The organism is Chryseobacterium sp. HNCC26DJ238 (assembly GCF_057180465.1).
Genome location: NZ_JBXUGI010000015.1, coordinates 57,672 through 114,141, shown reverse-complemented (window position 1 = coordinate 114,141; position 56,470 = coordinate 57,672). Strand labels below are relative to the sequence as shown.

At 36.1% G+C, this 56,470-nt stretch carries 69 protein-coding genes (2 of these 69 only partly in view); 15 read left to right on the top strand and 54 right to left on the bottom strand.

Annotated elements, in window-relative coordinates:
• On the bottom strand, positions 1-101 hold the start of the coding sequence (locus tag AC2A07_RS14955; protein WP_314493469.1) for a response regulator. Its footprint begins 532 nt before the window's first position; 101 of the gene's 633 nt are visible here — the first part of the coding sequence; it begins with the start codon at positions 99-101; its stop codon lies off the left edge, out of view.
• A 177-nt stretch (positions 102-278) separates the two neighbouring features.
• On the opposite strand from AC2A07_RS14955, the gene AC2A07_RS14950 reads away from it, so the two are divergent.
• A complete protein-coding gene (locus AC2A07_RS14950; protein ID WP_484051057.1) occupies positions 279-701 on the top strand; it encodes a hypothetical protein in 423 nt (140 codons plus the stop codon).
• Between the two features lie 135 nt (positions 702-836).
• Here the strand turns inward: AC2A07_RS14950 and AC2A07_RS14945 are convergent, their stop codons facing one another.
• From AC2A07_RS14945 to AC2A07_RS14795, 31 genes are all read right to left on the bottom strand, one after another.
• On the bottom strand, positions 837-1,718 hold the full coding sequence (locus tag AC2A07_RS14945) for a GLPGLI family protein (protein ID WP_484051056.1): 882 nt from the start codon (positions 1,716-1,718) through the stop codon (positions 837-839).
• Positions 1,719-2,077: 359 nt separating this feature from the next.
• Entirely contained in the window at positions 2,078-2,635 is a 558-nt protein-coding gene (gene rplQ, locus AC2A07_RS14940) for a 50S ribosomal protein L17 (RefSeq protein WP_484051055.1), read from the bottom strand.
• Between the two features lie 6 nt (positions 2,636-2,641).
• The gene (locus AC2A07_RS14935; RefSeq protein ID WP_047442244.1) at positions 2,642-3,637 is read right to left on the bottom strand and encodes a DNA-directed RNA polymerase subunit alpha; all 996 of its coding nucleotides are present in this window, start codon (positions 3,635-3,637) and stop codon (positions 2,642-2,644) included.
• A gap of 33 nt (positions 3,638-3,670) precedes the next feature.
• Positions 3,671-4,279 (bottom strand): 30S ribosomal protein S4, encoded by a 609-nt coding sequence (rpsD, locus tag AC2A07_RS14930; RefSeq protein ID WP_484051054.1) that lies wholly within the window; start codon positions 4,277-4,279, stop codon positions 3,671-3,673.
• A 19-nt stretch (positions 4,280-4,298) separates the two neighbouring features.
• On the bottom strand, positions 4,299-4,688 hold the full coding sequence (gene rpsK / locus AC2A07_RS14925; protein WP_129535100.1) for a 30S ribosomal protein S11: 390 nt from the start codon (positions 4,686-4,688) through the stop codon (positions 4,299-4,301).
• A gap of 12 nt (positions 4,689-4,700) precedes the next feature.
• Positions 4,701-5,078, bottom strand: a complete 378-nt coding sequence (gene rpsM / locus AC2A07_RS14920) for a 30S ribosomal protein S13 (RefSeq protein ID WP_050378498.1) — start codon at positions 5,076-5,078, stop codon at positions 4,701-4,703.
• Between the two features lie 3 nt (positions 5,079-5,081).
• Positions 5,082-5,198 carry a 50S ribosomal protein L36 gene (rpmJ, locus tag AC2A07_RS14915; protein WP_007839480.1) on the bottom strand — a complete coding sequence of 39 codons (117 nt, stop codon included), beginning with the start codon at positions 5,196-5,198 and terminating at the stop codon, positions 5,082-5,084.
• A 166-nt stretch (positions 5,199-5,364) separates the two neighbouring features.
• On the bottom strand, positions 5,365-5,580 hold the full coding sequence (gene infA, locus AC2A07_RS14910) for a translation initiation factor IF-1 (protein WP_034684855.1): 216 nt from the start codon (positions 5,578-5,580) through the stop codon (positions 5,365-5,367).
• Positions 5,581-5,583: 3 nt separating this feature from the next.
• On the bottom strand, positions 5,584-6,963 hold the full coding sequence (gene secY, locus AC2A07_RS14905) for a preprotein translocase subunit SecY (protein WP_314493509.1): 1,380 nt from the start codon (positions 6,961-6,963) through the stop codon (positions 5,584-5,586).
• An 8-nt stretch (positions 6,964-6,971) separates the two neighbouring features.
• Positions 6,972-7,421, bottom strand: a complete 450-nt coding sequence (rplO, locus tag AC2A07_RS14900; protein ID WP_314493511.1) for a 50S ribosomal protein L15 — start codon at positions 7,419-7,421, stop codon at positions 6,972-6,974.
• A gap of 19 nt (positions 7,422-7,440) precedes the next feature.
• On the bottom strand, positions 7,441-7,617 hold the full coding sequence (gene rpmD / locus AC2A07_RS14895) for a 50S ribosomal protein L30 (protein ID WP_089028774.1): 177 nt from the start codon (positions 7,615-7,617) through the stop codon (positions 7,441-7,443).
• Positions 7,618-7,627: 10 nt separating this feature from the next.
• On the bottom strand, positions 7,628-8,149 hold the full coding sequence (gene rpsE, locus AC2A07_RS14890) for a 30S ribosomal protein S5 (protein ID WP_262990075.1): 522 nt from the start codon (positions 8,147-8,149) through the stop codon (positions 7,628-7,630).
• A gap of 19 nt (positions 8,150-8,168) precedes the next feature.
• Positions 8,169-8,522 carry a 50S ribosomal protein L18 gene (gene rplR / locus AC2A07_RS14885; protein WP_129535104.1) on the bottom strand — a complete coding sequence of 118 codons (354 nt, stop codon included), beginning with the start codon at positions 8,520-8,522 and terminating at the stop codon, positions 8,169-8,171.
• A 14-nt stretch (positions 8,523-8,536) separates the two neighbouring features.
• Positions 8,537-9,082 carry a 50S ribosomal protein L6 gene (rplF, locus tag AC2A07_RS14880; RefSeq protein ID WP_314493517.1) on the bottom strand — a complete coding sequence of 182 codons (546 nt, stop codon included), beginning with the start codon at positions 9,080-9,082 and terminating at the stop codon, positions 8,537-8,539.
• A gap of 17 nt (positions 9,083-9,099) precedes the next feature.
• Complete coding sequence (rpsH, locus tag AC2A07_RS14875; RefSeq protein WP_129535106.1) at positions 9,100-9,498, bottom strand: 30S ribosomal protein S8; 399 nt, start codon at positions 9,496-9,498, stop codon at positions 9,100-9,102.
• 142 nt (positions 9,499-9,640) lie between these two features.
• Positions 9,641-9,910 (bottom strand): 30S ribosomal protein S14, encoded by a 270-nt coding sequence (gene rpsN, locus AC2A07_RS14870; RefSeq protein WP_034712998.1) that lies wholly within the window; start codon positions 9,908-9,910, stop codon positions 9,641-9,643.
• 3 nt (positions 9,911-9,913) lie between these two features.
• Positions 9,914-10,465, bottom strand: a complete 552-nt coding sequence (gene rplE, locus AC2A07_RS14865) for a 50S ribosomal protein L5 (RefSeq protein ID WP_129535107.1) — start codon at positions 10,463-10,465, stop codon at positions 9,914-9,916.
• Positions 10,466-10,478: 13 nt separating this feature from the next.
• Positions 10,479-10,805 carry a 50S ribosomal protein L24 gene (gene rplX, locus AC2A07_RS14860; RefSeq protein WP_129535108.1) on the bottom strand — a complete coding sequence of 109 codons (327 nt, stop codon included), beginning with the start codon at positions 10,803-10,805 and terminating at the stop codon, positions 10,479-10,481.
• Positions 10,806-10,824: 19 nt separating this feature from the next.
• Positions 10,825-11,193, bottom strand: coding sequence for a 50S ribosomal protein L14 (gene rplN, locus AC2A07_RS14855; protein WP_034684837.1), 369 nt, complete (start codon positions 11,191-11,193; stop codon positions 10,825-10,827).
• Positions 11,193-11,447 (bottom strand): 30S ribosomal protein S17, encoded by a 255-nt coding sequence (gene rpsQ / locus AC2A07_RS14850; protein WP_027383312.1) that lies wholly within the window; start codon positions 11,445-11,447, stop codon positions 11,193-11,195. Before rpsQ ends, rplN begins: the two co-directional genes overlap by 1 nt.
• Before the next feature lie 11 nt (positions 11,448-11,458).
• The gene (gene rpmC / locus AC2A07_RS14845) at positions 11,459-11,644 is read right to left on the bottom strand and encodes a 50S ribosomal protein L29 (RefSeq protein WP_047442257.1); all 186 of its coding nucleotides are present in this window, start codon (positions 11,642-11,644) and stop codon (positions 11,459-11,461) included.
• Between the two features lie 11 nt (positions 11,645-11,655).
• Positions 11,656-12,081, bottom strand: coding sequence for a 50S ribosomal protein L16 (gene rplP / locus AC2A07_RS14840; protein WP_263003354.1), 426 nt, complete (start codon positions 12,079-12,081; stop codon positions 11,656-11,658).
• 78 nt (positions 12,082-12,159) lie between these two features.
• Positions 12,160-12,903, bottom strand: coding sequence for a 30S ribosomal protein S3 (gene rpsC, locus AC2A07_RS14835; RefSeq protein ID WP_314493529.1), 744 nt, complete (start codon positions 12,901-12,903; stop codon positions 12,160-12,162).
• Positions 12,904-12,911: 8 nt separating this feature from the next.
• Positions 12,912-13,310, bottom strand: a complete 399-nt coding sequence (gene rplV / locus AC2A07_RS14830; RefSeq protein WP_219971497.1) for a 50S ribosomal protein L22 — start codon at positions 13,308-13,310, stop codon at positions 12,912-12,914.
• Positions 13,311-13,312: 2 nt separating this feature from the next.
• The gene (rpsS, locus tag AC2A07_RS14825; RefSeq protein WP_050378485.1) at positions 13,313-13,591 is read right to left on the bottom strand and encodes a 30S ribosomal protein S19; all 279 of its coding nucleotides are present in this window, start codon (positions 13,589-13,591) and stop codon (positions 13,313-13,315) included.
• A 2-nt stretch (positions 13,592-13,593) separates the two neighbouring features.
• Positions 13,594-14,415, bottom strand: a complete 822-nt coding sequence (gene rplB, locus AC2A07_RS14820) for a 50S ribosomal protein L2 (RefSeq protein ID WP_050378484.1) — start codon at positions 14,413-14,415, stop codon at positions 13,594-13,596.
• Between the two features lie 22 nt (positions 14,416-14,437).
• A complete protein-coding gene (gene rplW, locus AC2A07_RS14815; RefSeq protein ID WP_047442263.1) occupies positions 14,438-14,728 on the bottom strand; it encodes a 50S ribosomal protein L23 in 291 nt (96 codons plus the stop codon).
• A gap of 3 nt (positions 14,729-14,731) precedes the next feature.
• The gene (gene rplD, locus AC2A07_RS14810; RefSeq protein WP_314493535.1) at positions 14,732-15,361 is read right to left on the bottom strand and encodes a 50S ribosomal protein L4; all 630 of its coding nucleotides are present in this window, start codon (positions 15,359-15,361) and stop codon (positions 14,732-14,734) included.
• On the bottom strand, positions 15,352-15,978 hold the full coding sequence (rplC, locus tag AC2A07_RS14805) for a 50S ribosomal protein L3 (protein ID WP_047442265.1): 627 nt from the start codon (positions 15,976-15,978) through the stop codon (positions 15,352-15,354). Before rplC ends, rplD begins: the two co-directional genes overlap by 10 nt.
• Positions 15,979-16,204: 226 nt before the next feature.
• The gene (locus AC2A07_RS14800) at positions 16,205-17,023 is read right to left on the bottom strand and encodes a GLPGLI family protein (RefSeq protein ID WP_484051077.1); all 819 of its coding nucleotides are present in this window, start codon (positions 17,021-17,023) and stop codon (positions 16,205-16,207) included.
• Between the two features lie 546 nt (positions 17,024-17,569).
• Positions 17,570-18,334 (bottom strand): DeoR/GlpR family DNA-binding transcription regulator, encoded by a 765-nt coding sequence (locus AC2A07_RS14795; protein WP_484051076.1) that lies wholly within the window; start codon positions 18,332-18,334, stop codon positions 17,570-17,572.
• 117 nt (positions 18,335-18,451) lie between these two features.
• Between AC2A07_RS14795 and AC2A07_RS14790 the strand changes: the two genes are divergently transcribed.
• The 4 genes from AC2A07_RS14790 to AC2A07_RS14775 are packed head-to-tail and all read left to right on the top strand — an operon-like array spanning position 18,452 to position 23,119.
• A complete protein-coding gene (locus AC2A07_RS14790; RefSeq protein WP_484051053.1) occupies positions 18,452-20,032 on the top strand; it encodes a glycerol-3-phosphate dehydrogenase/oxidase in 1,581 nt (526 codons plus the stop codon).
• 26 nt (positions 20,033-20,058) lie between these two features.
• Positions 20,059-21,555 carry a glycerol kinase GlpK gene (gene glpK / locus AC2A07_RS14785; RefSeq protein WP_484051052.1) on the top strand — a complete coding sequence of 499 codons (1,497 nt, stop codon included), beginning with the start codon at positions 20,059-20,061 and terminating at the stop codon, positions 21,553-21,555.
• 23 nt (positions 21,556-21,578) lie between these two features.
• Complete coding sequence (locus AC2A07_RS14780; protein ID WP_484051051.1) at positions 21,579-22,310, top strand: MIP/aquaporin family protein; 732 nt, start codon at positions 21,579-21,581, stop codon at positions 22,308-22,310.
• An 8-nt stretch (positions 22,311-22,318) separates the two neighbouring features.
• Entirely contained in the window at positions 22,319-23,119 is an 801-nt protein-coding gene (locus AC2A07_RS14775) for a hypothetical protein (RefSeq protein WP_484051050.1), read from the top strand.
• A 355-nt stretch (positions 23,120-23,474) separates the two neighbouring features.
• On the opposite strand, the gene AC2A07_RS14770 is transcribed toward AC2A07_RS14775, so the two are convergent.
• On the bottom strand, positions 23,475-24,299 hold the full coding sequence (locus AC2A07_RS14770; RefSeq protein ID WP_484051049.1) for a GLPGLI family protein: 825 nt from the start codon (positions 24,297-24,299) through the stop codon (positions 23,475-23,477).
• Positions 24,300-24,425: 126 nt separating this feature from the next.
• The gene (locus AC2A07_RS14765; protein WP_484051048.1) at positions 24,426-24,620 is read right to left on the bottom strand and encodes a hypothetical protein; all 195 of its coding nucleotides are present in this window, start codon (positions 24,618-24,620) and stop codon (positions 24,426-24,428) included.
• Positions 24,621-24,882: 262 nt separating this feature from the next.
• On the opposite strand from AC2A07_RS14765, the gene AC2A07_RS14760 reads away from it, so the two are divergent.
• A complete protein-coding gene (locus AC2A07_RS14760) occupies positions 24,883-25,854 on the top strand; it encodes a hypothetical protein (RefSeq protein ID WP_484051047.1) in 972 nt (323 codons plus the stop codon).
• Positions 25,855-26,005: 151 nt separating this feature from the next.
• Positions 26,006-28,705: a hypothetical protein gene (locus AC2A07_RS14755; protein WP_484051046.1), complete on the top strand. Its 2,700-nt coding sequence runs from the start codon at positions 26,006-26,008 to the stop codon at positions 28,703-28,705.
• Positions 28,706-28,737: 32 nt separating this feature from the next.
• Here the strand turns inward: AC2A07_RS14755 and AC2A07_RS14750 are convergent, their stop codons facing one another.
• The 15 genes from AC2A07_RS14750 to AC2A07_RS14680 all read right to left on the bottom strand — a co-directional run bounded on the left by AC2A07_RS14750 (position 28,738) and on the right by AC2A07_RS14680 (position 45,042).
• On the bottom strand, positions 28,738-29,559 hold the full coding sequence (locus AC2A07_RS14750; RefSeq protein WP_484051075.1) for a GLPGLI family protein: 822 nt from the start codon (positions 29,557-29,559) through the stop codon (positions 28,738-28,740).
• Between the two features lie 75 nt (positions 29,560-29,634).
• Positions 29,635-29,907 carry a hypothetical protein gene (locus tag AC2A07_RS14745; RefSeq protein WP_484051045.1) on the bottom strand — a complete coding sequence of 91 codons (273 nt, stop codon included), beginning with the start codon at positions 29,905-29,907 and terminating at the stop codon, positions 29,635-29,637.
• 294 nt (positions 29,908-30,201) lie between these two features.
• Entirely contained in the window at positions 30,202-30,690 is a 489-nt protein-coding gene (locus AC2A07_RS14740; protein ID WP_484051044.1) for a low affinity iron permease family protein, read from the bottom strand.
• Between the two features lie 161 nt (positions 30,691-30,851).
• Positions 30,852-32,195, bottom strand: a complete 1,344-nt coding sequence (locus AC2A07_RS14735; RefSeq protein ID WP_484051043.1) for a hypothetical protein — start codon at positions 32,193-32,195, stop codon at positions 30,852-30,854.
• Positions 32,196-32,203: 8 nt separating this feature from the next.
• Positions 32,204-34,111 (bottom strand): TonB-dependent receptor, encoded by a 1,908-nt coding sequence (locus AC2A07_RS14730; protein WP_484051042.1) that lies wholly within the window; start codon positions 34,109-34,111, stop codon positions 32,204-32,206.
• On the bottom strand, positions 34,084-34,629 hold the full coding sequence (locus AC2A07_RS14725; protein ID WP_484051041.1) for a carboxypeptidase-like regulatory domain-containing protein: 546 nt from the start codon (positions 34,627-34,629) through the stop codon (positions 34,084-34,086). The genes AC2A07_RS14730 and AC2A07_RS14725 overlap by 28 nt, the downstream gene beginning before the upstream one ends.
• Positions 34,630-34,901: 272 nt before the next feature.
• Positions 34,902-36,032: a PepSY-associated TM helix domain-containing protein gene (locus AC2A07_RS14720; protein WP_484051040.1), complete on the bottom strand. Its 1,131-nt coding sequence runs from the start codon at positions 36,030-36,032 to the stop codon at positions 34,902-34,904.
• 144 nt (positions 36,033-36,176) lie between these two features.
• The gene (locus tag AC2A07_RS14715) at positions 36,177-36,797 is read right to left on the bottom strand and encodes a hypothetical protein (RefSeq protein WP_484051039.1); all 621 of its coding nucleotides are present in this window, start codon (positions 36,795-36,797) and stop codon (positions 36,177-36,179) included.
• Between the two features lie 14 nt (positions 36,798-36,811).
• Entirely contained in the window at positions 36,812-39,073 is a 2,262-nt protein-coding gene (locus AC2A07_RS14710) for a TonB-dependent siderophore receptor (protein WP_484051038.1), read from the bottom strand.
• A gap of 139 nt (positions 39,074-39,212) precedes the next feature.
• Positions 39,213-40,040 (bottom strand): GLPGLI family protein, encoded by an 828-nt coding sequence (locus AC2A07_RS14705; RefSeq protein ID WP_484051037.1) that lies wholly within the window; start codon positions 40,038-40,040, stop codon positions 39,213-39,215.
• A gap of 111 nt (positions 40,041-40,151) precedes the next feature.
• On the bottom strand, positions 40,152-40,457 hold the full coding sequence (gene rpsJ, locus AC2A07_RS14700; protein WP_002661363.1) for a 30S ribosomal protein S10: 306 nt from the start codon (positions 40,455-40,457) through the stop codon (positions 40,152-40,154).
• 17 nt (positions 40,458-40,474) lie between these two features.
• Positions 40,475-42,592 carry an elongation factor G gene (gene fusA / locus AC2A07_RS14695; protein WP_314493573.1) on the bottom strand — a complete coding sequence of 706 codons (2,118 nt, stop codon included), beginning with the start codon at positions 42,590-42,592 and terminating at the stop codon, positions 40,475-40,477.
• 6 nt (positions 42,593-42,598) lie between these two features.
• On the bottom strand, positions 42,599-43,075 hold the full coding sequence (gene rpsG / locus AC2A07_RS14690) for a 30S ribosomal protein S7 (RefSeq protein WP_314493575.1): 477 nt from the start codon (positions 43,073-43,075) through the stop codon (positions 42,599-42,601).
• Between the two features lie 23 nt (positions 43,076-43,098).
• The gene (gene rpsL / locus AC2A07_RS14685; RefSeq protein WP_027383325.1) at positions 43,099-43,512 is read right to left on the bottom strand and encodes a 30S ribosomal protein S12; all 414 of its coding nucleotides are present in this window, start codon (positions 43,510-43,512) and stop codon (positions 43,099-43,101) included.
• 159 nt (positions 43,513-43,671) lie between these two features.
• Positions 43,672-45,042 carry a hypothetical protein gene (locus tag AC2A07_RS14680; protein WP_484051036.1) on the bottom strand — a complete coding sequence of 457 codons (1,371 nt, stop codon included), beginning with the start codon at positions 45,040-45,042 and terminating at the stop codon, positions 43,672-43,674.
• Positions 45,043-45,173: 131 nt separating this feature from the next.
• Between AC2A07_RS14680 and AC2A07_RS14675 the strand changes: the two genes are divergently transcribed.
• The 5 genes from AC2A07_RS14675 (at position 45,174) to AC2A07_RS14655 (ending at position 49,627) form a co-directional block, all read left to right on the top strand.
• Positions 45,174-45,650 carry a ferritin-like domain-containing protein gene (locus tag AC2A07_RS14675; protein ID WP_314493580.1) on the top strand — a complete coding sequence of 159 codons (477 nt, stop codon included), beginning with the start codon at positions 45,174-45,176 and terminating at the stop codon, positions 45,648-45,650.
• An 89-nt stretch (positions 45,651-45,739) separates the two neighbouring features.
• Positions 45,740-46,918 (top strand): nicotinate phosphoribosyltransferase, encoded by a 1,179-nt coding sequence (gene pncB, locus AC2A07_RS14670; protein WP_484051035.1) that lies wholly within the window; start codon positions 45,740-45,742, stop codon positions 46,916-46,918.
• 27 nt (positions 46,919-46,945) lie between these two features.
• Positions 46,946-47,098, top strand: a complete 153-nt coding sequence (locus AC2A07_RS14665; RefSeq protein WP_484051034.1) for a hypothetical protein — start codon at positions 46,946-46,948, stop codon at positions 47,096-47,098.
• Between the two features lie 365 nt (positions 47,099-47,463).
• Positions 47,464-48,804: a DNA recombination protein RmuC gene (locus AC2A07_RS14660; protein WP_484051033.1), complete on the top strand. Its 1,341-nt coding sequence runs from the start codon at positions 47,464-47,466 to the stop codon at positions 48,802-48,804.
• Between the two features lie 55 nt (positions 48,805-48,859).
• Positions 48,860-49,627: a TrmH family RNA methyltransferase gene (locus AC2A07_RS14655; protein ID WP_314493586.1), complete on the top strand. Its 768-nt coding sequence runs from the start codon at positions 48,860-48,862 to the stop codon at positions 49,625-49,627.
• An 86-nt stretch (positions 49,628-49,713) separates the two neighbouring features.
• On the opposite strand, the gene AC2A07_RS14650 is transcribed toward AC2A07_RS14655, so the two are convergent.
• Positions 49,714-49,947: a hypothetical protein gene (locus tag AC2A07_RS14650; protein ID WP_314493588.1), complete on the bottom strand. Its 234-nt coding sequence runs from the start codon at positions 49,945-49,947 to the stop codon at positions 49,714-49,716.
• 182 nt (positions 49,948-50,129) lie between these two features.
• On the opposite strand from AC2A07_RS14650, the gene AC2A07_RS14645 reads away from it, so the two are divergent.
• Positions 50,130-51,308, top strand: a complete 1,179-nt coding sequence (locus tag AC2A07_RS14645) for a hypothetical protein (protein ID WP_484051032.1) — start codon at positions 50,130-50,132, stop codon at positions 51,306-51,308.
• Positions 51,292-51,870, top strand: coding sequence for a hypothetical protein (locus tag AC2A07_RS14640; RefSeq protein WP_314493593.1), 579 nt, complete (start codon positions 51,292-51,294; stop codon positions 51,868-51,870). The genes AC2A07_RS14645 and AC2A07_RS14640 overlap by 17 nt, the downstream gene beginning before the upstream one ends.
• Here AC2A07_RS14640 and AC2A07_RS14635 read toward each other — a convergent pair.
• Together AC2A07_RS14635 and trhO are read right to left on the bottom strand one after the other, a co-directional pair.
• Positions 51,822-52,394: a 5-formyltetrahydrofolate cyclo-ligase gene (locus tag AC2A07_RS14635; protein WP_484051031.1), complete on the bottom strand. Its 573-nt coding sequence runs from the start codon at positions 52,392-52,394 to the stop codon at positions 51,822-51,824. The two genes, AC2A07_RS14640 and AC2A07_RS14635, sit on opposite strands and share 49 nt — an antisense overlap.
• Before the next feature lie 84 nt (positions 52,395-52,478).
• Positions 52,479-53,837, bottom strand: a complete 1,359-nt coding sequence (gene trhO, locus AC2A07_RS14630) for an oxygen-dependent tRNA uridine(34) hydroxylase TrhO (RefSeq protein WP_484051030.1) — start codon at positions 53,835-53,837, stop codon at positions 52,479-52,481.
• A 289-nt stretch (positions 53,838-54,126) separates the two neighbouring features.
• On the opposite strand from trhO, the gene AC2A07_RS14625 reads away from it, so the two are divergent.
• Positions 54,127-55,656, top strand: coding sequence for a trypsin-like peptidase domain-containing protein (locus AC2A07_RS14625; protein ID WP_484051029.1), 1,530 nt, complete (start codon positions 54,127-54,129; stop codon positions 55,654-55,656).
• Positions 55,657-55,715: 59 nt separating this feature from the next.
• Here the strand turns inward: AC2A07_RS14625 and AC2A07_RS14620 are convergent, their stop codons facing one another.
• The gene (locus AC2A07_RS14620; protein ID WP_314493600.1) at positions 55,716-56,168 is read right to left on the bottom strand and encodes a hypothetical protein; all 453 of its coding nucleotides are present in this window, start codon (positions 56,166-56,168) and stop codon (positions 55,716-55,718) included.
• Positions 56,168-56,470: the 3' portion of a RidA family protein gene (locus AC2A07_RS14615; protein ID WP_047442286.1), read on the bottom strand. The gene runs 78 nt beyond the window's last position; the window shows 303 of its 381 coding nt (coding positions 79-381); its start codon lies off the right edge, out of view; the stop codon is at positions 56,168-56,170. Before AC2A07_RS14615 ends, AC2A07_RS14620 begins: the two co-directional genes overlap by 1 nt.

Below are 56,470 nucleotides of genomic sequence, written 5' to 3'. Positions count from 1 at the left end.
AACTGTGCGGTTACCTTCATATCCGTTTGGTAATCGATCACTTTCTTCAACGCATTGTTGTAGTTTTTTTCGTCTTCTACGATGGCTATGGAAATGCTCATGCTGATGATTTTGTTAAAACAAATTTCGACAGAAAACAAAGCAGAAACAATTACACTTTTGTGTAATTATGAAAATTGAGTTCAGGGTTAGTGGTTTGTTTTTTGTTTTTATTAAATTTAAAGAAAATTTCACAAACAGAGAATTAATTTAAATTAATAATGACAAAAATAAACTTAATGAAAAATAGACTTTTTATCACGGCTTCTTTTATAGGACTATCATTAGTAAGCTGTAAAAAAGAAGGTAATAAAGGAATTATAAAAACTGATATTTCAGAACAGGAAGTTCTTGCCGACAACGGAAAGGCAGACTCTACCATTTCATATAATACGGATGTGAATGGTAAAAAAACCATTAAAACTGATTATGTATATAAGGCAACTGACGGAACCTTGGTAAAAGTCGTATTTAATTATGACCCTGAAAAAAGAAACGTAACGATAACCAATAACAATAAAACATTTGTTCTGGAAAAAGCTGAGGCTAAAACCAATGAAACAGTTTACGAAAAGGCTGATATGAAAGCTACCGTAAAAGGTGACAGCCTGATTATTCATCAAGGCGACAATATTATTGAATTGGTAAAAACTAAAATTTAAAACACAAAAAAACCGCTCACAAATCGAGCGGTTTTTTTTATATCTGAAGAATAGTATTTAATAAGATTTTGGATGTCCTGACAGCGATATTTAACTTTTATTACCTATATACAGAGAAATTGTGATTTAAAATTATTATCTATAGCTAACAGCTTTATCCAACTCTATAGGATTGTAGTTACTAATAATTTGAAGCTGATACTCTTTTTTAATGCTTTTCAATCCTTCTATAGTATTTATATGTTTATCAAATACTGTTAATCCCCAGGTTCCTTCCTTCATTGTATCATATTCACTGAATGGATTATTATAATTATTGATCAATAATGTTTGATACTGTTTAAATGTAATTGGTACAGGGCTCTTACCTAAATTAGATTCAACAATATTAGAAGTATCATTCCTGGACAATTTTTTGCTAATAGAAACTAATTTGTAGTTAAAATTATCTTTCGAATCTTTTACTTCAAATATTAATCCCGGCAATCCTCTTAATTTATAAGGGCCTTCTGAAACAGGAATTTCGGTAGAAAACCAAGCTATCCATTTACGTCCACCCCATAGAGCTTCTGCTTTTTGTAACCTATGAGTATCCGATAATTTTGTTTCTGATAATATTTTCCATTGTATATTATCATTCGAAGTATAATTATAATATTCATCTGCTACATTCACAAAATTTTCGTTTACAGACGAACCTGTTTTTCTTTTTATAACTTGCTGGAGCGGAAAGCCGTATGAAATAACAGCTCCGTTTCTTACCAAGGAATCCAGTTTGATTAACTTTTTATAGTAAAATTTTGAATAATCTTTTTCTATATCAAGTACCATTTCAATAGTATCACTATCTTTTTTTAATGAATCCAGTTTATAGCTAAAATCATAAATCACTTGATAATCTTGAGAATAAGAATATTGAATTAAGAAAAAAAAAGAGAAAAAAAGAATATATTTATTAATCAAAATACAATTAACATAATGCTCCTGCCATACTTGAAACTTTTGAACAATCTTCACTTGGATCTGGATAACACGATTGACTACGCTGTCTGTTTGAACAAGACACACTGCTTATGAAGTTCAGCATATTCAAATCCAAATGAAGGTTTTTCAGGAGCTCCTCCAGATGTTTTTTCTTACTTTTCTCTTTGAAAAACTTTTACGAATATAGAAAAAAGAAATAATATTTCAATTTTCGAAAAGAATGAATACAAAATTTAATTCTTGATAACCGAATAAGAAAATTAAATTTATCTCATTATAAACCGCATTTTATAGTAGCTGCACCATAAAAGACATTTGAATTGATGTTGAATTAAACAGCAAAAAAAACCGTTCAGGAAATCTGAACGGTTTTTTATATATCTGTAAGAATATTATTCTCCAGCTTTTTCTTCTGTAGAATCAGTAGCTTCTGCTTTTGGCTCTTCTACTTTTTGATTCTCTTCAGTCGTCGAAGCTTTGCTTTCTTCTACTACAGGAGCTTCTGCAACTACAGCCTCTTTCTTAGTAGCTGTTGCTGATCTTCTGCTTCTTCTTGTCGTCTTCTTCTCCTCAGCATTAGGATTATAAAGCTCATTGAAATCAACTAACTCAATAAGAGCAGTATCTGCAGCATCACCAGGTCTGAAACCAGTTTTGATGATTCTCGTATAACCACCGTTTCTTTCAGCGATTTTCGGAGCTACAGTTCTGAACAATTCAGTAACCGCTTCTTTACTTTGAAGATATGAAAAAACAATTCTTCTATTGTGTGTAGTATCTTCTTTTGCTTTAGTTAATAGAGGCTCAACGTATACTCTTAAAGCTTTCGCTTTAGCTACAGTAGTGTTGATTCTTTTATGCTCAATCAGAGAACAAGCCATATTAGAAAGTAACGCGCTTCTGTGCGAAGCTGTTCTTCCTAAGTGATTGAATTTTTTACCGTGTCTCATTATTATTTAATTATCAGCGTCTAATTTATATTTTGCAACGTCGAAACCGAAGTTAAGACCTTTTGAATGCACTAATTCTTCTAGTTCTGTCAAAGATTTTTTACCAAAATTTCTGAATTTCATCAAATCAGACTTACTGTAAGAAACCAATTCTCCCAATGTTTCAACTTCAGCTGCTTTAAGACAGTTAAGGGCTCTTACAGAAAGATCCATATCTGCTAATTTAGACTTAAGAAGTTGTCTTGTGTGAAGAGTTTCCTCATCGTATTGGATAGATGCCTTTACAGCTTCAGTTTCTAGAGTGATTCTCTCATCAGAGAATAACATGAAGTGATAAATCAATATCTTAGAAGCTTCAGTTAAAGCATTCTGAGGGCTTATAGAACCGTCAGTTTCAATATCTAATACTAATTTTTCGTAGTCTGTTTTTTGCTCTACACGATAATTTTCAATGCTATACTGCACTTTCTTAATTGGCGTAAAAATAGAGTCAATAGCAATGGTCCCTACAGGTGCATTGTTTGACTTGTTCTGGTCAGAAGGTACATACCCTCTTCCTTTTTCTACATTAAACGTAATTTCGAAAGTTACATCTGAGTTTAGGTTACAGATCATCAATTCCGGATTTAGAATCTCGAAACCGTTGATTGATTTACCTAAATCACCAGCAGTAATTACAGTCTGACCGGAAACTTTAGCAACAACCTGTTCGTTAGTCTGGTTTTCTGCTGTAGCTTTTAATCTTACCTGCTTAAGGTTAAGAATAATTTCGGTAACGTCTTCAATTACTCCTGGAATCGTTGAAAATTCGTGCTCTACACCTTCTATTTTGATAGATGAAATAGCGTATCCTTCCAGAGAAGAAAGCAACACTCTTCTCAAAGCATTACCGATTGTAAGCCCGAAACCTGGTTCTAAAGGTCTGAATTCGAATTGACCTTTAAATTCATCAGAGTTAAGTAGAATTACTTTATCGGGTTTTATGAATTGTAAAATTGCCATATTATTGGGTTGAGCAAAAATTTGATTAAAAAATTATTTAGAGTAAAGTTCGACGATAAGCTGTTCCTTGATGTCTTCCGGGATTTGGATTCTTTCAGGAGCAGATACGAAAGTACCTTCTTTCTTTTCGTCGTTGAATTGTAACCACTCATAGTTTGCTTTAGAAGCTAAAGCATCTGCAACCACTTCAAGAGATTTAGATTTTTCTCTTACAGCGATTACATCACCAGCTTTCACCAAATAAGAAGGAATATTAAGGATCTCACCATTCACAGTGATGTGTCTGTGAGAAGTCAGCTGTCTTGCACCGGCTCTGGTTTTAGAAAAACCTAATCTGTACACAACATTATCCAATCTTGATTCGCAAAGCTGTAATAAAACTTCACCTGTTACACCTTTACTTCTGTGTGCTTTTTCAAATAGGTTAGCAAACTGTCTTTCTAAAATACCGTAAGTATATTTAGCTTTTTGCTTTTCCATTAACTGGACAGCGTATTCAGATTTTTTCGCTCCTCTTCTTTTGTTAACACCGTGTTGTCCTGGCGGTTGGTTTTTTCTTTTCTCGAAGTTTTTATCATCTCCGTAGATTGCAGCACCAAACTTTCTAGCAATCTTTGTTTTAGGTCCAATATATCTTGCCATAATGGGTAAATTCTAAAAATTAAACTCTTCTTCTTTTTGGTGGTCTACATCCATTGTGCGGCATAGGAGTAACGTCAATAATTTCGCTAACCTCGATACCTGAATTGTGAATGGTTCTGATAGCAGACTCTCTACCTGCACCAGGACCCTTTACATACACCTTTACTCTTCTTAAACCAGCTTCGTGAGCTACATTAGAGCAATTTTCTGCTGCCATTTGAGCAGCAAAAGGAGTGTTCTTTTTAGAACCTCTGAACCCCATTTTACCGGCAGATGCCCAAGAGATAACTTCTCCGTTTTTATTTGTTAAAGAAATGATGATGTTATTGAAAGAAGCCTGAATATGCGCTTCACCAATAGCTTCAACTTTTACTTTTCTTTTTTTAACTACTTTACTTTGTTTTGCCATAATTCCTAACGATTATTTACTTGCTTTTTTCTTGTTAGCAACTGTTTTTCTCTTTCCTTTACGGGTTCTCGAGTTGTTTTTCGTTCTCTGGCCTCTTAAAGGTAGTCCTAGTCTGTGACGTATTCCTCGTTGGCATCCTATGTCCATTAATCTCTTAATGTTCAATTGCACTTCAGATCTAAGCTCACCTTCCACTTTAATGTTTTCAGTGATGTAATTTCTGATTGCAGCCAATTCATCGTCATTCCATTCGTTGACTTTCTTGTCTTCGCTGATACCGGCGTTCTTAAGGATTTCTGAAGATGTACTTCTTCCAATTCCGTAGATGTAAGTTAAACCGATAACACCTCTTTTGTTTTTTGGTAAATCAATACCTGAAATTCTCGCCATAATTTAGCCTTGTCTTTGTTTAAATTTTGGGTTCTTCTTGTTGATTACAAACAGAACGCCTTTTCTGCGAACAATCTTGCAATCAGCACTTCTTTTTTTAATTGATGCTCTAACTTTCATTTGATATATATAATCTTTTAATAAGGACAAATGGAATCTTGCGATTTCATTTGAAATATAATTATTTTTTTATACTTAATAAAGCGGTCCGAAAGACTTCAATAATTAGTATTTATTTTTTAACAATAGCCAAATGGAGATCAGATGATTCCATTTGGCATTTTGTTTAATATCTAAATGTAATTCTCCCTTTTGTCAAATCGTAAGGAGACATTTCAAGTTTTACCTTATCACCAGGTAAAAGTTTAATATAATGCATTCTCATTTTACCGGAAATATGAGCGATAAGTATATGCCCATTTTCCAGCTCTACACGGAACTGGGCGTTCGAAAGTGCTTCCGTAATAACGCCGTCCTGTTCAATATGTTTCTGTTTTGCCATAAATTAATATCCAGTCGATCTTGATAGTTTAGACTGCATTAAGCCATCATAATGATGATTCAGCAGATAAGTGTTAATCTGTTGAACAGTATCTAATACCACCCCAACCATAATTAGCAACGATGTTCCCCCAAAAAATAAGGCGAACGCATCTGTCTGAACAAGACTCCCATGCACTATTGCTGGAAGGACTGCAAAGATAGATAAAAATATTGCACCCGGCAAGGTAATTTTTGATAAAATATCATCTAAGTAATCAGCGGTCTCTTTACCCGGTCTAACCTTCGGTACCAAACCTCCGTTTCTCTTTAAATCATCAGCCATTTGATTTACCGGAATTGTAATTGCGGTATAGAAAAATGAAAAGATAATAATTAATAATGCAAACAATACGTTGTACTGCCAGCTAAAAACATTCTTGAAACCAGCAAGAAAAGTATTTGACTCATCAAATTTTGTCAATAAACCAGGTACAAACATTAATGCCTGAGCAAAAATGATTGGCATAACCCCAGCCGCATTTACTTTTAATGGAATCCACTGTCTTGCTCCCTGCATAAGATTTTTATTTACACCTCCTCTTGCCTGAGCTCTGCTTACATACTGAATAGGGATTTTTCTTACTGCAACAGATAATACCACTGCCAAAAGAACAACCAACATCCAGAATATTACTTCAATCAAAATCATGATTGATCCTAAACCTCCTTTTCCGTTCTGTACTGCAATTTCCTGTACAAAAGCCTCTGGTAATCTGGATAAAATACCTACCATAATAAGGATGGAAATACCATTTCCAATTCCTTTATCGGTAATTTTTTCACCCAACCACATGGCAAATACAGAACCTGCAACTAAGATTACAATACTTGGCAACCAGAACATAATAGAATTTGGATCTACAAGATATGCAGACTGAAACTGAGTATAAGGTAAAAATAATTGAGTAATAGAGGTTAAATAAGAAGGTGCCTGTACAAGACAAACCCCAATTGTTAACCATCTGGTTATCTGATTCAATGTATTTCTACCGGATTCTCCGTCTTTTTGAAGCTTCTGAAGATAAGGAATTGCCATCCCCATCAACTGAACAATAATAGAAGCAGAAATGTAAGGCATGATACCTAACGCCATTACAGAAGCATGACTAAACGCGCCTCCCGTAAACGACGAAAGCAAGCCAAGGAGACCTGCTCCCTGCTTGTTACCGCCCTGACTTTTATAATGCTCTAAGAGATCTCCTACTTCTGCAAGGTTAATTGCAGGTAAAGAGATAAAAGATGCGAATCTATACACAAGGATAATACCTAAAGTAAAGAGAATTTTGTCTCTCAGTTCTTTAAGGCTCCAAATATTCTTAAGGGTTTGTATAAATTCTTTCATTAGTAATATTATAAGGTAATTGCTTTTCCACCTGCTTTAGAAATAAGTTCTTCAGCAGATTTAGTGAACTTGTCAGCAGTAATTGAAACCGCAGATTTCAATTCTCCTCTACCCATAATTTTCACTATTTCTCTCTTAGTCGCCAAACCGTTTTCTACCAAAACTTCTTTAGTAATATCTCCTGTTAAGGATTTAGTATCAATTAAGTTTTGAATATCATCCAGGTTAATAGCTCTATATTCTTTTCTGTTTACGTTTTTGAAACCGAATTTAGGTAATCTTCTTTGCAAAGGCATTTGACCTCCTTCGAAACCGATCTTTTGAGAATAACCAGCTCTAGCTTGCTGACCATTGTGACCTTTCCCAGCTGTACCGCCTTTTCCACTACCTTGTCCTCTACCAATTCTTTTTGAACTAAAAGTAGAACCTGCTGCAGGTCTTATGTTGTTTAAATTCATTTTAAAATTATTTTAAAAATTATTTTTGAACTTCAAGTAAGTGACTAACTGCAGCTATCATCCCTAAAATTGAAGGAGTAGCTTCGTGCTCTACAACTTGGTGAAGTCTCTTAAATCCTAATGCTTCAAGCGTTCTCTTTTGGGTTTTTGTTCTACCAATAGCGCTTCTTACCTGTTTTACTTTAATTGTTGCCATTGTATATTTATTAACCGTTAAACACTTTACTTAGAGAAACTCCTCTCATTCTTGCAATTTCTTCAGGTCTTCTGATGTCTAACAATGCTTTGAAAGTTGCCTTTACAACATTGTGAGGGTTTGAAGATCCTTTAGATTTTGAAAGGATATCATGGATTCCAGCTGATTCCAATACCGCTCTTACCGCACCACCGGCGATAAGACCTGTACCGTGAGAAGCAGGTCTCAGGAAGATATCCGCACCACCGTATCTTGCAGCAGTCTGGTGAGGAATTGTATGGTTCATTACAGGAACTTTTACAAGGTTTTTCTTAGCATCTTCTACTGCTTTAGCAATAGCGGAAGCAACTTCCTTGGATTTTCCTAAACCAAAACCGATAGTACCGTTCTCGTCTCCTACAACAACAATTGCAGAAAATCCGAAAGCTCTACCCCCTTTAGTTACTTTTGTTACCCTGTTTACGGATACGAGACGATCTTTTAATTCTAATCCTCCCGGTTTTACTCTTTCTATATTATCTAGTCCTAACATATTTTCCGAAATTTAATGATTAGAATTTAAGTCCTCCTTCTCTCGCACCATCAGCTAAAGCCTTAACTCTACCATGATATACGAAACCGTTTCTATCAAATACAATAGCTTCAATTCCAGCAGCAATAGCTTTGGCAGCGATCGCTTTACCTACAGCAGCAGAAATTTCACTTTTAGTACCGTTAGCATCAACACCTTTTTCTCTCGAAGAAGCTGAAGCTAAAGTTTTACCATCTTTATCGTCTATTAACTGAGCGTAAATTTCCTTATTACTCTTGTATACAGATAATCTTGGCAATTCAGAAGATCCAGAGATTTTCCCTCTTACTCTTCTTTTTATTCTTATTCTTTTTTCTAATTTACTTAGTGCCATTTTCTTAAAATTTATTAAGCAGATTTACCAGCTTTACGTCTAACATTTTCTCCTACGAATCTTACACCTTTTCCTTTGTACGGCTCAGGCTTTCTGAATGAACGGATTTTCGCCGCTACCATTCCTAGAAGTTGCTTGTCAAAAGACGTTAAAGTAATAATTGGGTTTTTACCTTTTTCAGTCAATGTATCGATTACCACTTCTTTTGGAAGTTCCAATACGATACCGTGAGAGAATCCTAAAGCCAACTCAAGTTTCTGACCTGAGTGTGATGCTCTGTATCCTACTCCCACTAGTTCTAACTTCTTAGTGAAACCTTCAGTGGCTCCAATAATCATGTTATTTACTAACGCCCGGTATAAACCGTGTAGCGCTCTGTGTTGTTTAGAATCAGACGGTCTGCTGAATGTAAGCACCCCATCTTCCTGTTCTAAAGTAATTCCTTCTGTAAGTTCCTGAGTCAATTCTCCTTTAGGACCTTTTACAGTTACTACACCTTCTTTCTCGGTAACAGTAACACCAGCTGGAATTGTTATAATTGCTTTACCAATTCTTGACATTTTCCTTTAATTAAAAATTAATAAACATAGCAAATTACTTCACCACCTACTTTTTCTTCTCTAGCTTTCTTATCTGTCATTACTCCTCTTGAAGTTGAGATAATTGCTACACCCAAACCGTTCAATACTCTTGGAAGTTCCGTAGAACCTTTGTATTGTCTAAGACCTGGTCTTGAAGCTCTCTGGATAGATTTGATTGCAGGCTTGTTTGTTTGCTTGTCATACTTAAGAGCGATTTTGATTGTCCCCTGAACAGCGCTATCTTCAAACTTGTAGTTTAAGATATACCCTTGATCAAATAAGATTTTCGTAAGCTCCTTTTTGATTTTCGATGCAGGAATTTCCACCACTTTGTGGCCTGCGCTTTGTGCGTTCCTTACTCTTGTCAGGAAATCTGAAATTGGATCTGTTACCATTTTTCTATTTTAAATTATTGGTTAAAGACAACCAGTATTGAAAAGACTTGAAGATTAAAATATCAGACTTCAGAAAACCTCGGTCTGATATTTATTTCTTTAGTATCTCAACAACTTAATTGCCTCGATTAATTAGTAATTATTACCAACTGGCTTTTTTCACTCCAGGGATAAGACCGTTGTTGGCCATTTCTCTGAAAGTTACTCTTGAAAGACCGAAAGTTCTCATGTAACCTCTTGGTCTTCCTGTCAATTTACATCTGTTGTGTAATCTTACAGGAGAAGCATTTTTTGGCAACTTTTGAAGTCCTTCGTAATCACCAGCTTCTTTAAGAGCTTTTCTCTTCTCAGCGTATTTAGCTACAGTAGCTTCTCTTTTGCGCTCACGCGCTTTCATTGATTCTTTAGCCATTTCTTAGTTCTTTTTGAAAGGTAAACCGAAGTGAGTTAATAATGCTTTAGCTTCTTTATCTGTTTTCGCAGTTGTAACGAAAGTAATGTCCATCCCCTGGATTTTCTTTACTTTGTCAATTACGATTTCAGGGAAGATAATCTGCTCAGTAATACCTAAGTTATAGTTACCTCTACCATCGAAACCGTCAGCTTTGATACCAGAAAAATCTCTAATACGTGGCAAAGCAGAAGAAGTCAGTCTGTCTAAGAATTCGTACATCTTCTGAGCTCTAAGAGTTACCTTAGCTCCTACAGGCATACCTTTTCTTAATTTGAAAGCAGCTTCATCCTTTTTTGAAATAGTACCTACAGCTTTTTGCCCGGTAATATTTGTAAGTTCTTCAACAGCATAATCGATGATTTTTTTATCAGCAGTAGCGTCACCCAAACCTTGAGATAAAATAATTTTCTCAAGTCTTGGTACCTGCATTACTGATTTATATCCGAATTCTTCCATCATTGCAGGAACAATTGTTTCGTGATATGCTTTTTTGGGTCTTGCGATATATTCCATGTGTTATTTAAAATTATAAAGTTTCACCCGTTTTTTTGTCGATTCTTACTTTCTTATCTCCGTCGATTTTGTAACCAACTTTGATAGCTTTTCCGTCTTTATTAACTAAAGCTATGTTTGAGATATGAATAGAAGCTTCCTTTTCTGTAATTCCTCCTTGAGGATTTGAAGCTGAAGGCTTAACGTGTTTTTTAACGATGTTAAGTCCTGCAACGATTACTCTAGGGTCTTTTCCTTCTTTTTTGATCACTTCAATAACTTCACCAGTTTTACCTTTGATATCTTTTTTACCAGTGGTAATGATTACGTTATCTCCTCTTTTTATTTTTAACTTTGACATTTTTTTAAAATTTTAAATATTAAAGTACTTCAGGAGCTAATGAAATGATTTTCATATATTCTTTGTCTCTCAACTCACGAGCCACAGGTCCGAAAACACGTGTTCCTCTCATTTCTCCTCCAGCGTTCAGTAAAACACAAGCATTGTCTTCGAATTTGATGTAAGATCCATCTTTTCTTCTGACTGCTTTTTTTGTTCTTACTACTACCGCCTTTGATACTTGACCTTTCTTAGCGTTTCCTGATGGTGTAGAATCTTTAATAGTAACTACGATTTTATCACCAACTGAAGCATATCTTCTTCTGGTACCTCCCAGAACTCTGATCACTAGTACTTCTTTAGCACCTGTGTTATCAGCAACTTTTAATCTTGATTCTGTTTGTAACATTACTTAGCTTTTTCAATGATTCTTACTAATCTCCATCTCTTGCTCTTGCTCAAAGGTCTTGTTTCTGTAATTAATACAGTATCTCCTTCTGTGCATTCGTTGTTTTCGTCGTGTGCAGTATATTTTTTCGTTTTCAAAACGAATTTACCGTACATCGGGTGCTTTACTCTTGTAGTTTCACTAACAACAATAGTTTTTTCCATTTTATTGCTGGAAACCACTCCGATTCTTTCTTTTCTTAAATTTCTATCCATTGTAAAAAGGATTATTGTTTGTTAGTTAACTCAGTGTTTAGTCTTGCGATTGTCTTTCTCAAATCTCTGATTTGAATTGGATTTTCAAGCGGACTGATTTTGTGAGCCAATTTCATTTTTGAGAATTGAGCTTTAGCTTCAGCCAATTTTGCTTGAATATCTTCAGCGCTTAGATTTTTAATTTCAGCTTGTTTCATTGTTTCAGAGATTAAAGAGGTTTAACAAAATCGTTAGCAACTACAAATTTGGTAACTACCGGTAATTTCTGTGCAGCTAATCTTAAAGCTTCTTTAGCGATCTCGTAAGATACACCTCCGATTTCGAACATAATTTTACCCGGTTTTACTACAGCTACCCAATATTCTACAGCACCTTTACCTTTACCCATCCTTACTTCGGCAGGTTTTTTAGTAATAGGCTTATCTGGAAATATTTTGATCCATAGTTGACCTTCTCTTTTCATATATCTTGTCGCAGCGATACGAGCAGCTTCGATTTGCCTTGCAGTGATCCAAGCACCTTCTGTAGCTTTGATTCCGAAAGTCCCATAAGCAAGTTGATTACCTCTTTGAGCAATCCCCTTCATTTTCATCTTATGAACTCTACGGAATTTGGTTCTTTTTGGTTGTAACATAATTTCTTAAATTTTAGATTTTAGAATTTAGATTTTAAAAAAGTAACGGTCATTTAAAAACTATCCTCTAAAATTTTATTAATTATTTTTTTTATCTCTAGAAGGTCTTCTGTTGTCTCTGTCTCCACCTCCTCTGTTTCCGCCACCTGAAGGACCACCTTTCTTCTGCTGTCCTACTAATGGAGAAAGATCTCTTCTACCGTAAACTTCACCTTTCATGATCCAAACCTTAACTCCTAACTTACCGTATTGAGTTAATGCTTCACCGATATGGTAATCGATATCTGCTCTGAAAGTTGACAATGGAATTCTTCCGTCTTTGAAAGACTCAGATCTTGCCATTTCAGCACCGTTCAATCTACCTGAGATCTGAACTTTGATACCTTCAGCACCCATTCTCATTGTAGAAGCGATAGCCATCTTAACTGCTCTTCTGTAAGAGATTCTGTTTTCGATCTGTTTAGCGATACTGTCTGCAACTAATACTGCATCAAGTTCAGGTCTTTTGATTTCGAAAATATTGATTTGAATATCCTTTTTAGTAAGTTTCTTCAATTCTTCTTTTAACTTATCAACTTCCTGACCTCCTTTACCGATGATTAATCCCGGTCTGGCTGTAGTGATTGTTACTGTTACTAATTTAAGTGTTCTTTCAATATAAATTTTTGAAATTCCACCTTTAGATAATCTTGCTTCAAGGTATCTTCTGATTTTGTAGTCTTCAGCGATTCTGTCTCCATAATCGTTTCCGCCAAACCAGTTAGAATCCCATCCTCTGATGATACCTAATCTGTTACCAATTGGATTTGTCTTCTGTCCCATACCTTGAATTAATTTTCTTTTGTACCTAAGATTAGTGTAATGTGGTTTGATCTTTTTCTGATTCTGTACCCTCTACCTTGTGGAGCCGGTCTCAGCCTCTTCAATTGTCTTGCACTGTCTACAAAAATTTCTTTAACGATCAGGTTAGCTTCTTCAATATCAGCACCTTCGTTTTTTGTCTGCCAGTTGGCCATCGCAGAAAGTAATACTTTTTCCAATTTCTCAGAAGCTCCTTTCTTTGAATATTTTAGGATGCTCAAAGCTTTGTCAACTTCTACCCCTCTGATGATATCAGCAACTAATCTCATCTTTCTAGGAGATGTCGGGCAATCGTTGTGTAATGCTTTTACTACATCTTGATTTGTTAATTTACGTGCTAATGCACTTTCTCTTTTTCTTGATCCCATGATTATCTACTTCCTTTATTTTTATTACCACCATGACCTCTGAAAGATCTTGTTGGAGAAAATTCGCCTAACTTGTGACCTACCATGTTCTCAGTAACATAAACAGGGATAAAAGATTTCCCGTTGTGTACTGCAATAGTTTGTCCTACGAAGTCCGGAGAGATCATAGACGCTCTAGACCAAGTTTTGATAACTGTTTTCTTACCAGCCTCTATATTTGCCTGAACCTTCTTATCTAAAGTATATGCGATGAATGGTCCTTTTTTAAGTGATCTTGCCATAATTATTTACGTTTAGATATGATATGACGGTTAGACGCTTTATTTTTCTTTCTGGTTTTGTAACCTTTAGCAGGCATACCGTTTCTAGATCTTGGGTGACCTCCGGAAGAACGTCCTTCACCACCTCCCATTGGGTGATCTACTGGGTTCATTACTACCGGTCTTGTTCTAGGTCTTCTACCTAACCATCTGCTTCTACCAGCCTTACCTGAAACAGTTAACTGATGATCAGAGTTAGAAACAGATCCAATCATTGCATAACACTCAGTAAGGATCATTCTTGATTCTCCTGAAGGCAATTTGATGATTGCATATTTCCCGTCTCTTGAAGTCAATTGAGCTGACGAACCAGCACTTCTTGCTAAGATTGCACCTTGACCAGGCTTCATTTCGATACAAGAAATCACAGTTCCCAAAGGAATGTTTTTCAATTTCATTGCGTTACCTACATTAGGTTCTACGCTTTCACCAGAAATGATTTTTTGATCAACTTTGATCCCGTTTGGAGCGATGATGTATCTCTTCTCTCCGTCTGCATATTCAACTAAAGCGATGAAAGCAGTTCTGTTTGGATCATATTCTACAGTTTTTACCGTTGCTTCAACATCATGCTTGTTTCTTTTGAAGTCGATAATTCTGTATTTCTTTTTGTGTCCACCTCCGGTGTAACGCATGGTCATTTTACCAGTTTGGTTACGTCCACCTGACTTACTAATACCAACGGTCAGAGACTTCTCCGGTTTGTTGGTAGTAATTTCCTCAAAATTGTTAACAATTCTGAATCTCTGTCCTGGGGTGATAGGTTTTAATTTTCTAACAGACATTACTATTATTTATAATTAATAATTAATTTACAGCAAAAATGTCGATTACTTCTCCTTCAGCAAGAGTGATAACCGCCTTTTTTAATTTGTTTGTCTTTCCTACTTGAAGACCTTTTTTCGTGTATTTCGAAGAAACTTTAGGAGCATAAATCATGGTTCTAACGTCTGCTACTTTTACACCATAAGCCTGCTCTATTGCATTTTTAATCTGGATTTTATTCGCCTTAGGTTGTACTAAGAAAGAATAAGCACCTCTTAAATCTGTAAGATAGTTTGCTTTTTCTGAAATAACTGGTTTAATAATTAGTGACATGATTTATTTCTTTAAATTTTCCTGGAATTTTTCAACTGCACCTTCTAAGAAAACGATCTCACCTGCATTGATTAAGTCATAAGAACTGATCTCATTGAACTTCATCACTTTTGTCTTAGGTAAGTTTCTTGAAGATAAATACACATTCTTGTTTGTATCAGGAAGAATGAATAAAGATTTCTTATCGTTTAATGCCAATGCATTAAGGATAGTGATAAAATCTTTAGTTTTAGGAGCAGAAATGCTCAAACCTTCTACAATTTTAATACTGTTGTCTTTCAACTTCTGAGAAAGAACAGATTTTTTTGCTAATCTCTTAAGAGCTTTATTCAATTTGAATCTGTAATCTCTTGGCTTAGGTCCGAATACTCTACCACCCCCTCTGAAAGTCGGCGATTTAATATCACCATATCTCGCAGAACCAGATCCTTTTTGCTTCTTAAGTTTTTTAGTAGAAGCTGTAATTTCGCTTCTTTCTTTTGATTTATGAGTTCCTTGTCTCTGAGCGGCAAGGTACTGTTTCACTTCTAAGTAAACCGCGTGCTTATTTGGCTCAATACCGAATACAGATTCGTCCAGAGTTACTTTTTTTCCGGTTTCTTTTCCTGATGTATTTAATACTACTAGTTCCATTTTCTGATAATTACATAAGAATTTTTAGCTCCCGGAACAGCACCTTTTACTACTAAAAGATTTTGTTCTTGATCCACTTTTAATACCTGAAGGTTTTGTACAGTTACCTGCTTACCTCCCATTCTACCTGCCATTCTCATTCCTTTGAATACTCTCGAAGGATCCGATCCCGCACCGATAGAACCTGGGGCTCTTAATCTGTTGTGCTGACCGTGAGTAGCCTGCATTACACCTCCAAAGCCGTGTCTTTTAACAACACCCTGGAAACCTTTACCTTTTGAAGTTCCTGTTACGTCAACAAATTCACCTTCAGCGAATAGATCAACTTTTACCTCTTCTCCTACTTTTACTTCGTCAACGAATTCTCTGTAGAATTCTACCAACTTAGCTTTAGGAGCAGAACCAGCCTTTTTAAAATGGCCAGCCAACGCTTTACCAACGTTCTTTTCACTCTTGTCATCGAAACCTAACTGAACAGATTTATATCCGTCCTTTTCAATGGTTCTGACCTGTAAAACTGAGCAAGGACCTGCCTGAATAACGGTGCACGGCATATTTTTGCCGTTTTCGTCAAACAGAGAAGTCATCCCAATTTTTTTTCCAATAATACCTGACATTATTTATATAATATGTTATAAAATTTCCTTGTATTCACCTTCATTTTTCGAGTTCTCAAGTAATTACCAAGTTTGAATTGGGCATACTCCTCCCCTAAAATGAGTGTGCAAATGTATGAATAAAATTTAATTTGACAAATATATATTGCAAAATATTTTGATTTATAGAAAGTTAAAGCCTTTCAATAATTATTGAAAGGCTTTAACTACTTAATAATTTTGAATATTATTCCAATTCTATTGGATTGTAGGGAATAGGATTTGATTTTGTTATAATTTTACTCCCATCCTCATTATATGCATTTCCATGAAAGGCACCTGGGTTTTCATAATAAGTCTTTCTTACTTCTCTCAATTTCTGTCGGCTTACTTTTAAAACACTTTTTTCATATTCCAAATAAATATCTATTTGCTTTTTATCTATCCCCTGAGCTACAAAATGAAAGATTCCCTCAAGATCCCCAATCTCTAAAATTAATCCCGGAAGACCTTGAAAAACATATGGCCCATTGTTGATCGGAATTTCTGTAGAATACCAGGCGATATAATTTCTTCCCCTGTATTTTACAGATGCTTTTTTACAATTATGTCCAAGAATTTTTTTTTCTCCCTTTTCAAATTGCCACTTAAAATCAGGAATATCTTCTTCATACTCATACAACCTTTTAATCCTATTTTGATGAGTTACTGTTCCATCTTTAAGTTTTTTCAAACTAATGTTCCCCCAAAGTATTTTATATTCCATCATCTGATTCAAATCTTTAACATCTACAAAGTCTTGGTGGCTGAATATTTCTCTTAAAGAATCCAATTTTATTGATGCAAAATCGCTAAATTTTGTGAAACTATCATTGCTTTGCAAAATACAAATTGTCTCCCGGGGAATTCTTTGGGATTTTCCATCATCTGAAAAAGTGAATTGATAATAAATATTCAGTGTACTTTTTCCATAGTTTTTAACAGAAAACAAACTACTTTTCATTTTAAATTCACGTTGAAATGTAGTTTGCTTTGAATACGACAAATTGTGTAACAGCAAAGCCATGGCTATAATTAAAAATCTCATACTTTTATAAATTAAAAAAAGGAGGAAAAGATCATCCTAAAAAAACATTTATAAATCTATAAAATACAACATTATCATTTTGACCCATATTGCCATTACATTTTTGAGCATTGAAATATGCCACATCATTGGTATAGTCAATCAAACCATTATAGTCATCTGAATATTAATCTAAATCCAAGAAATATATGGAGAATGCATTCTCTCCCAAGTATAAAAAAACATCATTGACCTAATAAGCCCCTTTGAATTATCAGCAATAATGTATTCCTGTTTCATATTTCTGTTCTATTTTTGCTATCTTTTAAATTAATACTCTTTAAAGAAACCAATTCAATTCCGTAAGAAGGCTTGCTATCTGCATTCGTAAAACCAGCAACTTCTAAAAACTGCTGCAGAAAGCAATTTTTTCATAATTAATAACTTTTTAATTATTAATATAAACTAAAATAAAAATAAAAACGAAAATACACAAGAATTTTTCAAAGAATTAATTTGATTTTAAAACACAAAGTATGGAGACCGTTATTTTACAATAACAGAAACCCCTATTTCCTCTAATACCAATCTGTCCTCGTCACTTATACCTTTGTCAGTTATGAGGTAATCAATTTTATCAAGAGGAGCAATCTTCCCGAATCCTTTCTTATTAAGTTTTGAAGAGTCACCTAAAATGACCACTTTTTCGGAACATTCTATCATGAGTTGGTTCAGATGAGCTTCTGCGGCGTTGGAAGTACTGATTCCAAATTCCTTATCAATCCCATCAACTCCCAGAAAGAGTTTGGTACACGAAAACTGCTTAAGGATCGTTTCCGAAATAGATCCCACAATTGATGTGGAACTCTTCCTTACTTCTCCTCCAAGCTGAATGATATTGATATTGGGATTGTTACAAAGCTCGAGCGCAACCCTCAGGGACGAGGTAAGAACAGTCAGAGGGCCGAAATTCACCAGCATTCTTGCCAGATAGTGCATTGTTGTTCCGGATGCAAGGATTATACAGTCGTTTTCCTGAATAAGCTTCAGGGCTCCTTTTGCAATATTCTGTTTGGCTTCTACATTAATATTTTCTTTTTCATAAACGTTTCTTTCATAAGCATAGTGTACATACTTACTTGCTCCTCCGTGGTTTCGGAAAAGCAACCCTAAGCCTTCAAGATAGTTCAGATCTTTACGAACGGTAACTGACGAAACGTTCAGCCTTTCGCAAAGATCCTGAACAAGAACATGCCCTTTTTCATCCAACTCCTTTAATATGTCATCATGTCTCGGTATTAGCTTTTCCATTCTGATTCTTTCACCAAAAATAATAATTTCCGGCGAGATCACTGAAATTTCATACATTTTACTTTTTGTTTCGTTTTTATTTTTTATATTTGAAAAACGAAACATATCGAAACACTTATGAAACGAAACGAAGAACTCAGCAAGTTAACCAATGTTGAAGAATGGGATTTTATTGTAATCGGAGGAGGAGCAAGTGGTTTAGGCTCAGCATTAGATGCTGCCAGTCGAGGGTTTAAAACCCTTCTGCTTGAGTCTCATGATTTCGCAAAAGCCACATCCAGCCGCAGTACAAAACTGGTTCACGGAGGTGTACGATACCTTGCACAGGGAGATATCGGATTAGTAAAGGAAGCGCTTAAAGAAAGGGGACTTCTGTCTCAAAATGCTGCCCATGTAGTCAAAAACCAATCATTCATTATCCCAAATTATACTTGGTGGAGCGGAATTTATTATAAAATAGGTTTATCCATCTATGATTTTCTTTCCGGCAAACTCAGCTTAGGAAAAACAAAGTATATCAGCAGAACCGAAACCATTGAAAAACTGCCGACTATTGAACAAAATGATTTATCAAGCGGCGTGGTCTATCAGGATGGTCAGTTCGATGATGCACGATTAGCCATCAACCTGTCACAGACTGTCATAGAGAAAGGAGGAAGCGTCCTTAACTATATGAAAGTGACCGGGCTTTTAAAAAACAGTTCAGGAAAGATAAATGGAGTACTGGCAGAAGACCAGCTTTTACACGGACAATATGAGCTTCGGGCAAAAGCCGTTATTAACGCAACAGGAGTATTCACCAATGACATTCTGAATATGAATAATGCAAGACATGGTAAATTTGTTGTTCCCAGCCAGGGTATCCACTTGGTACTGGACAAATCATTTCTCAAAAGTGATGACGCCATCATGATCCCTAAGACATCAGATGGAAGAGTTCTGTTTGTGGTACCTTGGCATGACAGAGCCCTGGTGGGAACTACAGACACCGTTCTGGAAACCCCGAGCTTTGAACCGCAGGCTCTTGAATCTGAAATTAATTTCGTATTAAATACAGCCGGACAATATTTAGCCAAAAAACCAACAAGAGATGATGTAAAATCTATGTTTGCAGGATTACGACCGCTGGCAGCACCCAAAGAACGAGGTAAAAACACAAAAGAAGTTTCCCGTAGCCATAAAGTCATCACTTCCGATACAGGATTGGTTTCCATTATCGGAGGTAAATGGACCACGTACCGTAAGATGGCGGAAGACACCATTGATAAAGCTGTAGAAATCCTTCATTTACAGGGAGGACCTTCTCAGACAGAAAATCTATCGATCCACGGTAATATAAATGCCGGACTTGTCGACCGAAGCAGCCATCTGTATGTATATGGATCAGATATTCCGGCAATACAGTCACTGCAGAAAAGCAATCATCACTATGCTCAGAAAATTCATCCTGATCATCCTTTCACTATAGCAGAAGCCGTCTGGGCCCTGAGATATGAAATGGCGGAAACAATAGAAGATATTCTCGCCCGCAGAGTACGACTTCTGTTTTTAGATGCGAGAGCTGCAATTGAAAGTGCCCATAAAATTGCGCAGCTTATTGCCATAGAAAAAAAATATTCTCAGGAATGGGCAGATAAACAGGAAAAAGAGTTTATTGAACTGGCACAGGGATACCTGCTAACTCCCTACTACCCTTAAACAATCACTCATAAAAACTACACAATATGAAGAAAAAATTAATCCTCGCTCTAGATCAGGGTACTACTTCCTCCAGAGCCATCTTATTCAATCACAGCGGAGCAATCGAATACAGCTCTCAAAAAAACTTCGAACAGATCTATCCTACTCCCGGTTGGGTTGAGCATGATCCGAACGAAATATGGTCATCCCAAATATCTGTTGCTGCAGAAATTATTGCAAAAGCCGGAATTTCCGGATTGGAAGTCGTCGCTATCGGCATCACTAATCAACGTGAAACGACTGTTGTCTGGGATAGAGAAACAGGCGAACCTATTTATAATGCTATTGTATGGCAGGATAGAAGAACTTCAAAATACTGCGATGAATTAAAAGAAAAGGGGCATTCTGATATGATCAGGGAAAAAACCGGACTTGTTCTGGATGCTTATTTTTCTGCAACCAAATTAAAATGGATCCTGGATCATGTAGAAGGAGCAAAAGAAAAAGCTGAGGAAGGCAGATTATGTTTCGGAACTGTTGACACATGGCTTGTCTGGAAACTTACCCGGGGAAAGATGTTTATTACCGATGTTTCCAATGCCAGCAGAACCATGCTTCTCAACATTCATACTTTAGAATGGGATCAGGATCTTTTAGATCTGTTTGACATTCCGAAATCTATACTTCCTGCCGTAAAACAGAGCAGCGAAATTTATGGAGAGACTGCTACCACTTTGTTTTCAACCAAAATTCCGATTGCCGGAATTGCGGGAGATCAGCAGGCTGCCTTATTCGGACAGCTTTGCGTAAATCCCGGCATGGTAAAAAACACCTATGGAACAGGATGCTTCCTGTTGATGAATACAGGAAAAGAAGCCGTTTCTTCTAAAAATAATCTGCTCACAACTGTCGCCTGGAAGATCAATGGAGAAGTGAGCTATGCACTTGAAGGAAGCGTTTTTGTAGGGGGTGCTGCAATCCAGTGGCTGAGAGACGGACTGAAAATTATCCGTTCAGCAAAAGATGTGAATGACCTGGCAGCAAGTGTTGAAGACAACGGTGGCGTTTATTTTGTTCCGGCACTTACAGGATTGGGAGCGCCTTACTGGGACCAGTATTCCAGAGGAACGATTGTAGGGATAACACGTGGAACGACAGACGGCCATATTGCGAGAGCCACTTTGGAAGGAATAGCTTTTCAGGTTTATGATATTGTCAAATCTATGGAAGCCGATTCGGGAAGACCAAGCCTTGAGCTCAGAGTAGATGGAGGAGCTTCCGCAAGCAACCTTCTGATGCAGATACAGTCTGATCTTTTCGGATTCAGGATTACAAGACCAAAAACTCTGGAGACCACTGCGTTAGGCGCAGCTTATCTTGCAGGATTAGCTGTGGGATACTGGAAGGATCTTCATGAGATCCAGTCTCAATGGATCGTTGATAAGGATTTCCATCCCAAAGTAGATAAAGAAAAAGCAGATCACATGATCTATTTTTGGAACAAAGCCGTGAAGCGCTCTCAAAGCTGGACCGAAGATTAAATATTAATATAAAAAAACTACTTATGACCCCATTTATCTCAGAACTCATAGGCACAATGCTTATGATATTATTAGGCAACGGTGTTGTAGCAAATGTTGTCTTAAAAGGTACCAAAGGAAATAATTCGGGATGGATCGTCATCACAACGGCCTGGGCACTGGCTGTTTTTGTGGGGGTCACCGTGGCAGGGCCGGTGAGTGGTGCTCACCTGAATCCGGCCGTATCAATCGGGCTGGCTGTCGCAGGAAAATTTTCATGGAATCTGGTTCCCACCTATATAGCCGGACAGATGCTCGGCGCAATGCTTGGAGCTTTCCTCGTATGGCTTTTTCATAAAGATCATTTTGCTGTAACTCATGACAAAGGAGCTAAACTGGCATGTTTCAGCACCGGTCCCGCCATCAGGAATACCTTCTCCAATCTCATCAGTGAGGTCATCGGAACGTTTGTTCTGGTATTTGTCATCTTTCATTTTTCCGATCCCAGCATTGCCATGAATGCAGACCCAACAGCTAAAGTGGGACTTGGCTCCGTGGGAGCACTTCCTGTAACCTTATTGGTTTGGGCTATCGGTTTATGCCTGGGAGGAACAACCGGATATGCCATTAATCCTGCCAGAGATTTAGGCCCCAGAATCATGCATGCAATACTTCCCTTAAAGGGCAGCAGTGATTGGAGGTACGCCTGGATTCCTGTTGCAGGTCCTGTTCTGGGCTGTATCATTGCAGCAACATTATTCGGAATCTTAAAATAAATACCTCTATGAAAGTTTTAAAAATTGCAGGCCTGATTATTTTGGGTACAGGAAAACTGTGGTGTCAGGACAATACCGAACCCAAGAAAAACAACAGACTAGATTTCACTGCCAACATTCAGAATAATCATCTTTGGAGAGGCCTGATCATCACAGACAAACCTGTAGTAATGGGAAATCTATCGTATGCTTTCGATTCTGAAAAGAAGTGGAAAGCAGGAATCTGGGGAGCCTCTTCTCTGACAGATGATAATGACGGAACACATTACAAGGAGATCAATTATTATGTCCAATATTCAGACGGAAGACTTTACATCGGATTATGGAATCTTTTTAATTCAAGAAACATCAATACTGCAGTTGCTTCAGAAGATCCATTTCATTATTCACGGACAAGAACGGCTCATATTATTGACCTTCGAACCAATTATACATTTGGATCCTCTCTCCCATTGAATATTGAAGCTGACATCATGCTTTATGGAGGAGCTAATGCAGGAGAAGTAATTTTAGAGCCTGACGGAAGCTATAAAAAGAATAAGTATTCTACCTACATCCAGGCAAGCTATCCTTTTATTGCAGGACAGAAAGCCGACCTGAACGCTTTTATCGGTGCAGGATTTTCGCTCAATGACAGAAATTTTCTCTATGGAAACGGTACAAACAGTTTCGACATCGTTAACGTTGGCTTAAAAGCCGGCAAAACGCTCAAAATTACAGAACACTACCGTCTTCCTGTTACGATGATGACCATGTGGAATCCTTCGAAAAAGTATGCAAGAATTCAGCTGGCAGCCACTGCTTTTTAACGCAGAACAATGTATACTTATCAATAAAATCGAAACTAACCGTATTTTACCTTTTTATTCTAATTTTGATAAACAGGAATATACATATATTTTCAGCGCATTGCTTTTTACAATCTGAATTCTTCTATTTATTCCGGCGGAAGGAAAACGGTTTTAAGTACAACGGGAGAACTATTGACCGTCAACGCATTCCGGGCATTCAGATAGTAAAGACAGAAATTTATTTTACCTCCTAGATTAAACAGATTGGATCAAACAGAAATCCAATGCCGGAAACCTCAAGTCTTATGTGATTTCACATTAAAAAATCTCCAATGTCAGTGATTGGAGATTTTTTAATGTAGGTTACACCCTGCTATCTAAGCTCTATCAAATTAAATGGTAATTTATTAGAATTCCTGTACAACTCTTTACCATCCGCATCAAATGCTTTTCCGTGGAAAAAACCGGGATTTTCATAATAACTCATTTCTATAGTTCTGAATTTCTCTTTAGAGACCCTAAAGATTTTCTCATCGCTGCGTATATAAATGGGCAAAGACTTATTATTAATCCCAACTGCTTCAAAATGGAAATCTTCTTGAGAATCATACATTTCCAATATCAAACCGGGCAACCCTTCAAATTTATATGGTCCATTATAGATGGGAATTTCCTTTGCGTACCATGCAGTATACACCCTTCCGGCATACGCAAGCGTTGCCTTTTTACAATCGTAGTTTAAGACTTTTTTTGAACCTTCTTCCAGCTTCCAATCAAAATCGGGTTTTATCTCATTATATTCATAAAGGTTTTTAAATCTATCCTGTACCGTTAGTGAATCATATTTTTTTACAATTACATTTGACCATGCGACTTTTACTTTTAATAATTCTTCAACTTCCTGCGCACCTAAATACTTTTTATCATTGTATTTCTGAACTATAGAATCATATCTTAATTGATGATAATCAAAAAATTTTGACATATTATTACCAATTTGAAGTAAGCATACGGTTTCCTTTTTGCTGGTTGATTTACTATCAGCCCTGAATTTAACTTTATAATAAATACTGTTTGTGCCTTTACCTAATTCTTTAATACGAAGAGGTGTATTCTTAACAGAGAAGTTTGACTTAAATTTAATTTGACCTTTTAATGGTAAAAATGAAAAAATCAAAATGAGCAAAATATTTTTCATAGTAAATTTTTATATGCCAACTCTGATAGCAGCCGGCAATACTGTCTATATAAACACTGTTGCTTATATCTTTAAAATGATCTGCAAATAGCAGATTTAATTTTGGTTGACGATCTAATCATTATTTTAATCTGGATATGGTCCACACTGTTGATCTGTGAAATAGTTCGCATCTGCACCGATTTCTTCAAAATCTGAATAATGATTGTTATCCAAATAAAACACTTTTCCGCACCACGTTTCAATCTCCACCCAATCGTGTGCTTGGGATCCGGCATTTAACAGTGTAGATTCTATTTTGTCACCAGATGCTTTTTGCAAATCACAAACATCGTTCTGATTATCTTTTGCGCTCATCATTCATACAGCACAGAAAGCTGCCGGAAAAAGTAATTTTTTTCATAATATTAATTGTATTTTTAAGTTAACAACACTAAATTAAAATTAAAAGCGAAAATAAACAAGGTTTTTTTGAAAAAATAAGTTATTTTTTTTATTTGATAGCATAACTTTTTTTGAAGATATTTTTCAGTATATTCGTGTTTATTTTAGAATTATTTCATTTGTGCAACCATTATAAATAATGAAAATTCTTCAACTTCTTTTTGCAATCCTGTTTTTGGTTTCGTGCAGCGAAAAAAAAACACATTCTTATACATTTTATTATTGGAAAACGAATCTTGCATTAGATCACGCTGAAAAAAAAGCTTTAGCAGAATCTACAACGCATTTTCTCTGCACGAGATTTTTCGATGTTGACAAAACAGACGGAAAATTCGAACCTGTTGCAGTCATTACCAAAGACAGAAGTTTCAGTACAGAAAAAGAAATCATCCCTACCATATTTATCACCAACCGCACATTTTTTAAAATTACAGGTGATGAGATCGACTTTCTTTCTAAAAGCATTGATGACCTGATTAAGAAAAAAGTTAAAAACTATCAGCTCTCTGCCAGTAACGAAATTCAGATCGACTGCGACTGGACCGCAGGAACCAGAGATGATTATTTTAAATTTTTGAAGAAATTAAAGCAAATTTCCGGAAAAGAAATTACCTGCACACTTCGCCTTCATCAGGTGAAAGACAAAAATGTCATGGGAGTTCCGCCGGTAGAAAAAGTATATCTCATGTGCTACTCCACTTCTTCGCCTTTAGAAAACTCAGATAAAAATTCAATTTTAAATGTAGCTGTTCTGAAAAGCTATTTATCAAAACTTGAGGAATATCCGTTAAAAAAAATCGAAGTTGCCCTGCCGATCTATTCCTGGGGAATCGTGACCAATCATTTAGGAAAACATAAGCTTATTAATGCATTATCTGAAAAAGATCTTGAAAATCCGGATTTCAGAAAAATATCCGACCACGAAATTGAAATCACAAAAGACGGTTTCTACTTTAATCATTTCTTAAGTAAGGGCTTCAGAGTAAAGACCGAAGAAATACCGGGAGAGGAAATTGATCAGGTGATCCGTTTTTTAGATAAAAAAATCGGCAACTATACTATCATTTATTATCAATTAGATAGTAAATTTGTAAAGGACAGAGATTTTTGAAAGTCAGTATTTTAAAGTCTGAAAAATATCAATTAGTTATATCATAAATATATTAATGGTATTTAAGAGAATAATGGCTCTAAAAATGATAAATGATCTGCAAAAATGAACTTCTTGCCTCATTAAAAAAGACAAAACACCAAAAATAAATATGAAAAAGTACATTCTATCATTAGCAGTTGCATCCCTTTTCTATACTCAGGCCGGAGCCTGCGCCTGGGCAGATCCTGATTATGATTATTTTAATCTTTTTACCCAGAGCATCATTAAAGATAAGTCTTACCTGCCTTTTCTCCACAACTATTCGTCAAGATTCTATACTGATTTTAAAACTTCTCAGATTCCTAATGAGAATATAGAGTCATGGAGAAAATTCTTTAATAACAAGTTTACTTATACTGAAACCGACTACCTGGTGAATAAAATCCCCATGAATGACCTTAATGCTCTCAAGAAAGGGAATTCGGGTAATCCGCTGCTTAAAAAAGCAGGTACGGATTTCTATGCAAAGTACCGTGAAGGGATTGACTATCTGATTGAAGCAAAATATCTTGAGCCTTACATGGAAATCAATTATGTAGAAACACCTGACTCTTTTTATTACAGGGAAAATGAAAACGATAAAAACGCCACGCAGCTGGACTACACAAAAACGGTTTCAGCTTTGACGTCGCTGTATAATGCAGCCAGAAATCCCGAAATCAAACAGCGTTACGGATACCAATTGGTAAGATTCAATCATTATACAAGAAATTTTGATGCGGCGCTTGATGCTTTTAAAAAATATGTGCAGCCGATTTCTTTAAAGGGTGCAGCTTATTATATGGCACTGGATCAGTTAGCGGGTGCGCAGAGAGGATTACAAATGGGAAGTGAAGCCAACTGGAATTTCTTTCAGGTTTTCAAAAACAGTAAAAACCGGAAAGAGTCAGCATTCATTTCCATGAAACTTTCCGACACTGCCTCATTCAATAATATTCTGAAAAGAGCGGGAAATAATGAAGAAAAGAACATGGCGTATTTTCTGTTAGGATATGAAGATTTTACCAATCCGATCCCTATGATGGAAAAAATGTACGATATTGACCCCAGTTCGGAAATTCTGAAAGTGATGGCTGCAAGAAGCATCAATGAACTGGAACGAAGCTATCTCCCCACTTATTACTATGAATCCAAGGATCAGGGAAAATCTATTACTGAAAAAACAACATCCAATACAGAAGCAAAGAAGAGCGAAAAGAAAGAATTAAGCTTTTGGCAGAAAATTGTTCTGTTCTTTAAAAACCTGTTCAACTCTGATTCTGATAAAAATAAGGACGGAAATAAAAATGACCAGAGTGATGATGAGTTGCTTGAAAATCCTGACCGAATTCCTTTTTATACACAAAATCAAAGTTACTATTATGATAACAAACAGGTAGATTTCCTTAATGACTTAGAGAAGTTCACCGATAAAACAAAAGAGAAATCAACTGACGAATACTGGCAGATCGCCAATGCCTATCTGAAATTCCTGAAAAAAGATTATCAGGCAAGTACAGAAATTCTGGATGAGATCAAAACTAACAATCCTGAATATCTTGAAGAGATCAAACGGATGAAAGTTCTAAACGATATTGTTTCGCAGCCTAAGATCGATGCAGAATACGAAGATCATTTAATAAAAGACTACGCAGATTATTTTGTTGAAAAGAAAATTGAAAAAGACAGTTTAAATGACGAAGGTTACGATAACTATGGATCCCAGCCCTCAACCGCTTCATTCCTGAAAGATGTTTTGGCAAACCGTTATTTTCTGCAGGGTGAAGACGGAAAGTCATACCTGATGAATAATAAATTATCTGATCTTCAGTACAACCCAAATTCAACATTGGTCAAAAGCGTGGAAGATTTTTACAGAAAACCAAACAAGACACAGTTTGAGCAACAGATCATCGCTAAAAACATGGACAATGTAGGGAACATTGATGCATTTTTTACTGTTATATACGGTGACCGTTCGATGCGCCTGGCTGATTTTGACAAAGCAAAATCCTATTACCAAAAAGCTCAGAATTTTTCAGGAATCCCAAGAGACAACTATGAAACTTATAACCGGGAAACCGGCAATTATGAGAAATTGGTTTATGACGGTCAAAACTATGACGGCTTCAATAACATTCCTGATTTAGTTTTTGGTCACAATGTTTGGGAAAGCTTTCAAAGCACTGATTCTGAAAGTATGCAGGGAGAAGACTACACTGCATTTCCTTTTATCAAAACAAAAATGAATAAACTTCAGTTGGCAGAAGCTCTGATCCAGCTTAAAAAAGAAGGAAGCGGGAAAGATCAAAAGGCAGCGCATGCCAACCAAATGATTGGAAATCTTTTGTACAACACCTCTGTACTCGGATATTACAGAGAACTGTTTGTGATGGATATTGATAACAGCAATGGCGGTAAATATGATTTTTGGCAGACTGGTAAGAAAACCCCTTACCAATACTATTATAAAAATTTCACATCAACGACTTATATTGAACCTGATAATTTCGATTTAGCTTTGCAGTTTTACCAAAAAGCTATGAACATTTCGACCGACAAAGAGCAGAAAGCAAGAATCCTGTTTCAGATGGCGAGTGCAGAGCAGGGCAAATATTATCAGTATGAAGCAAAAAATCAGTCAAATACTGATTATTCAGATCCTCAATGGTCAGAAAAAAATGATGCTTATCAAAAGCAGATGAATGATGTTAAAAATCAGAAGTACAGAACTTATTTTGCTCAGCTGAAGGCTCAGTATTCAGATACAGAAGCCGCAAAAACCATTTTGGGAAGCTGTAGTTATTTTGATTATTTTATGAAGAGATAGTTTGAAATGAAAGCCTGCAACTTTGCAGGCTTTTATTTTAACTCAATCGGATTATAGGGTTTAGATCTAACTTTATCATTTATCGCATGACCCTCCGCATCATAAGAAGAACCTGAAAAAAAAGAAGGGTTATCATGATAAGATTTTTTGATTTTTCTAAATCTCTCTCTTGTTACTTTAAAGATGCCTTTTTCATTTCTTAAATAAATTTCCTTTGGGGTTTTATCAAGAGCCACAGCAGTAAAATGATAATGATCTTTATCATCCCGAAGTTCCATGATCAAACCAGGCAGACCGTTAAAGAGATAAGGTCCGTGATTTAGAGGAATATCTTTTGCAAACCAGGCTGTATATTTTCTTCCTCTGAAATTTGTTACTGCTTTGTGACAAATATGGTCAAGAATAACTTTAGTCTCATCTTGCAGTATCCAACTGATAGCGGGTTGTTCTTCGTCATATTGATAGCTGTCTTTTATCCTATCCTGCACTGTTAAAGAATTTTTCTTTAAATCTTTCAATACAACAGTCTTCCACTTCGGATAGACAGAAAACATCTGATTCATTTCTTTCACACCAATATTTTCTCGTTTACTGAATTTTTCAGCTAAAGAATCGTACCTGATTGTATTCAATTCACAAAATTTGGAAAATTCAGCACCTACCTGTAAAATACAGATCACTTCTTTCTTTTTCCCGGACTTTGGATTTAATACATAAGAAAGTTGGTAATATATATTTTGAATGCTTTTCCCATATTTTTCAGAGCTATATTTATCGGGCGGTAATGAAAAACTTCCTGATATTGATTGAGATTTAATACAAATAGATAGGAGAAAACAGGCTAATATGATCATATTACATTTCATAAATAATAAAATTAAGAAGGCTGTAGATATTTTTGAACAGCGTTAGTTTTATCTGAATAGTAATTAGTCACATTTTGCGTCATTGAAATCTTGTTGCGCATCCAAAAAATCTGCAACAGTTTTATAGTTTCCTGCCTGCATCCAATACACTTTACCACATGGTGCTTCAAATTCAATCCATTGTGGAGGTAAATTTTGAGTGCTTATCACCAAAATTCCAGTTTTTTTTAAGCGTATTAGCTCGACAGTTTTAAATTCGGAAATTTTTGCAGATGTAATTTTTGCATTCAATAATGCAGCAATTCCTAATGCTGATACTGATAATAATTTTTTCATCGTGTAAATTGTATTCTGTTAACATTTTAAAACTAAAACTAAAAAAAATGCTATCCAAAACTTTACATAGAAAAATAAAATTATGACATTATTTTAAATTACTATTTTTGAATTTTAATTAATAAACCATTTAACTTATATTTTATTAAACGATAAATTATTACTCAAAATAAATTTAAAACGACAGATGTTAACAACTGTTAACAAAAAGTTTAAAACATTATACAGAAGTCAAAATAATTCAGCTTTCAACAATAAGAGATCTCCATAAATCAGGCTTGGAGACATTGGTTTTTAAATTTGCTTACGCTTTTGAAGCCATTCCTCATGTTTCCTTTTAAAAAATTCATGTTTATAGTTTTGGTTTCTTTTCGCTGCATCAATTGAATGTGAAGCATGGATATCCTCGTCCTCTTCAGCAAAATCTGCCAATTTTTCGTAATAACAGTGAATCTGATCAAGCTCCTTTTCAGTCAGATCCTCAATATCGACCATGCGGTTGCTTGCTTTTTCGTTGGCTGCAATAAGCTCATTCAATTTAATCTGAATTGCTTTGGAATCTTTGTTCTGAGACTTTTGAATAAGAAAAACCATTAAGAAAGTAATAATTGTTGTGCCGGTATTAATGATAAGCTGCCAGGTTTCCGAATATTTGAAAACAGGTCCGCAAATAGCCCAGATAATAACGATTGCAACAGCTCCGATAAAAGCATATGAGCTGCCTGTAAATTTTGTTGACCAGTTTGAAAACTTTTCAAAAATGCTTCTGTCCGATTTTGACATTGTTTTTTAATTTTAATTAAAAATACACAAAACTTTCCTAGATCAAACCCATTTCTCTGGTATATCTTCTAACGGACTGAATTTGAAATTTCTTTCAATAAATAGAAATAGAAAAGCCGGTATTCTACAAGAATCCGGCTTCTCATTCTATTGTTTACAAATCAAAATGCTCCAATAAACTGAGCCCCTTCTTTATTAATAAGTTTTGCACCTTTTGTAACGGCACCTGTCTTTTTGTTAATAATATAGATGTTTCCGTTCTTCCCTACTGCTGAAACCGGAATGATTACATCATCACCATACACAAGAATTCCCTGATGCTGGAAGAAATACATATCGATCTCGTAAGGCAGATCCACTCTCTGAGCGGTACGGGCATTGAGGTCTACTCTTGCAAGAAAGCTTTGGGGCTGTGTTGTAAGTGGTGATGCAGGTGCATTGGCGTAAGAATACATAACGTAGGCAATTCCGTCCCCTGCATATTTCCAGTTTTCTACAGTTGACCCTATAATTCCTAAAGCTGTATCCAAGCTTAGAACATAAGAATTATCATACTCATTATTCTGATTAATTTTCAGAATATGAGCTCCGTCAGAATCCCTCTGAGTTGCCTGGTAGATGTTTCCGTCATCCCCTAAATAACTGTTCATACTTCTGTATCCGGAAGTATCGCCGTGACTTACTGTCGAAGTAATGACAGTAGGATTTTGCAGTGACGGATAGTCGAAAACAACTGTTTTCGAGCCCAGACGTGTGTAAGATCCTGTTTGATTCAAACCTGTCGCAGGATCTGTTTTACGCATCCATGTTCCTACTAAAAGTTTATTTCCTGCCCTGTTCAGAACAGGGGCATCCATTCTCCAGATATGATATCCCAATTGCTCTTCATCTGCCGAAAGGGGAATCTTTTGCGTTGTTGTTGCTTTGATCGAAGGATTTTTAAGATCAAAACTTACTAAAGTAGCATCTCCCCTGGTGTAGGCAAATGAGCCCGATGCATTGGTTCCGTTAGTAAATCCTGCAATATTGGCTGCTACACCTGTATTGTCTCCGTCGTAAAGTTTTCCCCACCGTGGTGACGCTGTGGCATACTGAGCAATACTGACGCTGGCCCCTTCCTGCTGAAAACTGTTTCCTCCTCCTACACGGAATTTGCTGAAAATACCACCATTATCACCTGTGTAAGGAATATTATATACAAAATTGCCATCCTGCGAAGCATTCAGACGTGCGGTACGGTTGGAAGGGACTACATATCCGTTACTGAAAATACTGAATTCCTTATCGGGGTTTTTGGCATCCGCTAAATTAACAGAATAAATGACCATTCCTCCATTGCCATCACCCGGAGAAGTCCCTTGCAATGATCCTGCAAGAGTAATCCATCTTTCATCTGCTGCTGCAGATTCCGTAACATCAAAATTGTCTGAAGTACAATTTACAGCGGTAAGGGTCATTCCTAAAAAAGCTGTTATTTGGACGATGTTTAATAATTTCTTTTTCATTTTTTAAATTATTTTGTTGTATTATTAATTGTGTAATTTAATTTCATATAAAATGCTCTGCCAGGCTTCTGTACTGCGAAATTGTCATAGACCAATCTGTCAAAAGCATTCTTTACATCCAGGCTTATGATAAAATCTTTTTTCGGGAACTGATAACTCACGCCGAAATCGTGAACCTGCTGTGTAGGTACAATGAAATAATCGTAACCGGCTAAGTTTCCACTGACTAAAGCACTGTTGAATGCTTTAACATACCGGTAATTATAAAATAAATTGAATCTGGAGTTTTGTCTGAACCAATCATAAAAGATATACTGCAGGCCGGCATTCATAATGAAAAACGGCTCATTGGGAAGCTGAAGCCCATAATTACCACTACCTTTTTTATTAAACTTTGTGTTGAATTTTGAAACGTTGTAGTTGATCAGTATACTTTTTAAAAATGAATACTGTACGTCAGCATCAAATCCCAGTGACTTCGTAGCCGGATCATTTCTGAAAGGTAAAGCCTGAGTCGCCGTATTGAAATTACCGGTCTCGGGATATCTTACAATTTTATCTCTTGTGTCTCTCAGAAAACCATTAAACCCTACTGAAAACTTATGCTGCCCTGCCCGGTATGGCCCAACTTTAAACCCTAAATTCAAGTTATTACTCGTCTCAGGATTTATACTGAAATTCTGCACGATATTTTCACCGGCTTCACCAAACAATTCGTTTTCTGAGGGAAGCCTTACGGCTTTTTCTGCGGAACCAAGTATGACTATTGATTTATTCAGTAAATACGAGGCTGCTATACCATATCCATTGGTATCGATAGTTCTCTCTTCAAAATTTTCAATACGAACGTTCTGACCACTGATTACTCTTGCTACAGGTTCCATTCTAGCCACCTTCTGATTGTAGTATTTTCCGAAAACTGAGGTTTTGAGTCTGTTATTAAACGCATTGAGCTCGTAGGTAAGTGTAAAATTATTCTTGGTAAGATCCCTGGTTCCCATATAGCTTCTCTGCACGACCGTCCGGATCAGGTCATCATCTACACGGTCAATATTCTGAAACATATGATTTACTATTAACCTGTTTTTTCTGTTCAGATGATAGGTAAATCCGGATCGCACTGAGCCTGTTGTTCTGTGGATCCTCCCTATGGTAGCTTCACCCTGCTGAGCACCGTAAGGGGATTTGACAGGATCACCATACAGGTTTCTCATCATTTGTCCGTCCCAGTTGTAGAGTCCGGAAACGGTATCATTCAATGTTCTGACCCGCTTGCTGTACAGAGCATTAACAGTGACATCCAGATTTTTAAAAATAAAACCCTTCTTATCATAATTGAATGACAGGACATCTGCTTTTGCTTCTGCAAACCGTCCTTTATAGGGTCTTGCCATAAAAAGACCATGTTGAATTTCATTATATGCATCAGAGTGTGTATATCCTATCATCAGTCTGTCTGCCCATTTCACATTGGTAAACCCGAGTTCAACGACGCTGCCTTTCGAATCATAAGCATCATTGAAACGTTTCTCTTTTGTCGGTACGATCATTCCGTTCGGCATTACATTGTTCACTCCTCTTCCCCAAACTTTATAATCATTATCAGAGTGATTATAAAATGCTGAAAGGTTCGCTGTGAAACCTGAATTTCCTCTGTAATTAAAATTAAAATTGCTCTGAATGGTATTAAAAGATCCGTAAGACAGTGATAGCGCGAGATTATTTCTCATTTCTTTTTTAAGGATGATATTAACCGCTCCGCCCAAAGCATCATCTGCGATATATCCGGGTACCACTCCTTTATAAACTTCTATTCTTTCAATCATCGCAGGCGGTATGCTGTTAAGATCAAATGAAGATCCGTACGATGACACAGGAATTCCGTCAATTAAAATCCGTATAGAATTGCCGGACATCCCGTTGATATTAAAACTAAGATCTGAACCCAGACACCATTCTGACGTATCCTTACACCGACCGTCCGGTCAAGTAATTCTACAGTCTGCAGATTCCGTAAGGCCGCATCTTTCGTTTCGATTACGTTAACGGCAAAACCTTTTTTTTCAATTTCCGCCTTTACCGACTTCAGCTTGACCATTTTAACTTCTTCTATATCGCTCAGGGTATTTCTTTGATTTTCTAACGAGATGTTTAACGCTATATCAGCATGAAAAACCTTTATCTCTTTAATTTTCCTAATCTTATTTCTGGTAACAATCAGTTTATAAGATCCGTTTGGAATTTTTTCAAATCTAAAAATTCCTGATCTGTCAGTTTCTAATGTTTTATGCACAGTATTCCCTGATAAAAGTACACGGGCATCCGAAACAGCATTGTTCTCAGAATCCTGAACCGTTCCGCGAACAGTAAACTGTGCGTTTACAAAATTTGTCAGAAGCAACAGAATAATCGTCAGGTAATTTTTTGATCTCACTATGTTTTTTTGTAAAAATAAATATTATTTAGACTAATTAAAAATAAAAAGCCTGAAAAATAAAGTTTATGATAAAAATCACATTCATTAAATAATAGATTTTAATGAATAAAATAAGTATAAATCTGTAAAATAATAACAATATTCTCAAATTGAATCATTTTAAATTTAAATCCTTATCCCTACCTAATAGATAATGTAACATAATTTCAATATGAATGGTTGATGATAATGCAGCTCCCAATAAATCACAGTAACAAGCTTATATACCTTTATTTTATTTTCCTGATTTTATTCAGCCAAAAAATAAAGCCTGTTATTGGAAGGGAAAAACCGATAAAACAGATAATAAAATATAGAATAATACTTTTCAGTCCTAAAATTTCGCCTGTATGCAACGGTTTTGCCAACGATGTAAACTGTTTATTCAGAGGTTTATCCCAGAACAATTCTTTTGACTTACATTCTCCTTTCTGATCAAATGTAATCTGATCCGGCAACATGGCTCCAAGCCAATTTTCAGTATTTATTTTTGTTACGACAAACCTCGGATTATCTTTATTCGGTAATTCAATAGTGGTTACCGCCTTATAGGGGAGAATTTTATCTGCAGAAACTGAAATTTCCTGTATTGAAACTACTTTTTCCCGTACAGCAGATTTTTCCTTCTGACGGTTCAGCATATCATCAAAGATACGGTCAAAAGCATCATCTTCTTTTTTTGCACTGACTGATGAAAGATCCGAAAGAGATTCTCCACCTAAAGAAACAATCAGTGTGTTTTTTACCCAGGGATAAGTAATATACAAACCTGTGACTGCCATAAAAAATAATATCAGAAATGCATAAAAACCCATCGTATTATGAAGATCATAATTGATCCTCTGAAATTTACCACTTAATTTTATTGTAAGAGACTGTTTGAGGTTTTTGATTTTTTTTGGGATCCAAAGTATAAATCCTGAAAAAAGAAGAACGCAGAACATGAGGACAGCAGCACCGTTAATCTGTCTTCCTGTACTGCCCATCATGAGATTTCTGTGCAGATCAAGAATGACTTCAAAAAAGCGGTTCATATTAACATCACCCATTCCTAATTCTTTTCCGGTGTACGGATCAAAATATGCGGAAAAATCCACATCCTGCTGAGAATATGAAACAATATAGTTCCTGTTTTTAGCTGAGGGAATCATGATGCTTTTCAGTTCTTTACCTTTTTTAAAGAGTATTTCCTGAATCTGGCCAGGGGTTTTTCTTGGTTCAGCCTTTTCGCTCACAAATACTTTTTCATGGTTTAGAATATCTGAAAACTGATTTTTAAATGCATAGATACATCCTGATAAACATACGGTAACGATCACCAGTGAAGAGATGAGCCCTAACCATAAATGAAGCAGTCCCATCAAATATTTAAACCGGGATTCATTTTTACGTTTTTTCCGGATCAGTATTTTTTTTAAACGGGTTTTATTTACCATAGCCAACCGAAAAGCATTAAAACAAGTTCTATCCTGTTTTAATGCCTGGTATAAAAATTAGTATGAATGTTACTTTCTTCCTTTAAATTCCTGATCTTTTACAATATCCGTAAATTTTACATATTGTTCCGGAGTAAAAACTTTTTTTAAAGCTTCTTTTCTCTGATGATCAAACTTTTCCCAATATTCTTTTGCAAGGCTATTATTTCCGTGATAGACATCATGTGCATCATTAAATGATTTTTCAAAAGCATCATTAGCAGCGTTCAGCATTGCAAACTGATCTTCTGAAAGCTGAAGACCTGTTTTTATTTTCTCTAAAAGCTGATTATCATACCTGGGTCTTTTTCTCGAGTTTGCATCAACAAATTTGTTAAACTTTTCCATTTGTCCTGCATCAAGGACTGCTGACATCTCATCAGCCTGTTTCGCTCTGAGTTCTTCACCTTTAATTCCTAACGCCACACGATCCATCTTACCTCCCTGTGCTTTTGCCGCTTCAAAATTTTGCGCCGACTGCTTCTGATATCTTGAAATGATCTCATCGTATTTTTTTTCCTGGTCAGGGGTCATGGTTACTTCAGTTTTAAATTTTGAATAATCCGTACCTCTTTTTTTATTCTCCCCTGAACATGAGATAACGAATACTCCCAAAACTAATGCTGCTACTGCTGTTTTAATATTTTTCATAACTGTTAATTGATTTAGAATTTATAATTGATTTGTGCTGAGAAATTTCTTGGCTGGATCTGATCAATAAAGCCCCCCCTGAAATAGGAACTGTATCCTACAGCATCAAAGATATTGTTGAAAAATACCCTGAGCCCCAATCCATTTTTGAATAAATATCCTATCTGAGCATCCACCGTTGTGTACTCCGGCATATCAAAGGGCCTGGTTCCGGGCTGTACACTGTTGATATGTGCTGCAGTAAAGGTTTTTTGAGTCCATTCATCTACCGGTCTTTTTCCTACATAATAAATTCCTGCACCTACATCTAAGCCTCTGATCACTCCTTCATTAAATTTATAATTCAGCCATCCGTTTGCCGTATGCTTCGGAGCATTCATCGGTGCTGAACCATTGACATAGGCAGGACTGTTCTGATACTGGGCATCCAGATATGCCCATCCTGACATGATCTGTAAATTAGGTAAGATTCTTCCGATCAGCTCCACTTCGATTCCTTTTCTTTTAAGATTTCCGGCGAGACCGTAAAGAATATTATTATTCGTATCTCTCACAGGCTGGTAAGCTTCATTCAGGATCTGGAAGGATAAGTTATCCGTATTGATATCAAATAAAGTGACGTTGAATCTGAGTTTTTCATTAAACCAATCTGACTTGATCCCAGCCTCCCACTGTTTTGTATCAGAAGCTCCCACATTTCCTCCGGCCTGAAGAATATTATTGACAGAACGCAATGAAGTTGTCGTGGTATAAGATCCGAAAACATTTACATTTTCAAACGGAGACACGATTAATCCCAATGAAGGGTTCCAGGTGTCAACAACTCTGCTTGCAGAGCCATTGAGCCTGCTGTAGCGTAATCCTAAATGCGCTTTTATGTATTTACCAAATGATAAAACGTCCTGAGCCAAAACTCCGATACTTGGTGTTAAAACTGCGTTTGAGCGTCCTAAATTCTCGTACACTACAGCGACAGGAAGTGTATTTGGGATACTTCCATTTACCACATCAAAAACATCTAAAGGGTTTGCTGCATAATTTGTTCCTCCAATATTTATAGCCCGTGCAGTAATTAAATTCTGTGGAGCGATTGTGTTTTTATAAGCATTATACATAACCGAAGAAGTTTCAGTTTCCCTCCAGTCAAAACCAGCCTGAAAAGTATGACTGATAAATCCGGTTTTCACTTCCTGACCGATAAAGTCTAACTGCAAAACACGGTTAATATCTTCAGACTGAGATTTACCAATGATTCTCTGCCTGATATTATAATCAGTACCTCCTGAAGGCAGGGAAACAGATGAAGCCTCATTATCTGAGTTACTGTTTGAGTTGATGAACGCTGCTCTTATTTTAAACCGTTCAGAAAGCTTCCTTACGATTGTGGTCGCAAAATTAAAAGTCTCTGTCTTTGCATAGTCTGAAGCATATCCTAAAAATTTCCCCTTGGGCATATGATACAATGCCTCGGTATCACCTGTAGCGGCATTGATTGTTCCACGATCCGGAGTTCTGTTGTCATGAAGGTAATCCATCTCCACATGAATATCTGTCCTGTCATCCGGACGATAAGTGACAGACGGATTCACATAGATTCTTTCCCCCTGAACATGGGCTCTGAAGGAATTATTATTCTGATAAGCTCCATTGAACCGAACAGCTACCTTGCCCTGGCTGTCCAAAACTTTTTGAAAATCTACTGTTGGTCTGTAAAAATCCCAGCTCCCATAACGGAAACCAACGTTGGTCTGATCAATAAACTTAGGGCGTTTTGTAACAACATTGATAACTCCACCTGCAGATCCCAGACCATTGCCAATACCCTGACTGACTGCAGCAGAACCTTTGATGACCTGAATACTTTCAACTCCCTGCATATCGGTAATCATACCTGCAGTACGGAAATCTGAATCCAGCTGTACACCATTCTTCAATACAGGAACACCTCTGTAACCTCTTATTGACATACTTTCACTTCCACTACCATAACTTGAAAACAAGGTTACCCCCGGAACATTTTTAGCAACATCTGTAACTGTCAGTCCTCCTAACTGTTCAATTACTTTATGAGAAACTACTGAAATACTTTGTATCTGATCCCTGGTCTTTAAAGGTAATCTTGTAATAGCATCGAGACCTTGAGGCTGTTTTTTACGTTCACCGAAAAGTTCAACTTCCTCTATTGTGCTTTCTTTTTTAATGGTATCTTTTTTCTGTTGGGCACTGGCAAAACTTACACCCAGAGCAACAGAACAGATCACTACCGTTTTTCTCATTATTTAAATTTGAAACAAAAATATTATTTTTATTAATTCTAAATAAATTTAACTCCCTGACAAATGTCATTATTGTTAAATTTTCACAAAAAAAAGTCCCTTTTCTTAAAAAAAGGGACTTTTTACCTAAATACTTTTGTCAATCTAAAGGATACTTTACTGCTTTATCGATTTCTATCGGGTTGTTTTCCCTCATCATGGTTTTTCTCCGTATATCAGACATTGCTTTCAGCTGGTCTAAACTTTTTATCTGAACTCCGGAAACGTAAAATGTACTTTCAGGATCTGTATTTGATTTAAAAGATTCTGCGATATTGTGTAAAGGATCATTATAAAGTTCCAGCTGTTTTAAGGCGATGATTTTTTCATTAACAGGTATTGGTTTTCGCCCTGAAAAACTTTCAAGAAACTTAGCGCCGTACGTTTTCTGAAATTTCATGCTTTTGATAAGCTTAAAAATAAAGTTATTCTTATCGTCTGCAACTTCGAAAATCAATCCCGGCAGACCTCTGAATTTATAGGGTCCTTCACCAAGATTGACCTCTTTGCAGAACCATGCCGTCCAGTCTCTTCCACCGAAAGTTGTTGTTGCTTTCTGTAATGTATACTGTCCCTCAGTTTTGGTCTCATTATAGAGTTTCCAAGTCATTTTATCCGTTGATTTTAAAGAGAAAAAATCATTCAGCATGATCAGTGACCGATTTTCGAAAGAGTTCTTTTTTCTTACAATTGCGGGAAGGTGATCATCCCATACGGTTACATTCTGACCACGGATCATATTCAACGAATCAGTTTCAGCATAATAGTAGGGATAAAACCTGACATCATCAGGATTAATATCAAGAATCATATTGTCTTTGGCAAATGAATTTGCCAGTGAATCTGATTTGTACTGAAACTGATACACAAAACGATGGGTCTGCGCAGATAAGAAAAGAGGAAACAAAACTAAAATGAGCTTTTTCATACTTTTATTTTAATCAAAATTATCAATAATGTCAGACTTCATTTAAACTTAAAACAAAAAAAATCCCTTTTCAATAGAAAAGGGATCTGTATCATCATAATAATTAAATTATCACACTTTAATTTCAACGTCTACACCGCTTGGTAACTCTAATTTCATTAGAGCATCTACGGTTTTAGAAGAAGAAGAGTAGATATCCATCAATCTCTTGTGAGCTGATAACTGAAACTGCTCTCTTGCTTTCTTGTTTACGTGTGGAGATCTCAACACCGTGAAGATTCTCTTATTGGTAGGTAATGGAATAGGTCCGTTTACAACAGCACCAGTAGCCTTTACTGTTTTTACGATTTTCTCAGCAGACTTGTCTACCAAGTTATAATCGTAAGATTTTAGTTTTATTCTGATTCTTTGTGACATTTCTTTGATTTAAAAAATTAACCTTTTGCTTTAGCAATAATATCTTCAGCAACGTTTTGAGGAGTAGCCTGGTACTTCTCTAATTCCATAGAAGAAGTAGCTCTTCCTGATGAAAGTGTTCTTAGAGTAGTAACATATCCGAACATTTCAGATAATGGAACTGAACCTTTGATTACAACGGCACCGTTCTTTTCTTCCTGTCCACTGATCGTACCTCTTCTCTTGTTAAGGTCACCAATGATGTTACCCATATATTCTTCCGGAGTTACAACTTCCAGTTTCATAATGGGCTCCATAATTACCGGCTTAGCAGCACGTCCCGCTTCTTTAAATCCTAATTTAGCAGCCAATTCAAAAGAAAGTGCATCAGAATCCACTGCGTGGAAAGATCCGTCTTTAAGAGTTACTTTAATACCTTCAACTTCGAAACCAGCCAAAGGACCGTTTTTCATTGCAGCTTTAAAGCCTTTTTCAATTGCAGGAACAAATTCTCTAGGAACGTTACCCCCTTTGATCTCATTCACGAATTCCAAACCAATTTTACCTTCGTCAGCTGGTCCTAATTCAAATACGATATCTGCAAATTTACCCTTACCACCAGATTGTTTTTTGTAAACTTCTCTGTGCTGGGCAACTCTTGTAAGATTTTCTTTGTATTCTACCTGAGGCTGACCCTGGTTAACTTCTACTTTGAATTCTCTTCTCATACGATCTACAAGGATGTCAAGGTGAAGTTCACCCATACCTGAGATAATCGTCTGACCGGAAGCTTCGTCAGTTTTAACCTGGAAAGTAGGATCTTCTTCAGCTAATTTAGCCAAAGCATTACCCATTTTATCCTGGTCTGCTTTCGTTTTAGGTTCAACAGCAATACCAATTACCGGATCCGGGAAAACCATCGATTCAAGAACGATCGGGTTTTTCTCATCACACATGGTATCACCTGTTTTGATAGATTTGAAACCTACCGCTGCACCAATATCTCCTGCTTCAATATATTCTACAGGATTTTGCTTGTTAGCGTGCATCTGATAGATTCTTGAGATTCTTTCTTTATCACCTGAACGGGTGTTTAAGATATAAGAACCTGCATCAAGTCTTCCGGAATATGCTCTGAAGAATGCCAGTCTTCCTACGAAAGGATCGGTAGCAATCTTAAATGCCAAAGCTGCGAAAGGCTCATTTACATCTGGTTTTCTTGTAATATCAAGATCTGTTCTTGGGTCAGTACCTTTGATATCATCTTTATCCAATGGAGAAGGCAGGTATTTACATACTGCATCCAACATGAACTGTACTCCTTTATTCTTAAATGAAGAACCACAAGTCATTGGGATAATTGATAAATCAATAGTCGCTTTTCTAAGTGCTTCGTTGATTTCGTCTTCAGAAATAGAATCCGGATCTTCGAAGAATTTCTCCATCAAAGTCTCATCGTAGTCAGCAACAGCTTCTACTAATTTCTCTCTGTATTCAAGAACTTCAGCCTTCATGTCTTCAGGAATCGGCACTACTTCGAAAGTAGCTCCCTGTCCTGCTTCATCCCAAATGATCGCTCTGTTTTTGATTAAGTCAACAACACCTTTGAAATCTTCTTCAGCACCAATTGGCAAAACGATTGGAACTGCATTAGATCCTAACATCGTCTTAACCTGATTTACCACGTTAAGGAAGTCAGCACCCTGTCTGTCCATTTTGTTTACAAATCCCATTCTTGCAACTTTGTAGTTATCAGCAAGTCTCCAGTTTGTTTCAGACTGAGGCTCTACTCCATCTACTGCAGAGAATAAGAATACCAATCCATCCAATACTCTTAAAGATCTGTTTACTTCTACAGTGAAGTCAACGTGTCCCGGTGTATCAATGATGTTGAAGTGGTAAGGCTTACTTTCAGGTAACATTTTACCCTGGTCTGTTGGAAAATTCCAAGAACAAGTTGTCGCAGCAGAAGTAATGGTAATACCTCTTTCCGCTTCCTGCTCCATCCAGTCCATTGTAGAAGCTCCATCGTGAACTTCACCAATCTTATGGTTTACTCCTGTATAGAATAAGATTCTTTCTGTAGTGGTCGTTTTACCGGCATCAATGTGCGCAGCAATACCAATATTTCTTGTAAATTTAAGATCTCTACTCATTTCTAATTAGAATTTAAAGTGTGAGAAAGCCTTGTTAGCTTCCGCCATTTTGTGAGTATCAGATTTTTTCTTGTAAGCAGCACCTTCTTCTCTTGAAGCCGCTACGATTTCATTAGCCAATTTCAAAGCCATAGACTTATCATTTCTTTTTTTAGAATAGCTAATTAACCATTTCATTGCCATAGAAATTTTTCTGTCAGCCCTGATTGGCATAGGAATCTGGAAGTTAGCTCCACCTACTCTTCTGGAACGTACTTCTACGTGAGGCATAACGTTAGTCAATGCATCTTTCCAGATTTCAAGGGAAGTCTTTTCAGTTTCTCCTTTTTTTGCTTCTACCAAATCTAAAGCATCGTAGAATATTTTGAATGCAATAGACTTCTTACCGTCCAGCATCAAGTTGTTTACAAATCTAGTTACCAATTGATCATTAAATGTCGGATCTGGTAACAACGGTCTTTTTTTCGCTTTTGTCTTTCTCATTGTTTCTGTACCTTATTTAATGATTATTTTTTCTTTCCTTTAGCTGGCGCAGCTGCTGCCTGACCTGGTTTTGGTCTCTTAGCTCCATACTTTGATCTTCTCTGCGTTCTTCCGCTGACACCTGCAGTGTCCAATGCTCCTCTTACGATATGATAACGTACTCCCGGTAGGTCTTTCACCCTTCCGCCGCGTACCAATACTATCGAGTGCTCTTGAAGATTATGTCCTTCGCCCGGGATGTAGGCGTTGACTTCTTTACCGTTTGAAAGTCTTACCCTTGCTACTTTTCTAAGCGCAGAGTTAGGTTTCTTAGGAGTGGTAGTATATACTCTCGTACATACACCTCGTCTTTGTGGACAAGAATCAAGGGCAGCCGATTTACTCTTCTTGGTGAGTGCGACTCTTCCTTTTCTTACTAATTGTTGAATAGTAGGCATTTAATTGCTTTTTATTTTAGGGTGCAAAAATACTAATAATTTTTTAATTGACAAGATGTTATGAACAAATAAATATTTTAAATAAAAAAATATGACCCAAAGAATCAGGGAATTATCAGAAAAAAATTGACCGTATGAGCCAATGTTAATTCTGATTAATCACTCCAAATAAAGTTGCGAAGTATATAAAACTTCAGACTTATTCCTGACCGTATCATGTTTAAGCCATTTTATCTTTGGATCAACACTTCCTGCCAGACCTTCCTTAAGCTTTCCTTTCTGCTTATTCGTATGCTCATACTCAAAGGTTTTATGTATCACAGGAATCTCGTACTTCGTCAGCGTCCTTATATTTCCTTCATTATTATAGAGATACTTTTTATTTTTGAATTTCGGCATCTGATACTTAATAATATTTCTGGACGTGAGATAGTACGCAGGATCCTTCAGGCTGTAGACAGTCAGGAAAAAAAGAAAAAAACAGGCAATCCTCCAGATACCCCGGTCATTGTTACTGTATTTAAAATATAATATAAGGAATGAAAAAAACAGGCAAAAATTAGCAGGCGCCAAAAGCCTGATCCCCATTTCCTCAATCTGCTGCACCCAACCTGAAAACAAAAGTGCAAAAGCATACACAACGGAAACCACCCAAAGCAGTACATGAAAATACCTTTGTGGAATATCTTCAGCTTTTTTATAGTATCTGAAGAAAAAAATAAATATAAAAATATCTAAAACTAAAATAACACCCTGAAACAACAGGCTTCCAAAACTATTTGAAGCTGGTTTTATTCCAATAAATGGATTAATCACATTACCTACCCCCAATAGGTCACGTACTATATAAATTAAAGACATTCCGGCTGGCGCCCCTCTAAGCTGTTCCCCTGTGAAACTTCCGAATTCCAGATAATTGAAAAACAGGTATCCTGAAATCCCCAAACCGGACAAAATCAAAAATAAAACAATACCCTTACTGTACATTTCATTTCTGATTTTACTAAATTTCAATACAGAGAAAATGAGGATACCTACATAAATAAAGATCCCAGAATAACGGACTGTAAAAAGACCGACCATCAAGCAGGATGCCCAAATACAATTCTTATATAATTTTTCAGGCTTATTCAACATCTGAAAGAGAAAGTAGATCAGGAAATAAAAAATGAAAATAAATGCAGATTCAGAAACCGCCTGCGTAAATACGTAAAAAAAAGTTTTCCCGGCAAAAAGCAATACCGTTTCTCTAAAAAAGAATTTCTTACTGTACGAAAAAATCAAAATCGTTATAGTAAAGAAAAGGTTGAGAATTTTGTAAGACCAAAAATAATCCGAAAATACCAGATGAAACAGTTTAAGCAATAATGGATAACCCAAAGGAAAAAGATTAGTTTCAGGATATGGCAGATCACCTGAAATCCCAAAATAGGAAAGACTGTCTGAAACGATCCCTCCAAATGAAATAAAAAAAGACTGTAAAAAATAAATAAGAACAGTAATAACTGCGAGTATTTTATATTTTCTCATTACTTTAATAAATAACTAAACATTTATTAATTTCAATATATTTTAAAAATACCAAAGATAAGTATCATCAATCACACAGAGATGAGTTCGGCACAATTTTTCCACCTAATTGAATTCAAAAAATAAACTTTATGAAAAATGCAAACATTATTGGTCTGAAAGAAACAGACTGTGAAAACATCTCAGAAAAACTTAACATTCTTTTAGCCAACTATTCCGTATTTTATCAGAACACGAGAGGCTCTCACTGGAATATTAAAGGAGAACAGTTTTTTACTCTTCATCCAAAATTTGAAGAATTATACAACAGTCTGGTTTTAAAAATTGATGAGATAGCAGAGAGAATATTAACCTTGGGAGCAACTCCAGGACACAACTATTCAGATTATCTTCAACTTTCTACGATAAAGGAAAGCAAGGAAGTAAGCGATGGCAACAAAAGTGTTGAAATCATATTGGAATCCTTCAAAGTGGTGATCGATTTACAGAGAGAATTATTAGACATTACCGATGAAGCTGGCGATGAAGGCACCAATTCTCAAATGAGTGATTACATTACCGAGCAGGAAAAAGAAGTATGGATGTACAATTCATATTTAGGAAAATAAAAGATAAAAATCATTTCACTGATTGAAAAATCGCCCCTGAAAAAGGCGATTTTTTTATTTATTTTATTAAATTTAATTAAAATTAAAATATGTCCGAAATACGACTCAATTCAATACTTGACAATGATTTTTATAAGATTACGATGCAGAATGCTGTGGTGAAACTTTTTCCCAGCCAGATTGTCAAATACGAATTTATCAATCGTGGGAAGCATCACTTTCCGGAAGGTTTTGATGCTGCCCTGAAGACGATTGTTAACAAAATGGCAGAACTTAAACTTACTAAAGAAGAAAAAAAATTCCTGGCAAAAACGTGTCCATACTTAAATTTACCTTATTTAGATTTTTTGGAAGGTTATCACTATGATCCCTCCGAAGTGAAAATCGTACAGACCGGAAATGATCTGAGTGTAATTGTAGAAGGACTCTGGTACAGAACAATTCTTTGGGAAGTCCCGCTTTTGGCGCTGATCAGCGAGCTTCATTACGAGATGAATCACATGGAAAGAGACTCCAATGATGTGGTGATGAGCAAAACTTTAGAAAAAGCGGATTCATTAAATAAATTAGCCGTTAATTTCGCAGAATTCGGAACCAGGAGAAGGCATTCTTATAAGGTTCAGAACCTCGTTATGGAAGCCCTAACTCAGAAAAAGGAATCAACATTTATAGGCAGTTCCAACGTTCATTTTGCAATGAAGTACAATGTAAAACCCATCGGAACGCATGCTCACGAATGGTTTATGTTTCACGGTGCAGAGTTTGGTTTTAAAATGGCTAATGAACTGGCATTAGAACATTGGGTTGATGTGTATCGTGGTGATCTGGGCGTTGCATTATCAGACACTTATACAACTGACGTTTTCTTTCAGCAGTTTGATAAAAAGTTTGCCAAACTTTTTGATGGCGTACGACATGACAGCGGAGACCCTTTTGAGTTTGCCGATAAAACAATAGCCCATTACAGAAGCAATGGAATCAATCCTTTATTCAAATATATTATTTTTTCCGATGCTTTAAATCTTGAAAAGGTTGAAGAAATCACCAATTACTGTAAAGGTAAAATAGGCGTCTCTTTCGGTATCGGAACCAATCTGACGAATGATGTTGGTCTGAAGCCTATGAATATTGTCATGAAATTGATAGGGGTCCAGGCTCTGAACAAAGAATGGATCCCTACCGTAAAATTATCTGACGAGCATGGTAAATACACCGGAGACCCAAAAATGATCGAACTGGCGAAAGAATTTTTGAGAATCAATGATTAAGTACTTTTAAAATCATGAAAAATTTATTTGTACTTAGTATTTTTTTTCTCTTTGACCTCTTGTTTTGTATATACAAGGGGTGAAGACGGAAAACCAGGAAAAGACGGAGATTCTAATAATCAGAAAACCACTTACAGTCAAAAATCAGCAGATTCTTTAAGAGCATACAAAACGGAATAGAAGCCTGCAAGGTCGTCATGCTTACGACAAGTACAGCACAAATTGATGAGAAAGAGTTTATTATACTCCGAAAAAAATTTCCTGACAATTATGAGATCCCAAATTACTTTCTTCAGCTTTAGCCAAAGAATTAAGAAATACAAAAGCAATGATCTCGTAAAAAATATCGAGATTTCAGAACACACAAAAACTAATTAATTTCAAAAGTTAATTTTATCTCATCTAAAACTGAAAAAAAACGGATAGCAGTCACATCTATTTGACAATACTCATCACCTTAAACCTCATAGGTTTTGAAAACCTATGAGGTTTAGATTGTTAAAAGAAAAGTTTTTTAAGAATTCTTTCTTTTGTAATTTTGAAAAATGGAAGTTTTATATCTCATACTCGGAGTAATTTTAGGCTTTGTTTTAGCTTATTTTTTAGTCAAATCAAATTCTGTTTCTAGAAAAGAATTTGATGAACTCAACAGCTCGAAAATTCAAAATCAGGTAAATCTTGATCATTTAAATCTTAAAATTCAAGATTCAGAACAAATTATTAAAAGCGAAAAGGAAAATAATCTTCAACAATCAGATCTTTTAAATGATCTCAAAGCAGAATTTGCTAAAGTCTCTGCAGAAAACACTTTTTTGAAAGCTCAGAAAGAAGAAACAAAAAGAATTCAGGAAGAAGGAAAACTCCATTTTGAAAATTTAGCCAATAAAATTTTAGAAGAAAAAACGGAAAAGTTTACCACGCTCAATCAAAACAACCTTAAAAACATTCTTGATCCTTTCCAGGAAAGGATCACAGACCTTAAAAACAAAGTAAATGAAGTGTATGAAAAAGAAAATAAAGAACGCTTCTCTTTAGGTGAAAAGGTAAAGGAACTCGCCCTTCTCAATCAGCAGATATCCGAAGATGCTAAAAAATTAACACGCGCTCTGAAAGGCGAAAGCAAAACACAGGGAAACTGGGGCGAAATGATTCTGGAAAGCATCCTGGAAAAATCCGGCCTGGTCAAAGGAAGGGAGTATTTTCTTGAGCATGAACTCAAAGATGAAGACAACAAAGCACTGTTTTCAGAATTTTCAGGCAAGAAAATGCGTCCTGATGCCGTTGTAAAATACCCTGATGAAAGAAATGTGATTATTGATTCTAAAGTTTCCCTGACCGCTTTCACAGAACTGGTAGATGAGACAGATAGCGACATTTACAAGATCAGGCTCAACCAACATCTGTCATCGATTAAAACACACATCAGCCAACTGAGTCAGAAAGCTTATGATGATTATGGGAAATCCCTGGATTTTGTCATGATGTTTATTCCGAGCGAGCCGGCATACATTGCTGCCATGCAGACGGATCAGAACCTCTGGAATTTCGCATATGAAAAAAGGATTTTATTGTTAAACCCAAGCAACCTGATCACTTCTCTCAAACTGATCGCTGACCTTTGGAAAAGAGAATATCAGAATCGGAATTCCATGGAAATTGCGGAGCGCGGAGCAAAACTGTATGACAAATTTGCAGGCTTTATTGAAAACCTGGAGAAAGTAGGTAAAAACATAGACCAGGCAAAGAATGTTTATAATGATGCCTTCAAACAACTTTCAACAGGCAATGACAACCTGATCTCACAAACGCAGAAACTGAAATCTTTAGGAATAAAAAATAAAAAGGAAATTCCACAAAGTCTGATTAATGACCTTAATGATCATTGATAAATGATTTAGAAAAATTAATTTTGCAGTCACTATCATTTTATCCACATCTATCATGATTATCGAAAGTTTTCAGAACGAGAAAATTAAAAATATTACCAAACTCTTATCAGACAACCGCTTCAGAAAAAAATCCGGTGTTTTTCCTGTCGAAGGACAACAGGAAAATGAGAGAGCCCAAAAATACCATTTTGAAGCTGAAGAATTTTTCATTTGTGAGAAGATCTATAAAGGAGCACTTCCGAAAGAAAAAATCCATTACGTTTCTGAAAAGGTATATGAAAAAATAGCGTACCGGGGAAGTTCGGAAGGAATTATCGGCATCTATAAAACAAAGGAATCTGATTTAAACAGTTTTATACCTAAGGAAGATTCTACGGTAATTATTGTGGAGGGCATAGAAAAACCTGGGAATCTGGGCGCTATATTACGAAGTTGTGAAGCTTTTGGAATTGATGCACTGATTATTGCAGATGCAAAAGCCGATTTTTACAATCCTAATGTAATCCGATCAAGCGTTGGATGTTTGTTTGGGATGAAAGTTTTTCAGTCAGAAAATGTTGAAACCTTTCAATTTCTTCAAAAGAATAAGTTCAATATTTACACAACCATTATGGATGAAACTTCTGAAGATCTGTACAGAAGAGATTTCACAGAAAGATCGGCTGTACTTTTTGGGACCGAACATTCAGGATTGACTGATTTCTGGTCAGGAAAAGGAGACAATACATTAATTCCGATGACAGGAAGTATTGATTCTCTCAACCTGAGCAATGCCGTCGCAATTGCGTGCTACGAAGCTTTAAGACAGAAAAAAAATTGAGCAAATAATTTTCTTTGCTATGAACAAAGCATAAAAAAACCGTCTCGCTGAGCGAAACGGTTCTTTTATTTTAGCATTGACTAAAATTATTTCTTAACTGCAGCTTTAGCTGAGTCAGACTTAACTTCAACGCTATCTTTCTTAGCATCAGCAGCTACTTTAGTAGAATCGATAGTAGCGTTAGCTGTAGAATCGATTGCAGTTTGAGCAGAATCAGCGTTAGTTTCGATTGAATCAGAAGTAGAAGTTGTAGCTTCACCTTTTTTACAAGCAACTAAAGAGATTGCAGCGATAGCAGCTACGAATAATGACTTTTTCATAATAAATTAAATTTAATTTGTTAATATTGTTTTTAAATCTTTTTCTCTGTTCGGTTATTTGAACAAGACAAAGGTATAGCAGATAGAAAATTTGTTTATGAAAAATAATTGTAATACCTTTGTAAAACAGTTTTACAAATAAATAACACTGATAATCAATACATTAATATTATATTAAAAAATTGACTGATTTAGATTTACTCCACTTTGAGCAGCTAAAAAAAGATGTGCAGGCTCAATATCTGAAAGAATATACTCCCTCCTATGATGATATATCAAAATGGAAGGGAATTGATATTATTTATTTTCAGGAAGATCTCCGAAAAAAGGCCAAAGGCAATATCAGCGAAAAGTCTTTTTACACTTATTTTAAAAATTCTCCGGTCACAAAACTGCCCCGCATAGATATGCTCACTTTATTGAGTGTTTATGCAGGTTACACGTCCTGGTTTGACTTTAAAAAACAGCATCTTTTTGCAGGTGAACTTCTTTCAGATGAAAAGGAACTCACTGATAATGACAGGCAGGAATTGGAAAAAACTATTTCGAGTGCATTAAATTTACCAAAAACTGCTAATCCGGTTGAAAAAACATTTTCAGAACCATTAGAAAACACTGATTTACAAAAAAACGGTTCTGATAATCAAACAATTGAACAAAAATCAGTTTCTGAAACAATTTCCGTAGATACTCAGATTAAAAACAGTAAAAAGAACTATCAGAGAGCCGCCTGGATTGCCGCAACCTTTGTCTTTGTGGTTCTTTTAGGCTTATTGGGATTTAAAGATGAAATATTTGATCAAACCTACACCTACTGCTTCACCGATGCCGACAGGAATCAAAAAGTTCAGAGTACGATTGAAATCAAAGTTCTGAAGCAGAATGAATCTCCTCTTTTTTACAGAATCAAGCCCGGTGAATGTTTTTACTATCAGACAAAAGACAAAAACATCAAGATGCAGATCAGTTCCACAATGTATGAAAATCTGGAGGTCAACCGTAATCTGGAAAATGCACCTGAAGAAGAAACCATTGAACTGAAACCGGATGATTATAAAATGGCCGTATATTATTTCTCTACCAAGGACGTCAACGGTATCAATCCGGAAGAACAGTTTAATCTGATCAGACAGAAAAGAAAACAGCTTGAAAATCTGATCAGCAATGATGCAGTGATCACTCAGGTGTACGACAGCAGTATTTACGGACTGGAGTCCCTGGATAAACAGGATTACATCACCCTGGTTACCACACCTACGACATCACTGAAAAATCTTAATGTCATTGAAATGAAAAAAAACATAAAAGGAAAAATTATCTCTATCAAATTTAAAATCTCAACCAATGAAAACAATCAGTAAAAGCTTATTTTTTTCACTTCTGATAATAGCCGCTGTTCTATCCTGTGTTAAAAAAGAGGAAAATCCGATAAGCGATCTTGATAAATTAAGAAACACCAACAACAGAACGGTTCAAATGGATAGTACACAGGCAATTAATGCTATCACACTACAGAAAGTACAGGAAGTTCTTGATCTCTCTACACTTTATCTCTCTGGTGAAAAAAATACAGAAATCGATACCGCAATATATTCTAAAATTGAAAAATATTTTCAGAAGCCTGACAGCTTAACCTTCAATGTGCTTTTTAAAGAACTTGAAAGTCTACAGGTGAAAAAAGTAAAGGTCAACAACATCAATATCTATCAGGAAGTCCTTCATAAAGACACCGTAGATCTTGCTAAATTCGATGTGGAGTATTTTGATGGAAAGAACAGGTCAATTGGCAAATTTGAAAAAAATGCACAATACACTTTAGTATCAAAACCGGAAAAATTTAAAAATGAGTTCAAATTTTACTTTGTGAACTTCTATCAGCAACCTTTAAAAAAAGACAGTACCGCTGTAGGAGTAACTAAATAATCTAAAGGAATATCATTTCCCCAAAGATCATCTATTGCCTCATCGGGATTAAAATAATTGATTCCGATTTTCTTTGAATCTGCAGAAACTTTTTCAAAAAAGGCATCGTAGAAACCTTTTCCGTAACCTACCCTATTTCCATTCCTGTCACAATATAAAAGTGGCGTAATAATAAAATCGAAGTCACTGATCCCAGAATCTATATCTGAAGCAGGCTCAGCTATCCCCCAATTATTTGTTTCAAATTCTGTTTCGGTGAAAATCTCAACTGAAATCAATTGATTATCAACAATTTTAGGAACGAAAACACGGATATTATTCTTCAGAAAAAATTTGATGAAAACTTCAGTTTTGATTTCATTAAACTTTTTAATGGGCATAAAAATATGTATTTTATGACCGGCTAAAGGTTTGAAACCAGTGATAAAGTTTTCAAAAATATTTTCAGACAATGATAAAACCTCATCACAAGACAAGGTTTTTCTTTTATTTAAATATAAATTTCTTAGTTCTGATTTTGTCATTTCTATATTGCTGATGCTATTAGGATTAAAAAATACAGAAGCTTTATTTTTCCTGAAACGGATCAACTATTCTCTGCATCTTAATTAAGATTCTGTAATCTTATAAAGCTTATCAGAAAGACGGACTCTGAAAGGAACTTCAAAAGTAACCTGATCGCCTGCCTGTGCTGCTTCGCAAGGGCCTCCATCAACAAAAATTTCAGTAATTTTAAATTCCTGCTCGCCTGTTGTAGGGCCTGAAATAAGCACCTTATCCCCCACGGACAGTTGTTTGTTTTCAATTAGAAACTGCGCAATCTTAGATTTTGTATAATAATGCTCTGCGTTTCCGATCAACACTTTTTTTAGGGATATTTTCTGACGGATATTTTTCGAAACTGCTTTTGCAAGAGGTTTATCCGGTAGATCACCGGAGTTTTTAAATGTAAGTGCATCCGATTTTCCTTTTCTGAACACTTTATTTCCGACCTGTTTTCCACGTCTTAATTTCACCTGCTCAGACTGAGGCAAATGGGTAATTTCAAGACATTCTGTAGAACAGCAGTTTTCCATAACTTCTTTGCAGTCGTCACACTGGATAAAAAGAAGATGGCAGGCATCATTTGAGCAATTGGTATGGTTATCACAGGGCTTACCACATTGATGACACTGTGAAATAATATCATCTGTAATTCTTTCACCTAACCGATGATCAAATACAAAATTCTTACCGATGAATTTACTTTCTATATTTTCTTCTTTGATCTGACGGGTATATTCAATAATACCACCTTCCAGTTGGAAAACGTTTTTAAAGCCCTGGTGCTTAAAGTAGGCACTTGCTTTTTCACAGCGAATTCCACCTGTACAGTACATCAATAGATTTTTGTCTTCTTTAAAATCCTGTAACTGTTCATTGATAATAGGCAAACTCTCTCTGAAAGTTTCTACATCCGGAGTGATTGCCCCTTCAAAATGACCTACTTCGCTCTCATAGTGATTTCTGAAATCCACAACAATAGTATTGGGATCTTCCAGCAAATTATTGAACTCTTGTGCCTTTAAGTGAATACCTTTATTGGTTACATCAAAAGTTTCATCATTCAGACCGTCAGCAACAATTTTGTTCCGTACCTTGATGGTCAGTTTTAAGAAAGAATGATCATCCTGTTCGACAGCGACATTCAACCGGATTCCTTTCATAAAGTCATAAGATTCCAATGTATTGCGAAAAGCCTCCAACTGATCTGCAGGAATACTCATCTGAGCATTAATTCCCTCATGAGCAACATAAATACGCCCTAATGCATCAAGAGCATTCCATGCTATAAATAATTCGTCGCGAAATTTTTGGGGATCTGAAAGATTGGCATACGCATAGAAAGACAAAGTAAGTCGCTGCTTACCGGCTTCATCAATAAGCTGAGCTCTTTCTTCTGCGCTTAAGGTGTTATACAGTTGCATGCTATAAACGTTTTTAAGTGAGAAAAATATTTGTGCAAAGATAAGAATTTTCAATTATACGGATAAGACAAAATTCCCTACTACAATTAAGGTAAAAATGGCAGTGTGTTTTTAATTTAATCTTAAGCTTTGTTAATAAATTTTCTAACAATTATGATTTTACGGATAAATTGGCACCTCAGTCGTTAAATTTTAGTTAAAACAGTAACACAGCATAGTAATTGCATACTTATTAAGCATTAAATTTACATTCAGTAATGCAAATAATTTTAAAAAAAGAAGATATACAATGAAGAGTACTTTAAAAAAACTTTTACCATTTGCTGTCGTAGGGGTTATCTCAGGAGCTACTACCGTTGGCGTACAACAATATTTTGGTCATGATTCTAACAGTTCGGACCAATCTTATTTTACAAAGTCGAGCAATACATCATTTGTAGGCATGAATACTGCAGCAGTTGGCGATGACTTTGTGCAGGCAGCAAAAACAACTGTTCCGGCTGTAGTCACAATTAAGAATTATCAGAACAGGACTTCCAGCAGAGCCTCCGAACAGGATTTATTAGATTATTTTTTTGGTGATCCCTTTGGAGGTCGTGGGCAGCAAAAACAAAAGCAACAACAGCAAGCTCCTGAAAATATGCCTTCAGGAATGGGATCGGGAGTAATCATTTCTGCAGACGGATATATTATCTCTAACAATCACGTTGTGGCGGGAGCAAATAAGCTTGAAGTTGTGTTAAGTAACAAAAAATCCTATATCGCAACTTTAGTAGGAACAGATCCAAATACAGATATTTCTTTGCTGAAGATTGAAGAAAAAGGTCTTCCGTTCCTGAATTTTGCAAACTCAGATAATATTGAAGTAGGACAATGGGTTCTCGCTGTAGGTAATCCACTGGGGCTTAATTCAACTGTTACTGCAGGTATTGTATCCGCTAAAGGAAGAGGAATCGGTATTCTGAGCGGACAGGGTAAGGCGACTAATCCTATTGAAAGTTTTATTCAGACCGATGCTGCCATCAATCCTGGAAATTCAGGCGGAGCATTGGTTAACGTAAACGGCGATCTGATTGGAATTAATTCGGCAATTTCTTCAACGACAGGTTATTATCAGGGCTATGGTTTTGCGGTTCCCGCAAACTTAGCAAGAAAAGTCATTGAGGATATCAAAAAATTCGGAATTGTACAGAGAGGTTTCCTAGGGGTAAATTCTTTAGATCTTTCGAATGACCAGCAGATAGCCCTTTATAACAGAGATAAAAAAACAAATATCAAAGTTGGATCCGGAGTATATATTACAGGGTTCTCTGAAAGAAGTGGTGCCGAAGATGCAGGACTGAAATCCGGAGATATCATAACAAAAGTTGATGAGGCTGTAATTACTGACTTTGCAGATCTTTCTGTTTCAGTCGGAAGCAAACGTCCTGGTGACAAAGTACAGGTCACTTATCTCAGAAACGGTAAAGAGGCAACAACAACGGTGACGCTAAGAGACCAAAAAGGAGGAACTGCTTCAAGATCAAAAGCAGATCTGAGCGTAACTGAAAAAATCGGAGCTGAATTTGATCCTTTAAATGACAGGTTTAAGACCGAATACGGACTGAACAGTGGTGTTGTAACCAAGAATGTCTCTGAAGGTGGCGAGATGGCTAAAATAGGGATTGTAGATCAATATATTGTCATCGAAATTAATGGTAAGCCTGTCAACTCACAAAGTGATGTAGAGAAGCTGCTCAATGGCTACAAAGGAAATGTACAGGTAAAGTTTGTAGATAACTTCGGAAGAATATATACAAAAGGATTCAAAATGCCTTAACAGAGTTTATAGAATAAAAAATGCTGCAGTTTGATTACTGCAGCATTTTTTATTTTGATCTATCGCTTATTTAATTTGTCAGTTCTCATCTTTTTCTTTTTCCTTTCATAAATAACTTCTACAATCTTCCCCCCCATCCATGCAAACGGGAAAAAGATCAGGAAAATAGATATTTTATAAAAAGTTGGGTGATAAGGATAAATGATGATATCAAGCATTGCAATAAAAAGCATGATAAAACCAATTAATATGGCGTATGCTACTTTCGCATATTTAACAATAATTGCTGTAGCAACCCCTCCTACCGTACTTCCCAATCCCGAAATAAAAAGAAGAAAACCGAAGAATGCATCGTCATGTCTCATGCTTTCCAAAAATCTTTGCCAGTGTTCGAAAGGTGCAAAAGCTTCAAAAGTCACCCATTTAGGGAAAGCTCTTATGCCTAACGTGATAATAAGCCCTGCAATGACAAGACCTACTAAAACTGCAAATGTATTTCTGATAAAGCTCATTAATCCTGATGTGCAATCATAGAAATTTCGATATCAACATTTTTGGGCAGGCACGAAACCTGTACTGTTTCTCTGGCAGGATAGCTTTCTGCATCAAGGTAGGAAGCATAAATATCATTCATCACTGCAAAGTCATCCATGCTTTTAAGGAATATACTTGCCTTTACTACATTTTTAAAAGTCATACCGGCCTCTGTAAGAACAGCTTCAAGATTTTTCATCACCTGATGGGTTTCTTTTTCGATTCCTTCAACCAATTTACCAGTCGCAGGATCAACCGGAATCTGTCCTGATATGTATAA

Coding starts and splice junctions, on each gene's coding strand:
- AC2A07_RS14950 (WP_484051057.1), top strand. CDS start 279: ATGAAAAATAGACTTTTTATCACGGCTTCTTTTATAGGACTATCATTA.
- rplQ (WP_484051055.1), bottom strand. CDS start 2,635: ATGAGACACGGTAAAAAATTCAATCACTTAGGAAGAACAGCTTCGCAC.
- AC2A07_RS14935 (WP_047442244.1), bottom strand. CDS start 3,637: ATGGCAATTTTACAATTCATAAAACCCGATAAAGTAATTCTACTTAAC.
- rpsD (WP_484051054.1), bottom strand. CDS start 4,279: ATGGCAAGATATATTGGACCTAAAACAAAGATTGCTAGAAAGTTTGGT.
- rpsK (WP_129535100.1), bottom strand. CDS start 4,688: ATGGCAAAACAAAGTAAAGTAGTTAAAAAAAGAAAAGTAAAAGTTGAA.
- rpsM (WP_050378498.1), bottom strand. CDS start 5,078: ATGGCGAGAATTTCAGGTATTGATTTACCAAAAAACAAAAGAGGTGTT.
- rpmJ (WP_007839480.1), bottom strand. CDS start 5,198: ATGAAAGTTAGAGCATCAATTAAAAAAAGAAGTGCTGATTGCAAGATT.
- infA (WP_034684855.1), bottom strand. CDS start 5,580: ATGGCAAAACAGAAACATATTGAACAGGACGGCGTTATTACGGAAGCA.
- secY (WP_314493509.1), bottom strand. CDS start 6,963: ATGAAAGAATTTATACAAACCCTTAAGAATATTTGGAGCCTTAAAGAA.
- rplO (WP_314493511.1), bottom strand. CDS start 7,421: ATGAATTTAAACAACATAAGACCTGCAGCAGGTTCTACTTTTAGTTCA.
- rpmD (WP_089028774.1), bottom strand. CDS start 7,617: ATGGCAACAATTAAAGTAAAACAGGTAAGAAGCGCTATTGGTAGAACA.
- rpsE (WP_262990075.1), bottom strand. CDS start 8,149: ATGTTAGGACTAGATAATATAGAAAGAGTAAAACCGGGAGGATTAGAA.
- rplR (WP_129535104.1), bottom strand. CDS start 8,522: ATGGCACTAAGTAAATTAGAAAAAAGAATAAGAATAAAAAGAAGAGTA.
- rplF (WP_314493517.1), bottom strand. CDS start 9,082: ATGTCAAGAATTGGTAAAGCAATTATAACAATTCCAGCTGGTGTTACT.
- rpsH (WP_129535106.1), bottom strand. CDS start 9,498: ATGGTAACAGATCCAATTTCAGATTTCCTGACAAGAGTAAGGAACGCA.
- rpsN (WP_034712998.1), bottom strand. CDS start 9,910: ATGGCTAAAGAATCAATGAAAGCGCGTGAGCGCAAAAGAGAAGCTACT.
- rplE (WP_129535107.1), bottom strand. CDS start 10,465: ATGGAATATATCGCAAGACCCAAAAAAGCATATCACGAAACAATTGTT.
- rplX (WP_129535108.1), bottom strand. CDS start 10,805: ATGTCAAAGTTAAAAATAAAAAGAGGAGATAACGTAATCATTACCACT.
- rplN (WP_034684837.1), bottom strand. CDS start 11,193: ATGTTACAAACAGAATCAAGATTAAAAGTTGCTGATAACACAGGTGCT.
- rpsQ (WP_027383312.1), bottom strand. CDS start 11,447: ATGGATAGAAATTTAAGAAAAGAAAGAATCGGAGTGGTTTCCAGCAAT.
- rpmC (WP_047442257.1), bottom strand. CDS start 11,644: ATGAAACAAGCTGAAATTAAAAATCTAAGCGCTGAAGATATTCAAGCA.
- rplP (WP_263003354.1), bottom strand. CDS start 12,081: ATGTTACAACCAAAAAGAACCAAATTCCGTAGAGTTCATAAGATGAAA.
- rpsC (WP_314493529.1), bottom strand. CDS start 12,903: ATGGGACAGAAGACAAATCCAATTGGTAACAGATTAGGTATCATCAGA.
- rplV (WP_219971497.1), bottom strand. CDS start 13,310: ATGGGATCAAGAAAAAGAGAAAGTGCATTAGCACGTAAATTAACAAAT.
- rpsS (WP_050378485.1), bottom strand. CDS start 13,591: ATGGCAAGATCACTTAAAAAAGGACCATTCATCGCATATACTTTAGAT.
- rplB (WP_050378484.1), bottom strand. CDS start 14,415: ATGTCTGTTAGAAAATTAAAACCTATCACCCCAGGACAGAGATTCAGA.
- rplW (WP_047442263.1), bottom strand. CDS start 14,728: ATGTCACTAATTATTAAACCAGTTATTTCAGAAAAAGCAAACTATCTT.
- rplD (WP_314493535.1), bottom strand. CDS start 15,361: ATGGAACTAGTAGTATTAAATACATCAGGAAAAGAAACCGGAAAAAAA.
- rplC (WP_047442265.1), bottom strand. CDS start 15,978: ATGTCAGGTATTATTGGAAAAAAAATTGGGATGACTTCTCTGTTTGAC.
- AC2A07_RS14800 (WP_484051077.1), bottom strand. CDS start 17,023: ATGGCTTTGCTGTTACACAATTTGTCGTATTCAAAGCAAACTACATTT.
- AC2A07_RS14795 (WP_484051076.1), bottom strand. CDS start 18,334: ATGGAAAAGCTAATACCGAGACATGATGACATATTAAAGGAGTTGGAT.
- AC2A07_RS14790 (WP_484051053.1), top strand. CDS start 18,452: ATGAAACGAAACGAAGAACTCAGCAAGTTAACCAATGTTGAAGAATGG.
- glpK (WP_484051052.1), top strand. CDS start 20,059: ATGAAGAAAAAATTAATCCTCGCTCTAGATCAGGGTACTACTTCCTCC.
- AC2A07_RS14780 (WP_484051051.1), top strand. CDS start 21,579: ATGACCCCATTTATCTCAGAACTCATAGGCACAATGCTTATGATATTA.
- AC2A07_RS14775 (WP_484051050.1), top strand. CDS start 22,319: ATGAAAGTTTTAAAAATTGCAGGCCTGATTATTTTGGGTACAGGAAAA.
- AC2A07_RS14770 (WP_484051049.1), bottom strand. CDS start 24,299: ATGAAAAATATTTTGCTCATTTTGATTTTTTCATTTTTACCATTAAAA.
- AC2A07_RS14760 (WP_484051047.1), top strand. CDS start 24,883: ATGAAAATTCTTCAACTTCTTTTTGCAATCCTGTTTTTGGTTTCGTGC.
- AC2A07_RS14755 (WP_484051046.1), top strand. CDS start 26,006: ATGAAAAAGTACATTCTATCATTAGCAGTTGCATCCCTTTTCTATACT.
- AC2A07_RS14750 (WP_484051075.1), bottom strand. CDS start 29,559: ATGATCATATTAGCCTGTTTTCTCCTATCTATTTGTATTAAATCTCAA.
- AC2A07_RS14745 (WP_484051045.1), bottom strand. CDS start 29,907: ATGAAAAAATTATTATCAGTATCAGCATTAGGAATTGCTGCATTATTG.
- AC2A07_RS14740 (WP_484051044.1), bottom strand. CDS start 30,690: ATGTCAAAATCGGACAGAAGCATTTTTGAAAAGTTTTCAAACTGGTCA.
- AC2A07_RS14735 (WP_484051043.1), bottom strand. CDS start 32,195: ATGAAAAAGAAATTATTAAACATCGTCCAAATAACAGCTTTTTTAGGA.
- AC2A07_RS14730 (WP_484051042.1), bottom strand. CDS start 34,111: ATGTCCGGCAATTCTATACGGATTTTAATTGACGGAATTCCTGTGTCA.
- AC2A07_RS14720 (WP_484051040.1), bottom strand. CDS start 36,032: ATGGGACTGCTTCATTTATGGTTAGGGCTCATCTCTTCACTGGTGATC.
- AC2A07_RS14715 (WP_484051039.1), bottom strand. CDS start 36,797: ATGAAAAATATTAAAACAGCAGTAGCAGCATTAGTTTTGGGAGTATTC.
- AC2A07_RS14710 (WP_484051038.1), bottom strand. CDS start 39,073: ATGAGAAAAACGGTAGTGATCTGTTCTGTTGCTCTGGGTGTAAGTTTT.
- AC2A07_RS14705 (WP_484051037.1), bottom strand. CDS start 40,040: ATGAAAAAGCTCATTTTAGTTTTGTTTCCTCTTTTCTTATCTGCGCAG.
- rpsJ (WP_002661363.1), bottom strand. CDS start 40,457: ATGTCACAAAGAATCAGAATAAAACTAAAATCTTACGATTATAACTTG.
- fusA (WP_314493573.1), bottom strand. CDS start 42,592: ATGAGTAGAGATCTTAAATTTACAAGAAATATTGGTATTGCTGCGCAC.
- rpsG (WP_314493575.1), bottom strand. CDS start 43,075: ATGAGAAAGACAAAAGCGAAAAAAAGACCGTTGTTACCAGATCCGACA.
- rpsL (WP_027383325.1), bottom strand. CDS start 43,512: ATGCCTACTATTCAACAATTAGTAAGAAAAGGAAGAGTCGCACTCACC.
- AC2A07_RS14680 (WP_484051036.1), bottom strand. CDS start 45,042: ATGAGAAAATATAAAATACTCGCAGTTATTACTGTTCTTATTTATTTT.
- AC2A07_RS14675 (WP_314493580.1), top strand. CDS start 45,174: ATGAAAAATGCAAACATTATTGGTCTGAAAGAAACAGACTGTGAAAAC.
- pncB (WP_484051035.1), top strand. CDS start 45,740: ATGTCCGAAATACGACTCAATTCAATACTTGACAATGATTTTTATAAG.
- AC2A07_RS14660 (WP_484051033.1), top strand. CDS start 47,464: ATGGAAGTTTTATATCTCATACTCGGAGTAATTTTAGGCTTTGTTTTA.
- AC2A07_RS14655 (WP_314493586.1), top strand. CDS start 48,860: ATGATTATCGAAAGTTTTCAGAACGAGAAAATTAAAAATATTACCAAA.
- AC2A07_RS14650 (WP_314493588.1), bottom strand. CDS start 49,947: ATGAAAAAGTCATTATTCGTAGCTGCTATCGCTGCAATCTCTTTAGTT.
- AC2A07_RS14640 (WP_314493593.1), top strand. CDS start 51,292: ATGAAAACAATCAGTAAAAGCTTATTTTTTTCACTTCTGATAATAGCC.
- AC2A07_RS14635 (WP_484051031.1), bottom strand. CDS start 52,394: ATGACAAAATCAGAACTAAGAAATTTATATTTAAATAAAAGAAAAACC.
- trhO (WP_484051030.1), bottom strand. CDS start 53,837: ATGCAACTGTATAACACCTTAAGCGCAGAAGAAAGAGCTCAGCTTATT.
- AC2A07_RS14625 (WP_484051029.1), top strand. CDS start 54,127: ATGAAGAGTACTTTAAAAAAACTTTTACCATTTGCTGTCGTAGGGGTT.
- AC2A07_RS14620 (WP_314493600.1), bottom strand. CDS start 56,168: ATGAGCTTTATCAGAAATACATTTGCAGTTTTAGTAGGTCTTGTCATT.